This is a genomic window from Planctomycetota bacterium (assembly GCA_016207825.1).
GTDB lineage: Bacteria > Planctomycetota > MHYJ01 > JACQXL01 > JACQZI01 > JACQZI01.
This window is the reverse complement of sequence record JACQZI010000010.1, coordinates 1-57,671: the sequence shown is the minus strand read 5'-3', so window position 1 is coordinate 57,671 and position 57,671 is coordinate 1. Positions and strand designations below refer to the sequence as shown.

55 protein-coding genes, 7 tRNA genes and 1 pseudogene (1 of these 63 running past the window's edge) are annotated in these 57,671 nt (G+C 44.8%); 45 read left to right on the top strand and 18 right to left on the bottom strand.

The window, feature by feature from the left end; genetic code table 11:
* The 19 genes from rplV to HY811_04925 all read left to right on the top strand — a co-directional run.
* On the top strand, positions 1–452 hold the 3' portion of the coding sequence (gene rplV / locus HY811_05015) for a 50S ribosomal protein L22 (GenBank protein ID MBI4834160.1). 16 nt of this gene lie to the left of the window's left edge; only the last 452 of its 468 coding nucleotides appear in the window; its start codon lies beyond the left edge, outside the window; its stop codon occupies positions 450–452.
* Positions 452–1,120, top strand: coding sequence for a 30S ribosomal protein S3 (gene rpsC / locus HY811_05010; protein ID MBI4834159.1), 669 nt, complete (start codon positions 452–454; stop codon positions 1,118–1,120). Before rplV ends, rpsC begins: the two co-directional genes overlap by 1 nt.
* 3 nt (positions 1,121–1,123) lie before the next feature.
* Positions 1,124–1,543, top strand: coding sequence for a 50S ribosomal protein L16 (rplP, locus tag HY811_05005; protein ID MBI4834158.1), 420 nt, complete (start codon positions 1,124–1,126; stop codon positions 1,541–1,543).
* Positions 1,540–1,821, top strand: coding sequence for a 50S ribosomal protein L29 (gene rpmC, locus HY811_05000; GenBank protein ID MBI4834157.1), 282 nt, complete (start codon positions 1,540–1,542; stop codon positions 1,819–1,821). Before rplP ends, rpmC begins: the two co-directional genes overlap by 4 nt.
* A 3-nt stretch (positions 1,822–1,824) precedes the next feature.
* Positions 1,825–2,301 (top strand): TraR/DksA C4-type zinc finger protein, encoded by a 477-nt coding sequence (locus HY811_04995; protein MBI4834156.1) that lies wholly within the window; start codon positions 1,825–1,827, stop codon positions 2,299–2,301.
* Complete coding sequence (gene lspA / locus HY811_04990; protein ID MBI4834155.1) at positions 2,301–2,852, top strand: signal peptidase II; 552 nt, start codon at positions 2,301–2,303, stop codon at positions 2,850–2,852. Before HY811_04995 ends, lspA begins: the two co-directional genes overlap by 1 nt.
* A 4-nt stretch (positions 2,853–2,856) precedes the next feature.
* Positions 2,857–3,771, top strand: coding sequence for a dihydroorotate dehydrogenase (locus tag HY811_04985; GenBank protein ID MBI4834154.1), 915 nt, complete (start codon positions 2,857–2,859; stop codon positions 3,769–3,771).
* Positions 3,772–4,335: an RNA 2',3'-cyclic phosphodiesterase gene (gene thpR / locus HY811_04980; GenBank protein ID MBI4834153.1), complete on the top strand. Its 564-nt coding sequence runs from the start codon at positions 3,772–3,774 to the stop codon at positions 4,333–4,335.
* Positions 4,336–4,454: 119 nt separating this feature from the next.
* A complete protein-coding gene (locus tag HY811_04975; GenBank protein MBI4834152.1) occupies positions 4,455–5,711 on the top strand; it encodes a thiolase family protein in 1,257 nt (418 codons plus the stop codon).
* 44 nt (positions 5,712–5,755) lie between these two features.
* Positions 5,756–6,151, top strand: a complete 396-nt coding sequence (locus tag HY811_04970) for a four helix bundle protein (protein ID MBI4834151.1) — start codon at positions 5,756–5,758, stop codon at positions 6,149–6,151.
* A 57-nt stretch (positions 6,152–6,208) separates the two neighbouring features.
* Positions 6,209–8,251: an enoyl-CoA hydratase/isomerase family protein gene (locus HY811_04965; protein MBI4834150.1), complete on the top strand. Its 2,043-nt coding sequence runs from the start codon at positions 6,209–6,211 to the stop codon at positions 8,249–8,251.
* Positions 8,252–8,279: 28 nt separating this feature from the next.
* Positions 8,280–9,521: a 2-hydroxyacyl-CoA dehydratase gene (locus HY811_04960; protein MBI4834149.1), complete on the top strand. Its 1,242-nt coding sequence runs from the start codon at positions 8,280–8,282 to the stop codon at positions 9,519–9,521.
* Positions 9,522–9,550: 29 nt separating this feature from the next.
* Positions 9,551–9,799 (top strand): hypothetical protein, encoded by a 249-nt coding sequence (locus HY811_04955; GenBank protein ID MBI4834148.1) that lies wholly within the window; start codon positions 9,551–9,553, stop codon positions 9,797–9,799.
* Between the two features lie 21 nt (positions 9,800–9,820).
* Positions 9,821–10,801, top strand: a complete 981-nt coding sequence (locus HY811_04950; GenBank protein ID MBI4834147.1) for a 4Fe-4S binding protein — start codon at positions 9,821–9,823, stop codon at positions 10,799–10,801.
* A 70-nt stretch (positions 10,802–10,871) separates the two neighbouring features.
* On the top strand, positions 10,872–12,785 hold the full coding sequence (selB, locus tag HY811_04945; protein MBI4834146.1) for a selenocysteine-specific translation elongation factor: 1,914 nt from the start codon (positions 10,872–10,874) through the stop codon (positions 12,783–12,785).
* Between the two features lie 81 nt (positions 12,786–12,866).
* Positions 12,867–12,963: transfer RNA gene (locus HY811_04940), tRNA-Sec, on the top strand.
* 31 nt (positions 12,964–12,994) lie between these two features.
* Positions 12,995–14,332, top strand: a complete 1,338-nt coding sequence (locus HY811_04935) for a hypothetical protein (GenBank protein ID MBI4834145.1) — start codon at positions 12,995–12,997, stop codon at positions 14,330–14,332.
* Positions 14,333–14,489: 157 nt separating this feature from the next.
* Positions 14,490–15,953 (top strand): hypothetical protein, encoded by a 1,464-nt coding sequence (locus tag HY811_04930; protein ID MBI4834144.1) that lies wholly within the window; start codon positions 14,490–14,492, stop codon positions 15,951–15,953.
* Positions 15,954–16,019: 66 nt separating this feature from the next.
* Positions 16,020–17,126 carry a radical SAM protein gene (locus tag HY811_04925; GenBank protein MBI4834143.1) on the top strand — a complete coding sequence of 369 codons (1,107 nt, stop codon included), beginning with the start codon at positions 16,020–16,022 and terminating at the stop codon, positions 17,124–17,126.
* A 19-nt stretch (positions 17,127–17,145) separates the two neighbouring features.
* On the opposite strand, the gene HY811_04920 is transcribed toward HY811_04925, so the two are convergent.
* Positions 17,146–18,321 carry a hypothetical protein gene (locus HY811_04920; GenBank protein MBI4834142.1) on the bottom strand — a complete coding sequence of 392 codons (1,176 nt, stop codon included), beginning with the start codon at positions 18,319–18,321 and terminating at the stop codon, positions 17,146–17,148.
* A 252-nt stretch (positions 18,322–18,573) separates the two neighbouring features.
* Here HY811_04920 and HY811_04915 point away from each other — a divergent pair, with 252 nt between their 5' ends.
* The 4 genes and pseudogenes from HY811_04915 to HY811_04900 all read left to right on the top strand — a co-directional run bounded on the left by HY811_04915 (position 18,574) and on the right by HY811_04900 (position 23,403).
* Positions 18,574–20,310, top strand: coding sequence for a glutaconyl-CoA decarboxylase subunit alpha (locus HY811_04915; protein MBI4834141.1), 1,737 nt, complete (start codon positions 18,574–18,576; stop codon positions 20,308–20,310).
* 181 nt (positions 20,311–20,491) lie between these two features.
* A pseudogene (locus HY811_04910) lies at positions 20,492–20,888 on the top strand (GxxExxY protein).
* A 73-nt stretch (positions 20,889–20,961) separates the two neighbouring features.
* Positions 20,962–21,885: a hypothetical protein gene (locus HY811_04905; GenBank protein MBI4834140.1), complete on the top strand. Its 924-nt coding sequence runs from the start codon at positions 20,962–20,964 to the stop codon at positions 21,883–21,885.
* A 345-nt stretch (positions 21,886–22,230) separates the two neighbouring features.
* Positions 22,231–23,403, top strand: a complete 1,173-nt coding sequence (locus HY811_04900) for a hypothetical protein (GenBank protein ID MBI4834139.1) — start codon at positions 22,231–22,233, stop codon at positions 23,401–23,403.
* A gap of 156 nt (positions 23,404–23,559) precedes the next feature.
* Here HY811_04900 and HY811_04895 read toward each other — a convergent pair whose 3' ends face one another.
* On the bottom strand, positions 23,560–24,237 hold the full coding sequence (locus HY811_04895; GenBank protein ID MBI4834138.1) for a hypothetical protein: 678 nt from the start codon (positions 24,235–24,237) through the stop codon (positions 23,560–23,562).
* Positions 24,238–24,727: 490 nt separating this feature from the next.
* Between HY811_04895 and HY811_04890 the strand changes: the two genes are divergently transcribed.
* The 10 genes from HY811_04890 (at position 24,728) to HY811_04845 (ending at position 34,917) form a co-directional block, all read left to right on the top strand.
* Positions 24,728–26,074: a DUF1015 domain-containing protein gene (locus HY811_04890; protein MBI4834137.1), complete on the top strand. Its 1,347-nt coding sequence runs from the start codon at positions 24,728–24,730 to the stop codon at positions 26,072–26,074.
* Between the two features lie 275 nt (positions 26,075–26,349).
* Positions 26,350–27,471, top strand: a complete 1,122-nt coding sequence (locus HY811_04885) for a hypothetical protein (protein MBI4834136.1) — start codon at positions 26,350–26,352, stop codon at positions 27,469–27,471.
* Between the two features lie 19 nt (positions 27,472–27,490).
* Positions 27,491–29,608, top strand: a complete 2,118-nt coding sequence (locus tag HY811_04880) for a VWA domain-containing protein (GenBank protein MBI4834135.1) — start codon at positions 27,491–27,493, stop codon at positions 29,606–29,608.
* Between the two features lie 166 nt (positions 29,609–29,774).
* On the top strand, positions 29,775–29,978 hold the full coding sequence (locus HY811_04875) for a hypothetical protein (protein MBI4834134.1): 204 nt from the start codon (positions 29,775–29,777) through the stop codon (positions 29,976–29,978).
* Between the two features lie 8 nt (positions 29,979–29,986).
* Entirely contained in the window at positions 29,987–30,883 is an 897-nt protein-coding gene (locus HY811_04870; GenBank protein ID MBI4834133.1) for a hypothetical protein, read from the top strand.
* 112 nt (positions 30,884–30,995) lie between these two features.
* Positions 30,996–32,366, top strand: coding sequence for a TldD/PmbA family protein (locus tag HY811_04865; protein MBI4834132.1), 1,371 nt, complete (start codon positions 30,996–30,998; stop codon positions 32,364–32,366).
* A 14-nt stretch (positions 32,367–32,380) separates the two neighbouring features.
* Positions 32,381–32,611 carry a biotin/lipoyl-binding protein gene (locus HY811_04860; protein ID MBI4834131.1) on the top strand — a complete coding sequence of 77 codons (231 nt, stop codon included), beginning with the start codon at positions 32,381–32,383 and terminating at the stop codon, positions 32,609–32,611.
* Between the two features lie 57 nt (positions 32,612–32,668).
* The gene (locus tag HY811_04855) at positions 32,669–32,785 is read left to right on the top strand and encodes an OadG family protein (GenBank protein ID MBI4834130.1); all 117 of its coding nucleotides are present in this window, start codon (positions 32,669–32,671) and stop codon (positions 32,783–32,785) included.
* A gap of 3 nt (positions 32,786–32,788) precedes the next feature.
* Positions 32,789–33,931, top strand: coding sequence for a sodium ion-translocating decarboxylase subunit beta (locus HY811_04850; GenBank protein ID MBI4834129.1), 1,143 nt, complete (start codon positions 32,789–32,791; stop codon positions 33,929–33,931).
* A gap of 2 nt (positions 33,932–33,933) precedes the next feature.
* Complete coding sequence (locus HY811_04845; GenBank protein ID MBI4834128.1) at positions 33,934–34,917, top strand: polyprenyl synthetase family protein; 984 nt, start codon at positions 33,934–33,936, stop codon at positions 34,915–34,917.
* Between the two features lie 44 nt (positions 34,918–34,961).
* On the opposite strand, the gene HY811_04840 is transcribed toward HY811_04845, so the two are convergent.
* From HY811_04840 to mobB, 8 genes are all read right to left on the bottom strand, one after another.
* Positions 34,962–35,567: a hypothetical protein gene (locus HY811_04840; GenBank protein ID MBI4834127.1), complete on the bottom strand. Its 606-nt coding sequence runs from the start codon at positions 35,565–35,567 to the stop codon at positions 34,962–34,964.
* Between the two features lie 57 nt (positions 35,568–35,624).
* Complete coding sequence (locus HY811_04835; GenBank protein ID MBI4834126.1) at positions 35,625–36,536, bottom strand: phosphoribosylaminoimidazolesuccinocarboxamide synthase; 912 nt, start codon at positions 36,534–36,536, stop codon at positions 35,625–35,627.
* Between the two features lie 4 nt (positions 36,537–36,540).
* Positions 36,541–37,989: a glycogen synthase GlgA gene (glgA, locus tag HY811_04830; GenBank protein ID MBI4834125.1), complete on the bottom strand. Its 1,449-nt coding sequence runs from the start codon at positions 37,987–37,989 to the stop codon at positions 36,541–36,543.
* 13 nt (positions 37,990–38,002) lie between these two features.
* The gene (locus HY811_04825; protein ID MBI4834124.1) at positions 38,003–38,587 is read right to left on the bottom strand and encodes a nicotinate-nucleotide adenylyltransferase; all 585 of its coding nucleotides are present in this window, start codon (positions 38,585–38,587) and stop codon (positions 38,003–38,005) included.
* A gap of 12 nt (positions 38,588–38,599) precedes the next feature.
* Complete coding sequence (nadB, locus tag HY811_04820) at positions 38,600–40,204, bottom strand: L-aspartate oxidase (GenBank protein ID MBI4834123.1); 1,605 nt, start codon at positions 40,202–40,204, stop codon at positions 38,600–38,602.
* Positions 40,205–40,276: 72 nt separating this feature from the next.
* Complete coding sequence (locus tag HY811_04815; protein MBI4834122.1) at positions 40,277–40,870, bottom strand: molybdenum cofactor guanylyltransferase; 594 nt, start codon at positions 40,868–40,870, stop codon at positions 40,277–40,279.
* Entirely contained in the window at positions 40,867–41,040 is a 174-nt protein-coding gene (locus tag HY811_04810) for a hypothetical protein (GenBank protein ID MBI4834121.1), read from the bottom strand. Before HY811_04810 ends, HY811_04815 begins: the two co-directional genes overlap by 4 nt.
* On the bottom strand, positions 41,019–41,531 hold the full coding sequence (gene mobB, locus HY811_04805) for a molybdopterin-guanine dinucleotide biosynthesis protein B (protein MBI4834120.1): 513 nt from the start codon (positions 41,529–41,531) through the stop codon (positions 41,019–41,021). The genes HY811_04810 and mobB overlap by 22 nt, the downstream gene beginning before the upstream one ends.
* Before the next feature lie 91 nt (positions 41,532–41,622).
* On the opposite strand from mobB, the gene HY811_04800 reads away from it, so the two are divergent.
* From HY811_04800 to HY811_04775, 6 genes are all read left to right on the top strand, one after another.
* Positions 41,623–41,696 (top strand) — tRNA-Arg (locus tag HY811_04800).
* 59 nt (positions 41,697–41,755) lie between these two features.
* Positions 41,756–42,958 carry an HD domain-containing protein gene (locus HY811_04795; GenBank protein ID MBI4834119.1) on the top strand — a complete coding sequence of 401 codons (1,203 nt, stop codon included), beginning with the start codon at positions 41,756–41,758 and terminating at the stop codon, positions 42,956–42,958.
* A gap of 360 nt (positions 42,959–43,318) precedes the next feature.
* Positions 43,319–43,396 (top strand) — tRNA-His (locus HY811_04790).
* A 644-nt stretch (positions 43,397–44,040) separates the two neighbouring features.
* A complete protein-coding gene (locus HY811_04785) occupies positions 44,041–44,208 on the top strand; it encodes a hypothetical protein (GenBank protein ID MBI4834118.1) in 168 nt (55 codons plus the stop codon).
* Positions 44,209–44,511: 303 nt separating this feature from the next.
* Positions 44,512–45,651, top strand: a complete 1,140-nt coding sequence (locus HY811_04780; protein MBI4834117.1) for a type III PLP-dependent enzyme — start codon at positions 44,512–44,514, stop codon at positions 45,649–45,651.
* 78 nt (positions 45,652–45,729) lie between these two features.
* On the top strand, positions 45,730–46,872 hold the full coding sequence (locus tag HY811_04775; protein MBI4834116.1) for a deoxyhypusine synthase: 1,143 nt from the start codon (positions 45,730–45,732) through the stop codon (positions 46,870–46,872).
* 42 nt (positions 46,873–46,914) lie between these two features.
* Here HY811_04775 and HY811_04770 read toward each other — a convergent pair whose 3' ends face one another.
* The gene (locus tag HY811_04770) at positions 46,915–48,171 is read right to left on the bottom strand and encodes a PD40 domain-containing protein (protein MBI4834115.1); all 1,257 of its coding nucleotides are present in this window, start codon (positions 48,169–48,171) and stop codon (positions 46,915–46,917) included.
* A gap of 442 nt (positions 48,172–48,613) precedes the next feature.
* On the opposite strand from HY811_04770, the gene HY811_04765 reads away from it, so the two are divergent.
* From HY811_04765 to rpmH, 4 genes are all read left to right on the top strand, one after another.
* Positions 48,614–48,686 (top strand) — tRNA-Lys (locus HY811_04765).
* 72 nt (positions 48,687–48,758) lie between these two features.
* Positions 48,759–48,832 (top strand) — tRNA-Arg (locus HY811_04760).
* A gap of 120 nt (positions 48,833–48,952) precedes the next feature.
* Positions 48,953–49,034 (top strand) — tRNA-Leu (locus HY811_04755).
* A gap of 117 nt (positions 49,035–49,151) precedes the next feature.
* Positions 49,152–49,325, top strand: coding sequence for a 50S ribosomal protein L34 (gene rpmH / locus HY811_04750; protein MBI4834114.1), 174 nt, complete (start codon positions 49,152–49,154; stop codon positions 49,323–49,325).
* Here the strand turns inward: rpmH and HY811_04745 are convergent.
* Together HY811_04745 and HY811_04740 are read right to left on the bottom strand one after the other, a co-directional pair.
* Positions 49,315–49,935, bottom strand: a complete 621-nt coding sequence (locus tag HY811_04745) for an HNH endonuclease (GenBank protein ID MBI4834113.1) — start codon at positions 49,933–49,935, stop codon at positions 49,315–49,317. The genes rpmH and HY811_04745 overlap by 11 nt on opposite strands.
* Positions 49,936–49,950: 15 nt before the next feature.
* Complete coding sequence (locus tag HY811_04740; GenBank protein ID MBI4834112.1) at positions 49,951–51,057, bottom strand: histidinol-phosphate transaminase; 1,107 nt, start codon at positions 51,055–51,057, stop codon at positions 49,951–49,953.
* Between the two features lie 145 nt (positions 51,058–51,202).
* On the opposite strand from HY811_04740, the gene HY811_04735 reads away from it, so the two are divergent.
* Positions 51,203–51,293, top strand: a tRNA-Ser gene (locus HY811_04735).
* A 28-nt stretch (positions 51,294–51,321) separates the two neighbouring features.
* Here HY811_04735 and HY811_04730 read toward each other — a convergent pair.
* From HY811_04730 to HY811_04710, 5 genes are all read right to left on the bottom strand, one after another.
* Positions 51,322–52,107 (bottom strand): FliA/WhiG family RNA polymerase sigma factor, encoded by a 786-nt coding sequence (locus HY811_04730; GenBank protein ID MBI4834111.1) that lies wholly within the window; start codon positions 52,105–52,107, stop codon positions 51,322–51,324.
* 12 nt (positions 52,108–52,119) lie between these two features.
* Positions 52,120–53,091 (bottom strand): sigma-54-dependent Fis family transcriptional regulator, encoded by a 972-nt coding sequence (locus HY811_04725; protein MBI4834110.1) that lies wholly within the window; start codon positions 53,089–53,091, stop codon positions 52,120–52,122.
* 30 nt (positions 53,092–53,121) lie between these two features.
* Positions 53,122–53,379, bottom strand: coding sequence for a hypothetical protein (locus HY811_04720; protein ID MBI4834109.1), 258 nt, complete (start codon positions 53,377–53,379; stop codon positions 53,122–53,124).
* Positions 53,380–53,547: 168 nt separating this feature from the next.
* The gene (locus HY811_04715) at positions 53,548–56,109 is read right to left on the bottom strand and encodes a VWA domain-containing protein (protein ID MBI4834108.1); all 2,562 of its coding nucleotides are present in this window, start codon (positions 56,107–56,109) and stop codon (positions 53,548–53,550) included.
* The gene (locus HY811_04710; GenBank protein MBI4834107.1) at positions 56,106–56,717 is read right to left on the bottom strand and encodes a MotA/TolQ/ExbB proton channel family protein; all 612 of its coding nucleotides are present in this window, start codon (positions 56,715–56,717) and stop codon (positions 56,106–56,108) included. Before HY811_04710 ends, HY811_04715 begins: the two co-directional genes overlap by 4 nt.
* 66 nt (positions 56,718–56,783) lie before the next feature.
* On the opposite strand from HY811_04710, the gene bioD reads away from it, so the two are divergent.
* Positions 56,784–57,506 (top strand): dethiobiotin synthase, encoded by a 723-nt coding sequence (gene bioD, locus HY811_04705; protein ID MBI4834106.1) that lies wholly within the window; start codon positions 56,784–56,786, stop codon positions 57,504–57,506.
* Positions 57,507–57,671: the final 165 nt, after the last annotated feature.

Sequence of the window (57,671 nt, the reverse complement as noted above, 5' to 3'; positions counted from 1 at the left end):
CATATTTAAGGATTTCGCCCCGTAAACTAAGGCTGGTGGCCAATCTGGTTAAAGGAAAAGAGATTGATCAGGCGACCAGCATATTAAGGTTTTGCCCGAAAAGGGGGGCGCGTTATATATTGAAACTGGTCAATTCCGCTTTTGCGAATGCCAGCCTTAACAGGGAAATCGATACGGATAGTCTTTATGTCTCACGGGTTATCGTTAATCCGGGTGTGATACTTAAAAGATTTCGTACGTCTCCCAGAGGCAGGGGAGTTCCGATAAAGAAACGGACCAGCCATGTGACCGTTATGCTGGCTGAAAAAGCCCATAAGAAGGGAAAGAAAGAATCCAAGAAAACGAAGATAAAAGAAACTAAAAATAAAGAATCTCAGGTTGCTCCGGCAGTTGAAAAGCCGGTTGAAGGGGTTTCAGATGCTGCGAAGCCCGAAAAAGAGGAGAAACAGTAATGGGTCAAAAAGTTAATCCGACCAGTTTTAGGCTAGGGATTACGGAAACCTGGCGTTCCCGTTGGTATGCGCCTAAAAAGGAATATGGTAAGAACGTCGTTGAAGACGAGAAAATAAGGAAATTTATTAAGCGTGATTATAGATTCGTCGGGATATCACGTATTGATATTGAACGGAATAAAGATAAAACCATCGTGCAAATACATGCGGCCCGTCCCGGATTAATTATCGGGCGCAAGGGCGCAACGATTGAGAAGCTGACAACCGATTTGACGAAATTATCAGTAAGGCCGGTGGATATTAAAATTATCGAAGTAACGAATCCCGAATTGAATTCACAATTAATTGCCGAATCGATAGTGGAACAACTGGAAAAACGCGCTCCTTATAGGCGTACCATCCGCCGCGCGGCTGAAACCGTAATGGCGGCAAATGCTAAGGGTGTTAAGGTCCAGGTTGCCGGCAGGTTGGGTGGAGCGGAAATCGCCCGGACCGAAGATTTAAGTATGGGTAAAATTCCGCTTAATACGATAAGAGCGGATATTGATTATGCGATATCTACTGCCATTCTCACCAAAGGTACTATCGGCGTGAAAGTCTGGATATATAAAGGTGAAGTGTTCCCGGAAAAGAAACCGGTTATTGAGAAAACTGAAAAGAAGGTTTAATATATGCAATTGATGCCTAAAAGGGTAAAGTATCGCAAAACCCAGCGCGGAATTATGAAAGGCAACGCCACCCGCGGTAATAAATTAGCCTTTGGAGATTATGGTTTGATGTCTCTTGAGACGTGCTGGTTAGGTGGAAGGACCATTGAGGCGGGCAGGATTGCCGCTTCCCACCATATCGGGAAAGGCGGCCGCTTGTGGGTGAGGGTTTTTCCACATAAATCAGTCACGGCGAAACCGGCTGAAACCAGGATGGGAACCGGAAAAGGCGAGCCTGAATACTATGCCGCGGTTGTTAAGCCCGGAACCGTTCTTTACGAAGTAGGCGGTTTGACCGAAGAGGTCGCAAAAGAAGCGTTAAATTATATTGCCCATAAGATGCCTATAAAAGTAAAAATGATTAGAAGAAGCCACAGAATATGAAAATAGACGAAATCAGAAAAAAGACCATTGAAGAAATAAACAAGGATATAAAAAACCTGAAAGAAGAGCTTTTTAGGTTGAGATTCCGCAAGGTTACAGAAGAGATTAACAAGCCCAATGTCATCCATGATATCAGGAAAGATATTGCACGCCTTGAAACTATCTTGAGAGAAAATGAAATAAAAAACTTAGTCGCAGGCGGCTCTGTGAAGGTGGAGGAAAAGAAATCCGTTAAAGAAGAAACTGTTTCTAAAACGCAATCAAAAAAGGGAAAATAGAGAATGAATAAAAAACATTCCCGACCCGCCAAAACAAAGCATAAGACAGTTAAAGCTAAACCCGTATTATCCGCCTTGCCTAAGCCCAAGAAAATAAGAACTAGTTTATCAAAATCAAAGCTTGCTTCTTTTAAGACAATCCTGATCGGGTTAAAATCTCGATTAACCGGAAATCTTTCCCAGATGGAAAACGAATCCCTGTCACAATCACGCCGTGAAGCCAGCGGAGACCTTTCCGATCTGCCTCTACATATGGCTGATGCCGGAACCGATACCTTTGAACAGGATTTTACGCTCGGTTTAATGGAAAACGAGGGTGAAGAGATCCATGAAATAGACGCCGCTTTGGACCGTATTGAGGAGCAGACGTTCGGCGTTTGCGAACGTTGCAGCAAGCCGATTTCTGAAAAACGTTTAAAAGCTATTCCCTTTAGCCGTTTGTGTATCGACTGCAAGGAAAAAGAAGAAGTCAATGAGTAATGGTTAAGCGACTTGTCCCACTTCTCTTGATTGCGATTGTTTCCGCCGTAATTGACTTAATCACCAAAGGCCTTTTTAATTATACCCCTCCCGATCCTAAAACAAGTCTGATTCCCGGCGTGCTTGAAATGAATCCACAGATTAATACAGGAATTATCTGGGGGCTTTTTAGCGATACCAGTGTGGTTTTATTGGTTATTATTCCTTTACTGGCCATTCCAATGATTATAACCGTGTTTCTATTGACCCAAAGGAATGAGATAAAAAATAATCCTTCCGGTAAGCTTGACTGGCTGATTATCTCGGCGCTGGGCCTTATTTTAGGCGGAGCTATCGGAAATATTTATGACCGCATTTTTCACCACGGCGTAAGAGATTTTATCCATTATTATTATATTATTGATTGGCCTACTTTTAATATAGCGGATGTATATATTACAGCAGGCGCGGTTTTAATGATAATTAGCTTGTTCAGGAAAGAAAAGGAGAGTATAATTACCGATAAGCCGCCGGTTGAGTCCGCGGTTGACGTTGCCGAAAAGACGAGTTGATTATATGAAAGCTCCTGATTTAACCGTTAAATTGGGGCATTTAAAGCTTAAGAATCCGGTTATTGCCGCTTCCGGAACGTTCGGGTATGGGACCGAACTTAAAAATATCGTTGATATCAACCGTTTAGGCGGCGTTATTACCAAGACAATTACTTTAAACCCTAGATTAGGCAATCCCCCTCCCCGTATTTATGAGACTTCAGGTGGAATCCTCAATTCTATCGGATTGGAAAATCCCGGATTGGATGAATTTACCAGTTATTATCTTCCGTCATTCACACGGCTTAAAACAATCCGGATTGTCAGTATCGGTGGTGATGCGGAAGAGCTGCCTGTTATTGCTAAAAAGTTGTCTGCTAAAAATGGAATAGATGCTCTTGAAATAAATATCTCTTGTCCCAATATTGCCAAATGCGGTCCGATGATTGCTAAATCACCCGTTCTTGTCAGCGCGGCTGTTAAGAAAATCAGGAAAGCAACCCGTTTGCCTTTGATAGTGAAACTCAGCCCGAATGTGACCGATATCGCGGAGATTGCCGATGCCGCCTGTTCGGGAGGCGCTGATATTATTTCATTGATTAATACCATTACCGGAATGGCTGTTGACTGGCGTTCCGGGAAGCCTTTGCTCGGAAATATTACCGGCGGCCTTTCCGGCCCGTGTGTCAAGCCGATAGCCCTGCGCATGGTCTGGGAAGTCGCTAAGAAAGTGAAAGCTCCGATTATCGGGCTCGGCGGAGTTATGGAGGCAAGCGATGTCATGGAATTCATGGCGGTGGGCGCTTCTGCCGTCGCGGTCGGAACTGCAAATATTATTTCTCCTGACAATGCCATGAAGATCATAGAAGAGTTGCCTAAATTATTAAAGGAAGAGAATATTCCGTCAATCAGTCGGTTAATCGGCACATTTAAAGCATAGATGCGATTATTCATAGCCATCCCCGTAGAAGAAGCGCTTAAAGAAAAGCTCATTACTATACAAAATGAAATAAGCCAGACCCAAGCGCATGTCAAGCTGGTCGAACCGGAAAACATCCATCTTACCGTAAGATTTCTCGGAGAAGTGAGTTCCGAACAATCCGCGGTTGTTTCAAGCATTATTAAAAAGGTTGCTTCCGGTTACAAACGATTTGAGATGGATCTCAAAGGAATCGGTGCCTTCCCTTCTATTAATAATCCCCGCATTCTCTGGGTGGGTTGTCATGAAGCCGCTGGAGAAAATAAGCTTGTTAGGATTTATCAGGATATAGAAAAAAGTCTGCTTGAGAATAAATTCGCACCGAACGATAAGCCTTTTTCAGCGCATATAACGCTTGGCAGGGTGAAATCTCCTAATAATAATGAGATGTTAACTCGGTTGCTGAGCAAAAGAGCTGAGTTTTCCGCAGGTAAGCAGTTTGTCAAGGAAATAATTTTATTCCAAAGTCAGCTTAACACTGACGGTCCGGGTTACTCGGTTGTTGAATCAGCATCGTTATTATAAGATAAAACATAGGGTTTACCTTGACACAACTGGTGCTGATGATTTTAATATAATGCTCTAATTGAATAAGGAGACAAGATATGGATAAGAAATATGTGGTTGACCCAAAAGTCCTCGGAATGAAAGACAAAGTAAATGGTTACGGCGCGCGTTATGACGGTATCGTATTCCTCGGCGCCAAGCGGACGCCTTTCGGCAAGTTTATGGGGAGCCTTTCCAATGTCGGCGCGATTGAGCTGGCGGTAATTGCCTCTCGCGCGGCTATTGCTCAGTCTGGACTAAAACCAGAACAAATAGAATCGGTTGTATTCGGCAATGTCGCCGCCTCAAGCGGCGATGCATTCTTTTTCCCGCGCCATGTCGGTCTTTATAGCGGTTGCCCGATTGCCACTCCGTGCCATCTAGTCCAGCGTATATGCAGCACCAGCTTCGAAGCGATTGCCCAGGCGGCCGAGCATATATATATGAATAAAGCTGATTTCGCCCTGGCGGGCGGTTCAGAAAACCTTACCCAGGTGCCGGTCGCCGCATTCGGCGGGCGTTTGGGATTCCCCTTAGGACGGCCTAATTTTGTGGACTATCTCTGGGAGGCGTTTCTGGATACTTCCTGCGATTGCCCGATGGGTCTGACCGCGGAAAACCTTGCCAAGAAATATAAAATAACCAAGCAGGAATCGGATGAGTTTGCAATACTTTCCCAACAGCGCGCCGGGATTGCCATAAAGAATGGGTTTTTGAATGATGAAATCACTCCGGTGACAAATTGCTCTTTGGAAGCGCATAACCTTAAGCCGAGGAAAATCAAATTACCCAGGGGAATGGAATCTTTAAATACCGATGAGCACCCCAAGCCGGAGACTACACTGGATAAAATATGCAAGCTTCCGCCGGTTTACCATAAAGACGGCGTCCAGACCGCGGCTAATTCATGCGGTATTGTTGACGGCGCGGCCGCGGTAGTCTTAAGCAGTGCGAAAAAGGCGGAGGCGCTTAAACTGAAACCGCTCGGCAGGTTGGTGGCTTCATCCGCTTCAGGAGTTGAACCTAATATTATGGGAATAGGACCTGTTCCGTCATGCAGAATGGCACTCGATGTTGCCGGGCTTAAATTGAGCGATATTGACTTGGTTGAAATAAACGAAGCCTTTGCCGCGCAGTATATTGCCGTGGAAAAGGAATTGGGTTTGGACCGGAATAAAACCAATGTTGACGGCGGCGCGATTGCTTACGGGCATCCTTACGGAGCGACCGGAGCACGGCTTACCATGACGCTCCTTTATAAACTGCGCCGTTTGGGCAAGCGTTACGGAATGGCTTCTGCCTGTATCGGCGGAGGGCAGGGAATGTCCGTAATCGTGGAAGCGTTTAAAGATTAAAGTTACAGGTTACAAGTTAGAGGTTACAAGTTAGGGGAAGAAATATGGGAACAGTTAAGCAGTTTGAGGATTTAGAAGTCTGGAAAAAGGCAATGGATTTTGTGGATTTGATATATGATTTATCAGATAAAATTCCATTTGCTAAAGATTATGCTTTGAAAGAACAAATAAGGCGGGCTGTTATTTCTGTTCCATCAAATATATCAGAAGGATTTGAGAGAGGTTCTAATACCGAATTTATCCAATTCTTATTTATCGCCAAGGGTTCAGCCGGTGAAGTTAGGACCCAATTGCATATTGCTTATCGCCGCAAATATATTGGTAAGGAAGAGTTTGAATCAGTCCTGAAGAAGGGTGCAGAAATTTCAGGAATGATAAAAAGCCTGATAAATTATCTCAGCAAGACATCAATCAGGGGAGAAAAATACAGGTATAGGTAACGTTTCTAACTTGTAACTTTTAACCTGTAACTTGTAACTATAAAAGAGGAGGGAATCATGGCTCAATTCAAGAAAATCGGAGTGGTCGGCGCGGGCACCATGGGCTCCGGTATCGTCCAGAAAATCGCCCAGGAAAATATTCCCGTTGTCATGGTCGATGTCAAGCAGGAGTTCGTGGATAAAGGCTTGGGTAATATCAAAACACTTCTTGACGAAGGCATTCAGAGGAAATTGTTCAGCACCGAAAAGGTCCGGAAAATCTTATCCAATATCAAAGGCACGACCGATATCAACGAATTGAAAGACGCCGATATCATAATCGAAGCCGTATTCGAGGATGAAAAAGTAAAGAAAGATTTGTTTCAGACCCTCGATAAAATATGCGCCAAAGAAACAATACTTGCTTCCAATACATCTTCTTACAAAATAGCGGATTTGGCCACAGCGACCAAGCGCCCTGATAGGTTTGTGGGGCTTCATTATTTCTATCACCCGGCTAAGAACAGGCTTTTGGAAATCATTCCCGGTCCGGCTACCGCGCAGGGAACCGTGGAAATTGCCGAGGCATTTTCAAATATTACCGGTAAATCCGCCATCACCGTAAAGGATTCTCCCGGCTTTGCCGTAAACCGTTTCTTCGTCCCGTGGCTTAATGAAGCCGTCCGTGTTTATGAAGAAGGCGTTGCCAATATCCCAACCATCGAGGAAGCCGCTAAGCGCGCCTTTAAAATCGGCATGGGACCTTTCCTTTTGATGAATGTCACCGGCATCCCGATTGCGTATCATTCCACGGAAACGCTCGGCAAGGCGCTGGGGAAATTCTACGCCACAGCCGGAAAACTCAAGGAACAGTTTGAAAAAGGCGTTAAGTGGGATTTGACCGGCTCGGTGGATGAATCCAAGATAGAAGCGGTTAAAGACCAGTTGCTCGGCGCGGTATTCCTTGCCGCCGGCCAGATTGTCCAGGAACAGGTAGCCTCGGTTGAGGATACCGATCGCGGCGCCAAAATCGGACTGCGCTGGGCATTGGGACCGTTTGAACTGATGAATAAAATAGGCTTGAAGAAGGCTGATGAGATACTGACTAAAACAGTCCAGAAATACGGCGTGACCGTTCCAAAAGTGGTGGACGGGCAGTTTAAATCCGGAAAACCGTGGTTTTTCAGGCTCGTTGACCTTTCCGCCAAGGATAATGTCGCGACTATCACAATTAACCGCCCTGAAGCGATGAACGCTTTAAACGAGGAAGTGGTCAGGCAGCTTGACGAAGCCTTTACCAAAGCTGAGGCGAACGAAAGGATAAAGATTATTATTCTTGAAGGCAAAGGCAAGGCGTTTGTTGCCGGCGCGGATATCGGTTTCTTCGTTAAAAAGATTAAAGATAAGAAAATAGGCGATATCGTTGATTTCACCAAGAAAGGGCAGGATTTGCTTTTGAGAATAGATAAAAGCCCCAAGACCATCGTTGCCAAGATAGACGGATTAGCGCTGGGCGGTGGGGCAGAGCTCGCGCTGGCATGCGATATCATTATCATGACCGAACGGGCGAACATGGGCTTCCCGGAAACCGGCATCGGCATTTATCCCGGATTGGCAGGCACGCAGAGGTTGCCTCGCCTGGTCGGCAAGGCGCTGGCGAAATATCTTATCTTCACCGGAGAAATCATCAATGCCAAGCAGGCGCAGGAAATGGGAATGGGTGAATATGTCAGCGTTGCGGAACTGGATAAGCGGGTGAAGGAACTGATTTCACAGCCCAATCCAAAGTCTAAATATCTGCAACAAACAATTATTGCAACTCCTGAAGTGGATAAGCTCCGCTCTATTTTCTCCGATGCGCGCATCAAGGATGTATTATCCAATAAGCTCCTGACGAGCCCTGACCAGCTTGAAGCCAAGGTCGCCAAGAAGGTTTCGTTCAAGGCGCCGGTGGCGATTAAGCTGGCTAACCAGATTATTGATGACGGGTTCAAGGTGAATATCGAGGAAGGGATTAAGATTGAACTCAACCACCTGACCGAGATATTCTCCACCGCCGATGCCTATGAAGGCTTGAGCTCAATACTCGAACGCCGCAGGCCCAATTATAAAGGTGCGTAATAAGTTAATTTTTTGAAAGGATAGACGTATGGCTGAACAGACTAAAGAACAAAAGAAAGGCATCAAAGCCGTTGGGATGATGAAGAAACTAATGGCCGACCATTTCTACGAACTGGATAACGCCATGAAAACCAAATCGCATAAAATCGCCTGGTGCACGAGCGTCGGACCTGCCGAGCTCCTGCGCGCGATGGGATTCCTTGTCTATTTCCCGGAAAACCACGGCGCGATGCTGGGCGCGACGCGTATGTCCACAGATTTTATCCCGGTTGCCAATGCCATCGGGTATTCCCCTGAAATATGCTCATACTTAACCAGCGATGTCGGTGCGTATTTAAAGAAGCAGACACCGCTTACCAAGGCGTATCCGGGTATTGATTCGGTTCCGCGTCCGGATGTCCTTGTCTACAACACCAACCAGTGCCGCGATGTCCAGGACTGGATGAAGTTTTACGCACGTGAATTCAATGTCCCGGTTGTCGGGATAGAAACCTACCGCGGAGTGGGCGAAGTGACCGCCGAACATATCAAAGGCGTTGCCGGCCAGATGAAAGCACTTATCCCGCAGATGGAAAAGATTTCCGGCAGGAAATATGATGAAAATGAGATGAAGCGCGTGCTTGGCCTTTCCAAGGAATGCAGTGTTCTCTGGAAAAAGGTGCTGGAAACCGCTTCAGCTGTGCCTTCGCCTCTTAACTTCTTTGACGGCACGATTCATATGGGTCCGGCGGTTGTAATGCGCGGAACCCAACAGGCGGTAGATTATTATAAAGTATTGTTAGCGGAACTGGAGGAAAAGGCGAAGAATCGCGAAGCCGCGGTGGATGGGGAGAAATTCCGTTTATACTGGGATGGCATGCCTGTCTGGGGAAAATTAAGGCCGATGGCGGAACTCTTTACCAGCCTTAAGACCTGCGTGGTTGCTTCGACTTATTGTAATTCATGGATATTTGACTCGTTTGATGCCAACGACCCGTTTAACAGCATGGCACGCGCTTATATTGAACTCTTTATCGTCCGCTCGGATGACGCCAAAGAGAAATACATAGAAAACATGATAAAGAAGTTCAGGGTGAACGGTATTGTCTTCCACGATGCCAAGACCTGCCCGAATAACACCAACAGCCGTTACGGCATGCCACAGAGGTTGCAGAAGAAGCTGGGCATACCAAGCATAACTATTTCCGGCGATTTGAATGATTTGAGGTGTTATTCCGAGGAGCAGACCAAGACCCTGATTACCGCTTTTATCGAGCAGTTACAGCAGTAAAAAAGCCGATTATATATTAAGGAGCAAAAATGCGGATAGTTGTTAATATAATCACCATTATTATTCTTATTATTTCCCTGGCGTTTATGGTTTACGGGTTTGCTTACAGCAAGCACACGGTTTATGACAAGCCGGTTGAAGGAAAGGCAATCGACCCGGCGTCATCCGCCACGATGAGCGAGCCGCAGCTCCTGGAAGAGATGAATTACGATGCGATTATTACGGATGTCAAAGGCAACCTTATAAACAAGCGGAGGGAAGCCGCTTGCTCGACCTGAAGCACTCCATAAATAAAGGTTATGAGTTTCATGACCGAAAGCACTAAAAAGACTAAAACCCGGATTACACTCTGGCGCAGGCTGACGCAAATCTCATTTGTATTCCTTCTTAATCCCTACTTCTACTCGTTTCGGAATACTTGTTTCCCGATTCTTAATTGCTGGGGTTGTCCGATAGCCGCCTTTTCCTGCCCAATCGGCGCTATGGGGCAGTTCTTGGCCAACGGTGTTTTCCCCTTTATCGTTCTGGGAACTTTGATATTCTTCGGCGTCATTATCGGAAGGCTCCTTTGCGGTTGGGTTTGTCCGTTTGGCTTGTTGCAGGATTTGATGAATAAAATTCCGTCCCCCAAAATCAATATGCCGTCATTTCTTAGCTACGGCAAATATCTGACACTTCTTGTAATGGTTCTGTTAATCCCGATATTTTTCGGAGTGGTAATGACTCCCGGCGAAACCACTCCCCAGGATTTCTTCTTCTGTAATTTCTGCCCGGCAGGGACATTAGAGGCGAGCATCCCTAATTCACTAATCCCCAAAAAGCCGGTAGAACCAGTTGAAACCAAGACGGCCGAACCGGAAACTTATGACCCCAACCCGTTCAATCCGTCCAATGCCTTTTCCGAGCCGGCTCCGGAAAAACAGGCGGTTACGGTGCGGGATGAAAGGTTTAACGAGGTTTCCGATGGAAGTATTATTATTACATTTGTAAAGTCTCCCCGAATTTGGATACTGGTTATTTTCCTGATGTTATTTATCATGATAAGGCGCCCGTTCTGCAGGGGAGCGTGCCCGATAGGCGGGATATTCGCCCTTTTTAATAAGTTGAGTTTCCATAAGCTGAAATTCGTCAAGGATAAATGCATTGATTGCCAGATTTGTTACAAGACCTGTCCGACTTCGCATAAGGTATATAATAGTTCCAATTCGCCTGAATGTATCCGTTGCCTGGAATGCCAGAAGAAATGCCCGACCAAGGCGATTGAAAACCAGTATTTCTAACAACGGGATTTAACTGATTAATCTGATTTTCCGTTAAATCCGTTTAATCCTGTTGTTAGGAGTTTAATTCATGGAATATGTTTTAATCGGCACCGCTGGCCATGTCGACCACGGCAAAAGCACTCTGATAAAAGCGCTTAGCGGGATAGACCCGGACCGCCTGAAAGAGGAAAAAGAGCGCGAGATGACCATTGATATCGGCTTTGCCAACTTCAAACTGCCCGGAGGTCGGATTGCCCAGGTAATAGATGTCCCTGGGCACGAGCGCTTTGTCAAGAATATGCTGGTCGGGGTCAATACCATTGATGTCGTCCTTTTCGTGGTTGATGCGAATGAAGGTGTCAAACCGCAGACTGTGGAACACTTTGAGATATTACGCCTTTTGGATGTTCAATGCGGGATTATTGTTCTCACGAAGATGGATTTGGCAGGCGAAGAACGAATCAAAGCGACGGAGAATGAAATAGCCGAACTGGTAACGAGCAGTTTCCTGGGGAAAGCGCCGGTTATCAAGGTCTCTTCAACCACCGGCAGTGGGATTTCTGAGTTGATTCAAGAGATAGACCGCCTGGCGCCGTCCGTTCCAAAACGCAATATTAACCTTCCCGCCCGTTACCCAATAGACCGTGTTTTTACCATGAGCGGTTCCGGAACGGTTGTTACCGGCACACTGGTAAGCGGCAGACTGAAGATAAATGACGTCTTGGAAATACTTCCGCAGAAAGAGGATGTGCGGGTGCGCCAGATACAGTCTTACGGCGGCAAGGCGACCGAAGCCGCGGCCGGACAGCGCATCGGGCTTAACCTTGCCGGGATAAAGAAGGAATCGCTAATCCGGGGCAATACCCTTGCCGCGCCCGGCTATATTGAGCCGACATATATCTTTGATGCCTCTCTGGAAATCGTCTCCAATGCCTTTCATCCGCTAAAGAATAATACGAGGGTCAGATTGCATATCGGGACAGGCGAGTTTCTGGGTCGTGTGGTCCTTTTGGATAAGGAGAAAATGGAGTCGGGCGAGCGCGGATTAATCCAATTCCGTGCTGAAGAGCCTTTGGTCGTGGCTAAGGATGATAGGTTTATTATCCGTTTATACGCGCCGATGGTCACCATGGGCGGCGGCGTGATTCTTGACCCTCATCCGCCTAAGCACAAAAGGTTTAATAAGGAGGCAATCGGACACCTGGGCGCTTTGGAAGTCTCCGATGAAAGGGAAACGGTTGCCGAGGTTCTTATTAATGCGGGATTGAATATTATCACGCTTGGCGAACTTATAGATAAAACCAACCTGCCGGACGCGGAAATAAAAGAGGAGCTTGATAAATTGGAGAAGCAGGGGGCGATTATCCGCAGTAATTTAGATATCCGCATGATGATGCATATGAATAATTTCAATATGCTGAAAGATAAGATTATCGCTTCAATGGAGGATTCTTACCGCAAACAGCCGTTGAAACTGAATATCCCGGTTAAGGAAATAAAGAGCCTGTTGGTGAAAACCGAGGTGCAGGATGAGTTCTTTGAGAGGGCAGTAGTTAAACTTGCTGAGGAAAATCGGCTTGCTAGAGTTGGCGATGCGATAAAACTGGTTCAGGCGAATATCAAACTTACCGAGAAACAGGAATCCATGATGCAGAAGGTGGAAAAGTTCTTTATAGATAATTTATTATCTCCGCCCGCATTGGAGATAATGGTCGATAAATTGCAGATAAAGCCGAAGAATGCCCAAGAAACCATCAACGCCTTGAAAGACCGGGGGATTCTGGTCGGATTGGCGGATGGAATTGTTCTCCATAAAGAGGCGATTGTAAAGGCATCCGAAACTATGAAAGAATACCTGAAAACCCACGAGAATATCAAAGCGGGCGAATTTACCAAGCTCATAAATACTTCCCGGAAATATGCCATTCCGCTCTTGGAGCATTTGGACAATATAAAATTGACCAAACGGATTGGCGATGTTAGGATACTGAATAAAATATAGTTTCGAGTTACAAGTTGCAAGTTATAAGTTTAGCGTTAGAAAACCTGTAACATGAAACCTGTAACTTTTAACTTGCTTTATGGAGGTGAATGGGGTCTGGTGGCTCTCCTGGCCTTCAAAGCCAGCGTGTCTTGCCAAAAGCGGGACAGGTAGGTTCGATTCCTACACGCCTCCGCCAATATAAAAATATATTTTAAAGGAGAATGAATATGAATAGGAAAACAGCGGTTTTGATGATTATGTCACTTTTGATATGCGGGATTCTCGCATATGCACAGGATAAAGATTCAGGTAAAGAATTCAGGCTGAAAGAAGGTTTGGAAATTACCGTAAACAAAGGAGAAACTTTTGTCATCCGTTCTCCGATTACGAAATCAGGGCAGGTGGGAGAGTTTTCTGTTTCCGGTAGGGCGATTGAACATACAAAGACATGGGAAAATGAAGGTGTTACACGCTTTGATGAGTTTAAAGCCATTACCGTGGGCGAAGCAGTCATTGAGTTTACCGGCAGCGGGTTTAAACCGGATCTTTTTGACGCCAAAGTCAAAGTTATAGTGGTTGATAAAGGGGAAACGGTTAATAATGAAGAGGTTGAGAAGCAGGTTAAAGGGCTTATTGAGAAATTAAATGCCGATGATTTTGAGGAAAGGGAATCCGCTACCGCGGAATTGATTAGAATCGGAGAACCGGCTCTTGAGCCGGTGCGCAAGGCGATGGAGAATGCGAAAGAACCTGAGACCAAAATGCGCGCCAAGAAGATTATTACGGAGATAGAAGGGACGCTTGCCGTACGGGATGTGGTTAAGAATTGGTCCGGCAAAGACGGAAAGGAATTGTGGTATGGCTTTACCGGAGAGCGTGAGATGAAAGGCTTTATCAAAGCGATTACCAAAGAAGATAAATATAAGGGGGAAGACGCGATAAGGATGGAAGATGTTATCTCCATGGCGGAGGGGGGAAAGATGATGGTTATCACGAATATCACAATCTGCCGTAAAGATAAAAATTTATCCTTGCTTTATGCGAAGATGGAAATGAAATCTGAAAGAGAAAATATGTCAATCGAATATAAGTTTGAAAACGGAAAAGTGAAGATTATTTCCGAAGGCGAGGAATCCGAATCTGTTGATATCCCTGCTGATATGGTTTCCTTCAGCAGTTTGGTGCGCTACATAACCACAATGCCGATGGTTAAAGGTGCATCCATTACGCCGACACTGCTCGGATTCGAAGCGCATGATTGGACGATGAGATTTAAAGTTGTCTGTGAGGGAGAGGATGAAATTACAGTCGGCAAGGATAAAATCAAGGCGTATAAATTCAGCATGTCACCGACTGAACGCGATGATCCCGGATATGTATGGATTAACGCAAAACGTCAGTTTGTCGCGTTTTCGGTCCAAGAGGATGATATGAAGGTTAATATGATTTCCAAGGATGAAGCGGAAAAGGGGCTGGCGGAAATGGCCGAGTCAATGAAGAAACACCAGAATGATGAAGATGAAAATGAGATTGAGAATGAGAGCGAGCCGGTAGAGGAAGAATAATTATTTCTTTAAAATTACCAGATTTTTCAGCATATTTTGAGCCTGGACAAGCCTAACAATACAGGACGCAGCTAATAGGTTGATAAGGTGATAAGATAATAAAGGTTTTCCTTGCCAATAGATAAACTTATTGGCCTTGGGTGAAGAGGAGGTGATTATGGAACGAATTGGTGATGTTGTATTAATAATCGGAGCGTGTATTGCCGGATTGGCGTTGTTTGTGTTAGGTTATCGGGTAATCAGATATTCTAAATTACAAGGCAGATGGGCGAGGGATTTTTGGATAAGCGTGGCGATTGTCCTGGCGTTTCTTTCAGCATCCGTTTACGGACAATCCAAAGATGCTGCAAATGAACAAGGAGCAATTAGCAGTGAACAAGTTGGCAATAAGCAAGAAGATTCGTTTGTGAAACTCCAGAAAATATGGGATGGCATCGGTCGGACAAATAACAAAGATGAATTCGATAAACTCTGCAAAGACTCTAACCAGTTAGTGCAAAGAATATTAAAGGGTAAAAGGTTTACAGATGCTGTAAAAACAACCATCAGGCTTGTCTTTAATGCCAGGACAGAATATATCAGTCATGAAAAATTAATGACAACTTGTTATGAGGTTTCTCCTTCCAATAAGTACATAAAAACGATGGCGGATTTGGAAAACCAATATGTGCTTTTGGGGAAAATGTATAAGGAAGGTAAGATTAATCAGGATGTTATCGACAAGTCAAAAACCGCTGTCAGGAATTACTACGAAGGCATAAGTGAATGGATTACCGATAAGCCGCTTCTGGAAAAACTTTCACTTGAGGAAAAAAGAGAGGTGGTTGATTTTATCGTGGAACTCTGTGAAATTCAGGTTGTTGATGAATTGTCCGCACTGGTTGACAAGCGTGTTGCCGATGTGAAAAAGACCAGAGAGTGGCGCGATTTGAGGAAGCTATTTAAAGAAATGGTTAAATATATGCCGGCTGAATTGGAAGTAGCCGGTGAGGTCGAGCAGAAACTGGAAAAACAGTTGCAATCTATTACCGAAAAGATTAATGCTTTGAAAGAGGAACCCACCCGGCTTGCATTGGTTCACATGGCACAAATCGCGACTAGTGTTGCGTTGCACTTGTCGTACTCCGCAAATAGCGATGTAATGTTAATGTGTTATGATCGAAAGGGGTTGCCACCTCGCAAGAACAGCGATTATGAAACGCAAATGAACCTGTTAGAATGGATGCAGAAAGAAGGGAAAATCACTAAAGAGGTTTATGATAAGGTGAAACAAACTATTGACCGCCATGAGATAGATAAAGAAGACCCTGAAGCTGAAAGAGGTGATTATTTAGCCGATGATTTGGATCATGCTAATACCGTTCTTGTTTTCCGTCTCTTGCGGGAATTATATTTGCCTGTAGATGTCCGCTGGGAAGATGTAGAGCCGAAGCTGAAGGAGAAGATAAACCGGTTAATCAAGGATTTGGGTGCGGATGACTGGCAGGTGCGCGAATCCGCTCAAGCCGCGTTGACTGAAATAGGCGACCCGATTGTGCCGGCTCTTAAAGAAGCACTGGAGAAAACCGACCAGCCGGAAATAAAGATGCGTGCAAAGAAAATACTTGAAGAATTGGAATAATAGCCACAGATTACACAGATTAAAATATATTTTCTCTGTGTGCTCTGTGACTCGGCGGCTAATTTTATGGGATTGATAGATAAGCTAAAGGACAAATTCCTGATAAACCGGCAGGATTCAATCATCTTTGAAGTTACCCAACCCTGTAATAACGATTGCCTATTTTGCTATAACGCTTGGAAGGTGACTGATACTCATTATCCCAAAGGCGAGCTGGATACCGGAGAAACCAAGCGCCTTATTGCCAAGATCATTAAGGAAACCAAGTGCAAGCAATTCACCTTTACCGGCGGAGAGCCTTTCTTACGCAAAGATTTGGCTGATTTGGTTTCATTCACTAAAGAGCAGGGTGTTTCCGTAACGATTATTTCTAACGGAACGCTGATTACAGAAGATGTTGCCAAGGATTTTATCAAGCGGGGAGTGGGACTCTTTGAACTTCCCATATTGAGCGCCGACCGCGCTATACACGATGCTTTATCCCGTAACAAAGGCGCATTTGACAAGGTTACAGAATCCATTGCGAATATTAAACTCCATAACGGGTTGGTCGTGGCGGTGTTTGTCGGGACAAAGAAGAATATTGATGGTTTTAGCGAAATGATAGAGTTGGCGATTGCCCTGGGAGTTGACGGCATAATGTTTAACAGGTTTAATGTTGGCGGAGAAGGCGTCCGCCATATTGAGGAATTATTACCAACGCCGGAACAGGTTATCAGGGCATTAGAAGTTACCGAAGAGGCGATGGAGAAATATAAAATCAGTATTTCCTGTTCTATTCCGGTTCAGCCGTGCGTAATAGATACCAGCCGTTTCAAGAAAGTGCATTTCGGCTATTGCGCAGCGGGGACAAAACGCTCCTATTATACGGTTGACCCGATGGGCAATATCCGCCCGTGCAACCATACCCCGATGATTCTAGGGAATATATTGAAAGATTCTTTTACATCAATCAGCAAGCCTGATAAGATAAGTGAGTTTACCGAACCGATACCGGAATTCTGCCAAGACTGCGCTATGGTAAAGACATGCTTGGGCGGCTGTAAGGCTTCGGCACAGGTTTGTTACGGTTCGCTCTCAGCCGAGGAACCGTTCATCAAATACTATAAGAAAGAAGCACTGAAAAGGAGATTACGTGCTGACAAAGTTGCTACCGTAAGCCAAGCCGATTGACACAAACCTTCCGCGGCATCTAAAACAGAGTCGTAAATAACAGCGCAATCTGGTCGTTTTCCGCCTTGGTAGCGCCGGTTGGGATATCCTCGGTATTGGTCATAGACTCGATTTTAACATGCGTATTATCCGTTAATCTGTAGCCAACCCCGGCTGATATCCTGGTATAGTCATTGGCGTTAACGCTGTTTAAAGAAGCGAAGGTGGTGCTTTTATCAAAGCCTACCCAGCTGTAACGAGCAGCGATATAGAGTTTTGCCGTTGCATTATAGCAGCCTTCTAAAAAGTAATAAGTCCCTTCAAGTGGAGTTATTTTGACCACAGCCGGGAGCTTATCTTTTCCGCTGTCCTTGAATTGCCCGTAAGCCGCGCGGACATAAGCCTTGCTATCCGACCATGCAGGCGGACCCGGGTTCAAACGGTTTTCCTTGCCCGGCTGGAAGTCGTAACGCAGGTCTATTTCCGTTATGGTACGGGTCCATTCGGTGGCATTAGCGGTGGGGGTCAGCAATCCGGCATAAGAAATTTCCGCGCTTTGTTTCCCTACATTCCCTGAATTATAATAACTTCCGGAAACATAAAATTCCGGGATGGGATTAACGCCTACTTTAAAGGCGATTGCTTTGGCTTGTTCGTTATCCGCGCTGGCGCCGTTATTCCCGTTGGTGATGCTGAATGCCCATTTTGCCGGGATGCCGAGTGTTTCTTTCGGCAGGTTCTGGAAAAACTGGATTCCTTCATCATATCCGGCGACATTGGCCGCGGAATTTGAAACCAATACGCCGTCTATAGGGTCATTGGCTAATTGTTCTTCCCCGAAGTCAACTTTAAACCTACCGATTCTGAGGATAGGATTAAACGCACTGTCTTTCATTGATGGTATTGCCAGGGGGAGCAGGTTTTTATAGTCCAGGCAAAAGACGTCAAGTGGATTATTGAAAGTGGCGTTATTCAGGTTCATGCGTGTCGATATGGATACATCAGGTGTCATGCGCCAATTAAAGCGCAGTTTAACATCAGGCATCTGGAAAGAGCCGTCCGGATATGAGCCGTTGGCGCCGGAATCAAGATATCCCGCTGAAAATCGCGAGCCTTTAAAATCTATATCCGGTTTTACGGTGTCATCGGCAATAACAGAAAGCGCGGCAATTCCCAAAAGGCATCCAATAGCTATTAGTCCAAGTATTCTTTTCATAACACACCCCTTCTTTGATTAAGCAATAAAAATCAATTGTGCGTGAGTATAAACGATATCCTGCGGTTTGTCAAAGTTTTATTGATAAAGAATATCGTTATATAAGGTGTTTGTTTACGGCTTTGCGGGACGTGATTTTCTTGATTATTCTTTTGTAGTTTGTTATGGTTACGTAATTTAAGGTAACACGGAAACGCGAAAACTGGATACGAAAGCACGAAAATGATTTCATATTAGAATAGGAGAACAGCGATGAAGCAATACTTTGAAAAGATGCCATCTACCTTCGGGAAGAAACTTGAAGATTTCCAGATTAAACAGCTACAGGAAAATGCCGATTCGGTTAAAGCCGAAGAGGTGAAATTAGCCCAGGCAATAGAAAAAGTCAGGAATGCCGGCATTCCCGCCGAAACACTTCATAAACGCGGCGAAAAGACCGTTTACGAAAGAATAGAATTGCTGGTGGATAAAGGCACATTCCTCCCGCTTAATACCCTCTACAACCCGGTCACCAATGAAGAAGGCACTACCGGAGTGGTCAACGGCATCGGAAAAATCGAAGGCAGGTATGCCTCCATTATCGCATCCGATAATAAAGTCCTTGCCGGCGCCTGGATTCCCGGGCAGGCGGAAAATATCTTCCGCGCGCAGGATATCGCCGAGCGGCTTCATATACCGCTGGTTTGGGTGCTGAATTGCAGCGGAGTTAAGCTGACCGAGCAGGAAGAGGTTTATGCAGGCAGGCGCGGTCACGGCAGGCCGTTCTTCAGGCACGCTGAACTGGCACAAAAAGGGATTCCGGTTCTGGTCGCGGTTTTCGGGACCAATCCGGCAGGCGGCGGCTATCACGGGATTTCCCCGGCAATGATATTTGCCCATAAGAACGCCAATATCGCGGTGGGTGGTGCTGGGATAGTGAGCGGTATGGCGCCGAAAGGCGGATTTGACCTGGCAGGCGCCGAGCAGATTATCGAAGCAACCCGAAAGTTTAAGTCGACTCCACCGGGCGGAGCGGCTACGCATTATAGCCATACCGGATTCTTTAAGAATGTTTATGATACCGAAGAAGAAGTTATTAAGGCGCTCAGGGATTGCGTTAAGATGATGCCAACCTACGACACTAATTTCTTCAGAGTCGCCCAGCCAAAGCCGCCTCTTTACGCGCCGAAGGAAATTGATTATCTTGTTCCCTTTAACCAGAAACGCGCCTATGATGTCGAACAGGTGATGGCGCGGATATTTGATAACAGCGAACACACCGAATACAAGCCCGGTTACGGACCGGAAGTCTATTGCGGCATGGCAAAACTGGACGGATTCCTGGTTGGCGTGGTGGCAAACCGTCAGGGGATTCTTCCCAAGGGATATCCCAAATACGCGCCTTATCCCGGTATCGGCGGCAAATTATACCGCGAAGGTTTAATAAAGATGAATGAACTCGTGACCGCCTGCGGCAGGGACAGGATTCCGATGATTTGGATACAGGATACCTCCGGAATAGATGTCGGCGACATCGCGGAAAAGGCTGAGCTTTTAGGATTAGGGCAGGCGTTAATATATTCCATACAGCAATCTGATTTGCCCATGGCAACGGTAATACTTCGTAAAGGGACTGCAGCGGCGCATTATATCATGGGCGGTCCGCAGGCAACCGGCAATAACGCCTTTACGCTCGGAGTTCCGACCACGGAAATATATGTAATGCACGGTGAAACCGCGTCGGTGGCTTCGTTCTCGCGCCGTCTGGTCAAGGAAAAGGATGCCGGGAAACCATTGGAACCGGTAATCGCACAGATGAATGAGCTGGCAAAGGAATATTACGATAAATCCCGCCCTGTCTATTGCGCCCAGCGCGGTTATGTGGATGAGGTGGTTCCGTTCGCCGGGTTACGTGATTATTTTGTGGTTTTTGCCAATGCGTGTTACCAGAATCCGAAGAGTTTCTGTCCGCAACATCAAATGATTTTACCGAGAAGTATTCGCGGATAGAATAAGAGCATCCCGCCCAATAGGGCGAGGCTCGCCAAAGGCGGCAGATGCTCTTGCCGAGGACGATAAGAGGCTAAATATTGCCACGAAGACACTAAGGCACAAAGAAACCTGGTGTTTTATGGTTTAGGAATAAAGAATCCTTAGTGTCTTTGTGTCTTAGTGGCAGGAGCAATACGATATGAACTTTAGGCCTTTATCGGATAAAGAAGAAGAGATAGGTAAAAAAGTCGTTGATTCTGCCTATGTAATCCATAAGGCGTTTGGTCCTGGTTTATTGGAAAAGGTTTATGAGGTATGCTTTTGCCGAGAGCTTTCTAAAAGGGATTTATCGTATAAAAGACAGGTTGATATTCCAATTATTTATGATGGCATAACGTTTGATGAGGGCTTGCGATTAGATGGATGTATTAATTGAAGATTTAGTAATCTGTGAGCTCAAAGCTATAGATGAGCCGAATCCGGTATGGGAAGCCCAAATATTAAGCCATTTAAAATTAATGAATAAGCGGTTAGGCTTTTTGATAAATTTTAATGTCCCTGTTATCAAGGATGGTATTAAAAGAATAATACTTTAAATATTTACCATAAGGCACAAAAAATTTCTTAGTGTCTTCGTGTCTTTGTGGCAAAAGAAAAGGAGAAAAAGGTATGAAGGTCCTGATATGCGACTCCATAGACAAGGAAGCCGTGGAGCAGATGAGGAAAGCCGGACTTATAGTGGATGACAAGGGCGGGATAAAACCGGAGGAGCTCTTGAAAATAGTGGAAAATTACGAGGCGTTGGTCGTGCGCTCGGCCACCAAGGTCACCAAGGAAGTCTTTGAGAAAGGCAAGAAACTGAAGATAGTTGTGCGCGGCGGAGTCGGGATGGATAATATTGATAAAGAAGCCGCTAAAAAGGCTAATGTCGTTGCCGATAATACGCCGGAAGCCAGCTCCATTTCCGTGGCTGAGCTGACCATCGGCTTGATGTTTGCATTCAGCCGCAAGATTTGCGTAGCGGACGCGACCATGAAAGCAGGCAAATGGGAAAAGAAGCGTTTGGAAGGCACCGAGCTCTATAAGAAAACCCTCGGCCTGGTCGGCATCGGCAGGATTGGCTATGAAGTTGCCACAAGGGCGATTGCATTGGGGATGTCTGTCGTTGCCTACGACCCGTATGTCAAGGCCGATGACCCGCGCTTTACCAAGGTAGGCATCAAGATGGTTTCCCTGGATGAAGTCCTGAAGAATTCAGATTTTATCAGTATGCATATACCCAAGACGAACGAGACCAAGAACATGATTAACACGGCGGCGTTCGCTAAGATGAAAAAGAACGCGGTTATCGTTAACTGCGCCCGCGGGGGAGTGGTGAGCGAAAAAGACCTGGCCGATGCCATAAAAGCCGGGACGATTGCCGGCGCTTGTATTGATGTATATGAGAAGGAACCTATTCTGCCGGATAATCCGCTCCTGACTCTGGGAGAAAAGGTGATATTGACTCCGCATTTGGGTGCTTCTTCAGCGGAAGGCCAGAATCGGGTCGGCGGCGCGGTGGCAGACAAGCTAATAGCCTTTGCTCGGAAATAACTTAGTGGTCTTTCACATGTGATTTAAGGGGTTACTTTTCTTTTACTGTCATTCCCGTCCCGAAAGCATTCGGGAGGAATCCAGTATGATGCGAAGGCTCTGGACTCCTGCTTTCGCAGGAGTGACAAATAGGGTGAAGATATTACCCCGCAATTGATGTGTGAAGAACCACTAGTTTGTTGCATAAAACCCCTGGGATATTAACCGTATTCCGGGGGTTTTTATTGATAAAGTGTTAAGGAATCTACAGGAAACATATCAAAAAGGTTGAATGGATACATGGGAAAAGGTATACTTCAAATCGGTAAGGCGTTCCCTGAATTCAAATGTAGGCGGAAAATTTAAATGAAACCATTTATAATTACTTTTGCGAATATCCTTCCGCATAATGGACGAGATTTATCAAGATTTTATAGATTTAGAGTGAATCAAGGGAAATTAAGTTTTCCTGTTAATATTGCTATAACTTCAGAAGCCATTTGTAACTTAGAAATTAATGATGACGATAAAAATCAAGATGTTATAATAGAACAGGTGTTTTTGAGAATAGGTCTTCAGCGACTTAGAGAAAAACTAGGGCAAGGGAACTATCCTAAAGAAACCACAATTAATTGTGAGGAGATTCTAATTACAAGTGCTAATATGCCATTAGACATACAACAACTTTTGCAAAAAAAATGCGGACATCAACGAAAAGGATTAATGGGCCCAGTATGTAATATTAGTATGAATCAATCTCCATCAGAGAGCTTAACAACACCATTCTTTTGCGATAAATGTTCGCATCCTGATTCTCGTTTAATGTGTAGCCACTTGATTCATCCAATGTCTCAAGGCTATAAAGACACTAAAGATATTATAACCAGCAGAGAAATAATAAAAGCGTATTGTAATAAAGGGGAAATATTAGAAGATTTTAAGGCAATGTGTTGTGTTCCTGTTGCGCGAAAATGTTGGGAACAGATATACGAAACCTTTCAGCCTGCTATTAATATTCCTGTGGATTTATCAGACCGAGTGGCAGACGAGATTGATTTCCTGAATCTTTTGTTTGATAAGAAATATAATAAGCCATTCTTAATGATATCACAAGCAAGGTCTATTCGGGATTCTGGTAGCGATTGTAAGACAAAAGAAGAATTTATCCACAAGATTCAGGTAATCGGACATCTTATAAATGATATTAAGATTAGAGATATTCTGATAGAAAGCAAGTCGGTTAATGAGAAAGGTGGAGTTAGTTCTATAACTGCTCTTAAAAGATTCTTAGAGGATAATTATCCGAATTACCCATTGGATATTTTGAGCAATTTTGAACATATAAGAACTATAAGAGACGACTATCCTACCCATACAAAAACCAGAAAAGACATTACTGCTTCTTTTGATTTTTTAAGAATAGAGTTTCCTGTTCAAGATTGGCAAAAGGCATGGGAGAAAGTTCTCTATGCTTTTTGGAACAGCCTTTATAAATTACGATTGTTAGTAAATGTTAATACAAACGATATAAAATCGTGACAGGTACCATGTCTTGGTAATTCATCGAGATGCTTGGGACACTCTACCAACATAAGTTAAATCAAGCTAATAGAAATCAGTTTCCTGCAACAAATCTCCTGCCCGTAATCCCGGTGACGCCATAGCAAAATAAGTATCAATCCATAGGATTTTAGTCTATCCCGTCACGGCTACTTCCACCGGAGCACCAAACGGCCCTGTCCTTTGGCGCCTGTCAAACCATTGTGCTTTATATGCCAGGGTGATTGTGCCTTTGTTGCCGACGTTATGGATATAAGGCGAATGAGTGTCCGCCGTTAAAAAACGCCAGCTTGTCTCTGTCAATCCTTTTTCAGTCACTTGCGCCACCCAAATTCTTACTCCGCTGATGCCTTTGGGTAAAGATTCTTTTTCGCCTTTCGCCTGGGATGGATACCAATCAATCCGCACTGTTTGTGGAGCAGTGCATTTCGCCCTGATAACCGGAGACGGTTCGTTCAAAACTATTTCTTCAGAAAGCGGCGTCCTGATTTTGTCGGGCACGGTAATCCCCAATTTTTCACGCATGGCATTGGTTATTGAAGGGTTGGCTTGAATTTTTCTGGTAAGGATGCGGATAAAAGATTTAAGGCTCTTCATATCTTTGTCTTTTCGTTCTGTAGCGGCCTGAGCCTGGTTTTGCGCCGCAATATGCGCCTGATAAGATGCCTCCCATAATCCATGCAGAGATTGTAGGTTAGCTGCTTCATCAGGTGTTATGCCGAAAGATGCCGCCTCTGACGCGATAATTTGCGCGTACTGTTTCTCCCATCCGGCAAAATTGCTTTCTTTCCTGGGGAGGTAGTCTTTTTTCATTTTATAGTCCCTTTCTTAGATAGAAACGTATATAATCAATTCCGATGTATCCGCAAGTTATTCGGGGATATCCGCAAACTATTTGAGGGTATCCACAATATATTCGGGGATATCCACAGACTATTTGTATATATCCGCAAACAATTCGTGGATATCCGCAAGTTATTTGGGGGTATCCGCAAATCGTTCGGGGAGATATGCGAAGCTCCTGCTGACATTCCATATTAGCTAAATGATGCAGGCGAGTCAAGAATTATCTGTTGTTACCCGGCTGCCCCAGCCTCGCTCTCGCTCGTCGAGGCGGGCGGAGAGGCAGGAAACATTCGGGGACGAAGCTGTTTCATTGCTATATTAGGGAACGGTTATTCGGCACTCTTAATCTAATTTCAGGTGGTGCGAAAAAATATTGCTAAATTATTTTGCCCTAAACGGGAAATCGGTTTATAATCCGCTCTGTTTTATCTTTGTTTAGATTGAAAAGGAGCATGATATGACAAAAGTGTTTGCCTTCAAGGGGATTACCTACAATAAGAGCATTGTCGGGGATTACAGCAAGATACTCACCCAGCCCTACGACAAAATCGATGACAAGATGCAGGATATTTATTACAAGAAGCATAAATACAACCACGTCAGGATTACCAAGGGGAAGTCATTTAAGGGCGATTCAGAGACAAACAACAAATATACCCGCTCCGCAGGTTACCTCAATGAATGGCTTAAGAAGGGTATTCTAAAACAGGATACCAAGCCCACGATTTATGCTTACTATCAAGAGTATGTTGCGGAAGGCGAGAAAAAGGTCCGCAAGGGTTTTATCGCTCTGGGCAAGCTCGTGGAATTAGGCAAAGGCGGGGTGCATCCGCACGAGAGGACATTGCTCGGACCCAAGGTAGACCGCCTGAACATGATGCGGCAGGTGGGCGGCTCGACCGGGCAGGTCTTCATGCTTTATTCTGACCCGAAACTGATTGTCAATAAGATTACCGATAGCTTCGCCAAGCGGAAACCGGATATCGTTTCACGCGATGAATATAATGTTGTCCATAAAGTCTGGAAGATACAGAATCCGTCTGCAATAAAGAAAATCGCCAAGGTCCTGGCTAACAAGGATGTCTTTATCGCGGACGGGCATCACCGTTACGAGACCGCGCTTAATTACCGGAACGAAATGGCCGCCAAGGGCTTGAAGTCGTATGAACCGGAATCCTATAATAACCGGATGATGACATTCGTTAATATGGATGATGTCAAGGGGCTGACGGTATTGCCGACCCATCGCCTGATTTTCGGCCTCAAGAACTTCTCGTTTGTCAATTTCCAGAAGAAGCTGATTAAGTATTTTAAGATTAAAGAATATCCATATTTCACTCCGGTAGATGAAAAGATAGTAAGGGCTGATTTTATACACAGCTTAAAGCATATGGGTATGCGCAAGCATTGCATCGGCTTGGTCGCTAAAGGCTTAAATAAATATACGTTATTAGTCCTGCGCGATGAGAAGATAATGCAGAAGATAGTGAAAGAGAAACATTCGGATGACTGGAAGAAACTGGACGTGACGGTTTTGCATTCGCTTATTCTGGAAACGATTCTCGGGATAAGCCGGGAAAGCGTTGCCAAAGAGGAGAACGTCCATTATATCCGCGGAGAAGACGCGGCGATTGATGAGCTGAAAAAAGGCCCTTATCAGATGGTGTTCCTCTTAAATCCGACCAAGGTGGATGAAGTCAGGAAGATTGCCGGCCGAAGCGAGCGCATGCCGCAGAAATCAACCGATTTCTTCCCGAAACTCCTTAGCGGAGTGGTTATTAGTAAGATTAACTATGGCAAATAAATAGAACCCTAATAAATAAAAGAGTTAGGTGAAAAGCCCGCCTTTATGGCGGGCTTTTTTATTATGGAAAACCAGGGTGTAAATCTGATTGACAGGATGTAAAATTGGTTTACGTGTTTTTTAGTGGTTCCCTGATAGAAAACTCTCTAAACTTAATATAACGCATTTCTGGCTTAAAAACACTGATATCGAGTCAATATTTCCCTCCTTGGCACGTATTTTGCTTATTATAGAATATTGAAGTAGCTTATTATATAATAATTGAGGAGGGAGTTATGGATAAAAGAGTTTTAGAGGCGAGTTTGGTGTCAGTGGCATTGCTTTTCTTTTCTTTTATGCCGATTATTCCAAACGGTGCTGAATGTGTGAGAGCCGATATAGTCCAGCTGGATACCGGGGAGGAATACAACGGCAAGGTAACCGAGATAGATGATGATAACATCAGGCTGGAAACGATTGCCTGGTCGGTTGTTATCCCGAAATACCGTATCCTGCGTATCGTTCCCCAGAAGACCATACCGGAAATGTATGCGGAAAAGCTGAAGGATATAGCCGAAGATGATGCGGTAGGCCATTATAAATTAGCTTTATGGTGTAAGAAACAGGGATGGAAATCCAAGATGCAGGAAGAATTAGAGTTTGTTATTACCATAAATCCGGATCACGAAGGCGCCCGGCGCGCTTTAGGTTTTAAAAAGCTTGACGGCGAATGGGTGACCGAGGATGAATATATGATAGCGAAAGGCTTTATCAAGCAGGATGGGAAATGGGTTCCCAGAGAACTCTTGGTTGAACAGACTAAGTTAAAAGAAACCAAGGAAAAAATACAGGCAAAGGAAAAAGAGCAAAAGAAGAAAGAGGAATTATTTGAACGGACGGCCCGCATGGCCGTGGTTTCCGCGCTTACCGCCCAGCATAACCCGAATTTGTATGCTAGGAAAAGGCGGGGAGGTAGTTTTGAGTTTGAATACAACTATGAAGACGGAAGCGGTTTTTCCACTAAGGCATCGGCTTATTCAGAAGATATTGTGCCTGATAATGATTTCTATGCTTATAATCCGGTGTATGTAACTGATTATGACGCGAATAGGGGAAAAAAGGAGACACATCAAAAACAGCCGTATAGGAAAGAAAGAAATACTAAAAAAGGCTTCCTGGAAAACAGGAAAAACGAATCTTCCCCCGCGACGGATGGCGTTTCAGGTGAGGCTGCTGATACCACAAAATGGGAGGAATCCGTATCCGAACTAAGCCAGACAGAAAACACTGATAAACAAACCGGTCCTGATGTTTCTCAGCCGGATAGCGAGAATACGCATAATGATAAAGGCCATGGCAACGATTCCGGTCATTTTGACGAGGATAATCCGGGCCAGGGCAAAGGGAAGAATAAATAGCCTAATTTGTTCCAGGAATATGAGAGAATTATTGATAAGTTTGATAGTTGCCGGTGCTATGCTTGCTATCAATGGCATTGGTTTAGCGGAAGACAAGGCGAAGGATGAGGCGAAGGTTAGGGGGTTAATCACGCAATTAAGTGATGATGAATGGGAAACCAGAGAAAAAGCCCAGGAAGAACTTGTTAAAATGGGCGCTTCTGTTTACATTACGCTGGCGGAAGAGTTGAAAAAAGCTACAGACCCCGAGGTCAAAATGAGATTGGATAATATCATTAAACAGCTCGTCACTTTACCAGAATGCATTAGCATGACTTTTGCCAAGATGAAAGAATCCGGAAAATATCGTTTCGCGATCAAATATTCTTTGCATGATCCGGATTCCGGGGGAAAGAAGTTGGTTCCTCGTTTAAATGGTTTTTGGATGTTTCCCGGTGTAGTCTATATGGAAATGGGAAAGAACTGCTGTGAAGACTTTTTTTGTGACAGTGTTATTCCCGCATTAACGCTGGAAGAGCCGCAATATCTCATAAAAGACAAGATTTATAATATAAAAACTGGCAGGGTTTTTACTGCGACGGCTGATTCCGTTAAATGTCGTCAGTTGCTGGCGTCAGGTTTTTATGAATGGATTATATCTGAGCTGATGAAAGAATACAAGATGGAAACTCCGATTGAAGAATCAGTAGGCGATAAAAAATGCAGGTTGATAAGTCTCGTTTACGAGTCGAATGAAGAACAACTTTTTAACTATAAAATATGGGTGGATAAAAATAGTTTATTGCCTGTTAAAATATGTCTTATTGAAAAACTTTTTCCTGATGAAGAACCATGGATTGCTGCCCAATGGACATTTGATTATAGCCAGGCCGAAGAAACAGGGATCCCCAAAGAGATAAAAGAAGCATTTAAAGACGATAAGGAAATAACAGAAATCATTGATGAGTCGGAGAAAAAAGAAGAGGAGAAAGAAAGCTCATCCGGGCGGATTGACAGCTTAAAGCAGATTTATTTAGGGACTCAAAGCGATATTTGGGTTATTAAGGCCCTGGCCGCTTTAGCGTTGAAAGAGATTCCAGAACCGGAAAGCGCCGAAGTCGTTGCCAAAATATTGCCGAATCACGATTCAAACCGCAATTTGGTTTATTATGCCTTGTCGGCGCTAAGCAAATTTCCGTCTGAAGTGCTTAAAGAAAGTTTAAGTAAGGATGTTATAACCAGTTTAAACGATTTCTGGTATAAACAGGAAGACGGTTTTTATCGTAAATCCATAGAAGCTATTTTTAATAAAATATCCAGTATCAACGATTACCGTGATTGGTGTAAATGGTGGGAAAAACAGAAAGATAATTATAAAGACGGTTCAAAGAGTGACAAATCGCCGGGGAAGGCGACTTCGGTAACAGTTAATATTCCTGTAAATACGAATGAGAAAATACGGCAAAAAGAACCGGAAGGATCGAGCTTGGACTGCGTATTTGTTGTTGATACTACGCTAAGCATGAAAGACTTAATACCTAAGGATGCCATGAAGACTATTTGTTATGCTTTAAGAAATATTTCCCCGTCATTGCGTTTAGGGCTTGTCCAGTATTGGGATGACGCCCAGGTAACAGTTCCTTTGGCAGCCGATAGCGTTAAAATCATCAGGGCAATTGACGGCCTTCAAGCCGGCGGCGGAGGTAATTCTGAGGAAGAAAACTTGTATAAGGGATTAGAGCTGGCTTTGTTAAATGCTAAAATGGTTTGGCGCGAATCGGCTGATAAAATCATAATTATCATAGGCGATGCTTTTCCCTATCAGAATGATATAGATAAGACTTGTTGGCTGGCGTCAAATGCCCGTGATTTAACCATGGAAAAAAGCCCGAATTACCAAGCCGACAGCAAAGACGACAGGAAAGATAGCAAGCCATATTCGATTTCCACTTGCTTTGTCGGACAGGATGAAAATGTCGAAAAAGTATTCAGCCGGATTGCGGGTTCTGGGGGTGGCACTATGGTAAAAGGAGACCTTGCAGATAAATTATTGTTTTATATGCTGATCCATTTATACGGAAAGCAATGGGAACTGCAGATTAAAGAGTTTATATGGCCTTTCATGTCGATTGTCTCACGTCAAATGGATAAAAAATAATCCGGAGGGCCAGGTTTTGCTTATATAAATCAAGCATTCTGGTTTGCCGTTTGCACCGCATCAAAGGCAACACGTCCAAAAAACCGTTATTAAATTATTGACTTGTTAAAGGATAAGGTTAAAATAAGGGCGTTTTAAGGCAAGGCATTTTAAAGGAGGAGGAAATATGACAACATTAACATGTGTTAAGCAGATGTGTCCTATTTTCGCTTTTGCGTCTGAAGCGCCGATTATTGTGAGGGGTGCTGAACAAAGTTTATCAGGGACTCCGAATGTTTCGATTGCCATTATTATTGCCGGAGTCGGATTAATTGGGGTAGCCTTTTGCCTTTGGCTTGGTGGTAAGAAATCCGGGAAAACGTCTTGTTGATTTGTAATATGAAAAAACGGTTAAGTTTAATCATTAGCGCGATTGCCACTCTCCTGTTAAGCATAAGTATTTATAATATTTATTTGATAGGGGAAGGCGACGATAAAGGATACGAGTTGAAAGGAACAATCGCCAAAGGGCAAACACAGACCGTTATGTATAAAAGGCAGTTGAAGCTTTCCGAGAAAATTCCAAATATGCCGCGCCACCCGCCGGTCGAAGTGTACGAAGAAGTTGAACAGACAATATCCCAGAAAATCATCGAGGTAAAAGAAACTAATATTATAAAGGCAGAGCGGAAATATCTTAAATCAACCGTGAACGTGCTGGAGAAAAAGCCAAACAGCAAGCCTGATGAGTTAAACGGTAAAACAATAGCTATCGAAATAAAAGACGGGATGGTAAAACGTGAAACCAAGGATAAAATAAGTGATGAAATAAAAAATAATGCACTCCCGGATGACAATAATTTCCTTTTATTCCTGCCGGCAAACAAGGTTAAACGTGGTGATAAATGGGATGTGGTGTCTTCAACCGCGCTCTCAGTTTTTAATTTTACATCGACCAGGGCAAGGGGGATTCACCATGGCGCTCTTGACCCCGGTATAAAGCCGAGATTTGATGACGCCGTGGTTATCTGCACCTTGAAAGAAGTCAAGAAGATTAAAGGGGATGAAACGGCTATTATCGAAATTACCGGTGTGTTAAAAGCCGAAGAAGAGGGTTTGAAAGAAACGATTGCCCTTTCCGGAACGGCTCATTTCCTGGTTTCCAAGGGGAAATTCATCAAGCTTGATTTTTATTCTGATATTTCCATCGGCGGAGTCCAGCCGTGTTCCATGGGCAGGCCGAGCGCCGTGGAAGGCAGTGGAAGCCTCAAATTGGCCGTTGAATTTAAGCAATAGCGGATCTCACGCCACAACACCCTTTTCGCTTTTTATAGAAGCGAATTTACTTGAAAGCCTTTTATAAAGTAAGTAAAATAAAAAATTCAAATATTTATATTACAGGAGAATAATGATGCTGGCTCGCGAAGATGTAAAACAACTCACCGATAAGATATTTTCGTATGGACGAAAGAAAATAAACGGGAAAAATGCTGCCGATGAAATCGAAGTGATTTTACTTAATTATAATCAATCGCTCACCCGCTATGCCAATAATGTAATTACCCAGAATGTCCACGAAAGCGATATAACCGAGCTTACGGTGCGCCTGATAAAGGGCGGCAAGGTTGCACGCGCCATGACTAACCGGATAGATGAGGAATCTCTTAAGAAATTGATTTCAGACGCTTCCGAGCTGGTATCTTACCAGAAAGCCGACCGGAAAATACTTCCCCTCCCTAAAAAGCAGTCTTACCGTGAGGTTAATGCCTATGTCGAAAAGACCGGACAGGTGAGCCCTCATGACCGGACCGAGGCAATCCGGATGGCTGTGGGGGAGTGTGAAAAGCACGGCTTGAACGGCTCCGGCATATTTTCCAATACTGTTTCCTGTCTGGCGCTGGCAAATTCACACGGATTATTCGCCTATCACAAAGGTAGCGAAGCTGAGTTTTCGTTAACCGCTTTGACTAATGACAGCAGCGGTTGGGCAAAAGCCCATAATAAAGATGCCAGCCAGATTAATACGCTTGCCGTTGCGCGTCAGGCGATTGAAAAGGCGTTAAAAAGCCAGAATCCGGTTTCCTTGCCGGCCGGCCATTATACGGTTATCTTGGAGCCTGCGGCCGTGAGTAATTTTATGCTTTTTATGGCATGGCGCGGGTTAGGCGCTTTGACATTTCAGGAAGGAAGAAGTTTTTTGTCAGGTAAAATGGGGAAACAGGTAATAGGTAAAAATATAACCATTTCTGATAACGTATATCATCCACAGGCAATGGGCGCGCCTTTTGATTTCGAAGGCATGCCTAAAAAAGAAGTGGTGTTGATTGATAAAGGGATTGCGAAAAATGTCGTATATGACCGGGAGACAGCTCTTAAGGCGAAAACCGTCACTACAGGGCATGGATTGCCTCAGCCGAATCCTTCAGGCCCCATGCCGACTAATCTTATTTTGGCTGCCGGAGATTCTTCAATAGATGAAATGATCGGTTCTACCAAGAATGGGGTCTTGGTAACGGAATTCCATTATACGAATTTAGTCGAACCTATGCAATTGGTCCTTACCGGAATGACCAGAAACGGGACATTTTTAATTGAGAATGGCCAGATTACAAAAGGAATCAGGAATATGCGCTTTACCGAAGGCGTGGTCAAGGCGTTATCCAATGTTGAAATGATTTCGCGCGACAGTAAATACCAGAATGCTTTCTTTGGAGGCGGATTTGTCGTGCCGGCGCTGAAAATAAACGATTTCAACTTTTCAAGCGAGACTAAATTCTAAGAAGGGGGATAAAAATGAGCGAAGGGAAAATAACGAAAGTAACCGCCCCGATGGTTGGGAAAGTTATTAAGGTTAATGTTAAACAGGGAGATAAGGTTAATCAGGACCAGCCCATGGTTATATTTGAGTCCATGAAAATCGAGATGGAAATTATGGCCCCGGTTGCCGGAACCGTAAAAGAAATTTCAGTGGCTGTCGGTCAGGCTATTGAAGCCGAGCAGACCTTAGTGACAATAGAATCGTAGATTAAATGTCAATTGATTCCGTTTTGATGGATTACTTCCCGGAAACATTTAGATAATATGTCAGATTTAGAATTCGGCCTCAGCCTTGCGATAATCGGGATGGGCGTAACGCTCGTTACGTTATGGTGTTTAGGGTTTTTATCAAGCCTGCTGAATAAAATATTTACCAAATAAACTATGATAGAAACATTATTAATGGGATTAAATGGTTTAATGGAAGGGTTTAAAAACCTCGGCATTTCAAATGTTATAATGCTTGTTATCGGCGGGGGTTTAATCTTCCTGGCGATAAAACACGGATTTGAGCCGCTTCTTTTGATTCCAATCGGTTTCGGCGCCATTCTTGTTAACCTTCCGATGACCGGTTTGATGGAGCATGACGGGCTTTTAAGGATTATTTACGATTTCGGAATCATGACGGAGCTTTTCCCCTGCCTTATTTTTATCGGAATCGGCGCAATGGCGGATTTCAGCCCTATTTTAACCAATCCGAAGATTCTTTTCATGAGCGCGGCCGGACAATTCGGTATTTTCCTGACCGTTATACTCGCTTTAGAGTTAGGGGATTTCAGCAGGCCGGAGGCTTGCGCCATAGGGATTATCGGCGCCTGTGACGGTCCGACCTCGATAATTTTCGCCAAACGGTACGCCCCGGCGCTCGCCGGCGCCATTATGGTTGCCGCTTATTCATATATGTCTCTTGTCCCGATTATCCAGCCTCCGATTATGCGCCTTTTGACCACGAAGAAGGAACGGATGACCAAAATGGGAACGCTTAAAACATCCGTATCCAAAACCGTAAGAATCATCTTTCCGGTTATGGTAACTGTATTCACCTGTTTGGTCGCTCCCAAGGGAGCTCCGCTTATAGGGCTTTTGATGCTCGGTAATTTCCTGAAAGAGTGCGGGGTCGTCGGGCGTTTAAGCCAGGCCGCGCAGAATGAGTTGATTAATGTTATTACCCTGCTTCTGGGAATCAGCATCGGCGCGACAATGGAGGCGGATAAATTTCTGCAGCAGACAACCCTGATGGTTTTTGGATTAGGATTGATTGCCATTATATTGGATACGGTTTGCGGCGTGTTATTGGGCAAATTAATGTATCGGTTAAGCGGAGGAAAAATCAATCCTTTAATCGGTGCGGCCGGGATTTCTGCTTTCCCGATGTCTGCCCGGGTGGTTCAGCGGGAAGGTCAAAAAGCCGATCCTCAGAATTTTCTGCTGATGCATGCCATAAGCGTTAATGCCGGCGGACAAATCGGTTCGATAATGGCGGCCGGCGTAATGCTTTCAGTCTTAAACGGAATGGGATTCGCCTAACGATGATTAATTTACAAACTGTGCATCAGTCGCTTAAAGCGGAGTTGAAGCAATTCGAGAATTCATTTAATTGCCTTTTTGCTAAACAGAATGGGGTTAGCCGGAAACTATATCTTTATCAGGAAAAAGTCCGCGGTAAAAGATTACGCCCGGTTTTACTTTTCCTCTCCGCCCGGGTGAGCGGCCGTATTAAACCTATCCATTTTGACCTGGCTTTGATCGTGGAATTAATCCATAATGCCACTCTTATGCATGATGACGTTCTTGATGATGCAAGGTTAAGGAGATATCTGCCGACGATAAATCAAAAATGGGGAAATGAAATGGCAATTCTTTATGGCGATTTGATATTTTCCAATGCATTTAAAACTTGCGCGGATATACAATCCACGGAAGTTGTGAAAGTTATTGCCGAAACGGTGGGGCAGATATGCCATGGGGAGCTGGTCCATACTGAACGCAGATTTGATTCTTCGCTCACCGAAAAGGATTATTTAAGGATAATCAGGGAAAAGACCGCGACTCTGTTCGCGACGTCTTGTTATTTAGGTTCGGCGTTTGCATCCGGTAATAAAAAACACCATTTGGCGCTAAAAAACTACGGGCTTAATTTTGGAATGGCATATCAGATATTGGATGATTACCTCGATTTTACGGCTACAGAGAAATCCATCGGGAAGACAGTAGGGACGGATTTGGCTAAAGGAAAAATAACCTTGCCATTGATGCGTTTAATGAAACGCTTCCCAAAAAACGGCAGTAAAAAGATGGAAAAAATGATTGTTTCTCTTATCCGCAATAGCAAATCAGGCGGGGCAGGGGGATATAAGCCTGATTGCAACCTCGAGTCTGTTAGAGACGATATTTTGAAGACAGCCCAATGGTATTCGGTAAAAGCAGTTGAGTCGCTTAAAGCGTTACCTCAATCCGCTGAATCTGGATTATTGGAAGGCATTGCCAAATCAATTATTCCGCGGCATAATTAATTCTGTCTAAGGCAACTATCAATAGTTTTTATTTTCACATCCTGTTATTGTGGCTTTTTGGGCATGTTTTCGTCCATCCATTTTTTGACTTCTTCCGGGGGCTCTTCCGGAGGCAGTCCTTGCTGTGAACGTTCTTTCTGTTTCATCATCCATTGCTTGACCGATTCAGGCATATTCCCCATGCCCGGCTTAACCGGCGGCTTTGCTTCTTTGTTATCTGGTGCGGTTTCCGGTGGTTTTGTCTCAGATGGTGTTGATGATGGGTTTGAAGATAGTTTTTCTTTTAACGCCGCATTTTCTGCTTCCAGCTGTTTTTTGATGGCAACAAGCTGCTGAGCCATTTGCATTATCCCATTGCTTTCATCGCGTAGAGCATTGAATTCCATTTCCAGTTTGGCCGAATTTTCTTTTAAAGTGGTGTTTTCAGATTTTAAATCGCCATTTTCCTTTTCCAGTTGAGCGATTTTATCATTGAGTGATGTGATTTTACCGACCTCCTTGTCCAGTTTTTCTTTTTCGCCTTTTAAGGTTTTTACCTGCTTTTCGAGGTTGCCGTTTTTCTTGGTTAATGCTTCTATTTCGCTTTTATTACAGGCGGCCAATCCCATTATAAGTCCGAGGACAATTACCCACAAGGTTATCTTTTTCATGTTTTGCTCCTTATAAATTATTGATATTTATTATATAGTATCGGGTTGTTTTGTCAATCAATTTATTATTAATGGATTCCCGGTTAATCTTTCGTATGCTTCCAGGTATTTTTCCGTGGTTTTCTTTATGATTGCCTCGGGTAACTTAGGTGGCGGTGGATTTTTATCCCATTTAATAACCTCCAGATAGTCCCTGACAAATTGTTTATCAAAAGATGGTTGGCCTTTGCCTGCCTGGTATTTATCTTTCGGCCAGAATCGTGAAGAATCGGGCGTTAGGACTTCATCAGCCAGTATTATATCATTGCCTGATTTTCCCCATTCAAATTTCGTATCGCTTATGATAATTCCCTTTTCAAGGGCGTATTTATGGGCGGTTTGGTAGACTTGTAGGCTTCGTTCCATTAAGATTTTAGAGTGTTTCTCGCCGATAATCTGGCTCATTCTTTCGTAGTTGATGTTTTCATCATGTCCGGAAGTGGCTTTGGTGGAAGGGGTAAATATCGGTTCGTCCAGCTTATCGCTTTCCTTAATCCCGTCTTTCAGCTTTATCCCGCAGACTGTTCCGCTTTTCTGGTATTCTTTCCAGCCGGAACCGGCCATGTATCCCCTGACTACGCATTCGACCGGGAAGATTTCGCACTTTTTTACCAGCATGCTCCTTCCTTTTAAGACGGTTTCATGCGCGGCGAGTTCGGGTTTTAGTTTCTTTATTTCATTAAAATTATCAGTGATGAAATGCGAGGGAGTGATGTCTCTCAGCAAATTAAACCAAAAGGCGGAGATAGCCGTTAATACGTTGCCTTTAAGGGGTATTCCATCGGACAGTATGACATCAAAGGCGGATATCCGGTCCGTGGTCACAACCAGAAGGTGGGGCGGTAGTTCGTAAATATCGCGCACTTTGCCCCGCCCGAACAGTTTTAATTCCGGTATTTTAGTTTCCAAGACCACGGTTGGTTCGTTCATTAAATTATCCTTTCAGTTTGAGATAGAGTTTGTTGTATTCCCCTGCGCTTCTTTTCCATGACCAGTCTTGTTTCATTCCGTTCTTGACTATTTGCTTCCATACTTTTTTGTTCTGGAATGTAGATAGGGCGTTCTTTATGGTTTTGAACAAGGCTTGTCCTGTGTGTTCGCGGAATGAAAATCCGGTGGCTGTTTTTAAATTGCTGCCGTCGTAATTGGTGATGGTATCTGCCAGGCCGCCTGTTTCACGGACGATAGGCGGTGTTCCGTATTTAAGCGAATAAAGCTGGTTCAATCCGCATGGTTCGTAACGCGATGGCATCAGGAACATGTCAGCTCCGGCTGTAATTAAATGCGCTAACGAATTATCGAATTTGAGGTTAATTCCTGTTTTCTTCTTGTATTTTTTTTGGATATCGGTCATCGCCTTGTGGTATTTTTCCTCGCCCGTGCCTAGGAGCACGAATTGGACGTCTTCTTTCATCAGTTCATCAAATATTTCCACGAGGATATCAAGCCCTTTTTGCCCGGCAAGCCTGGTGACCATTCCGATAATCGGTGCGTTCGATGCCGGCAGGTTTTGGGATTCCTGCAGCGATTTGCGGCAAGTATATTTTCCTTCCATACCGGTGGCATTATAGTTTGCCGGAATAAGCTTATCACTTTCCGGGTTCCAGTCGGTGTATTCAACTCCGTTAATAATTCCGTAAAGGTTAGCCTGGCGTTCTCTTAAGACTCCGTCCAACCCCGCACCGAATTCCGTGGTTTGGATTTCGTGGGAATATTTTGGGCTGACCGTGGTTAAGATATCAGAAAAAACGAGACCTCCTTTAAGGAAATTCAATTTTCCCCAGAATTCAAGCTGTTTCCAGTTGAAAAGGGACCAGTCAAACCCGGTTAGTTTCATATCCCAGTGCCAGAATAATCCCTGGTAAGCCAGGTTGTGGATGGTGAATACTGTTTTTATGTTTTTGAAAAGCGGGTCGGAATTGTAAATAGTTTTAAGATAAACCGGTATCAATGCAGTTTGCCAATCATGGCAATGAATTATATCAGCGTTTATATTCAATGCTTTGATGGTTTCTAATACTGCGCGGGAAAAGAAAATGAACCGTTCTGAATTATCCGGGTAATCTCCCTTTGATGTGCTGTAGAGGTTGTCCCTGTTATAATACTCGTCATTCTGGATAAAATAAGCCGTTGCCTTGCTTTCCGGGATAAGGGCCGTCCAGATTTTGGCTTTGGATGTTTTGTCTCCTATTTTTACTTCAATTCCGATGTTGGTTGGCGTCAATTTCAGTTTGGATTCTTTGATTTGCCTGTAAAAGGGAACGAAAAGTGATATTTTATGTTTTAGTTGCTCCAGGTGAATAGGTAATGCCCCGGCGACATCCGCCAGTCCCCCGGTTTTGGCGAAAGGAACGGCTTCCGAAGCTACTTGTATGATATTCATGATAATCCCTCCTTTATTTATATAAATTGTTGTTTATAATATACTTCTCCACTGGTTTTGATACAAGATATTTTATAGATTGTTTTTCTCTTATGCGTTTCCTTATTTCGCTGGAGGAAATATCCGATAATGGTTTTTTTATATGAAAAATACGTGGCGTTAAATAAGAAGGCAGTTTTCTTTTCATGATAACGCCGGGCCGTTCAACTGCGATAAAATTACAAAGTTTGGCCAGCTCTTTTATTCCTTTCCACAATGGCAATTCTATTAATGAATCGCTTCCGATGATAAAATAGAATTTTGTCCCCGGTTTATAGAGTTTGGTTAAATGCTTTAAAGTGTCAATGGAATATGTTAAGCCGCCCCGTTTAATTTCGATATCTGATGTTTTGAAATAAAGTGTTCCTCTGGCAGCTTTTTTAACCATGGTCAACCGGTGTTTGGGTGATGCCAGCGCATTGTTTTTTTTGTGATAGGGGGTATGACATGGCATAAAAATAATTTTATCCAGTTTAAAACGTTTCCGCGCCTCTCTGGCGATTATCAGATGTCCGTTATGAATCGGGTTAAATGTCCCGCCTAAAATGCCTATTTTCATGTTTACTGCTTTTTAGCCTTGAACGATAATATGTTTTTTCCACTGCTTGTTATTTTGTGAGGGAAAATCGGTCCGGTAATGCGTTCCGCGCGATTCTGTCCGTTTCAATGCCGATTGTGCGATTAACCGCGCTAGGATGAGCATATTTTGCAGTTCCCATGCGGGGACTTCCCTGAATTCCTTGTTGAGGACGTAACTTTCCCAGAAATCTATTTTGGATAAAGAGTCGGTTAATAGTTTTTCTTCCCTTTCCACCCCGACCGCTCTTGTCATAAGGCTTTTTAGGGCGTTTCTGATATCTTCCATATCGAGAGAATCAGTTTCAGAATAGGCGGTTTTATGTTTTATCTTAAGCAGTCCGAATGGCTTGTTCGATATTTTTTTACCTGCCGTTTTACCGCAAACCGTCCCCATGACAAGGCTTTCAAGCAAAGAATTGCTTCCTAATCGGTTAGCCCCGTGGAAATTACAGGAGGCGCATTCGCCTGCCGCGAAAAAATTATTAATGTTTGTTGAACCGTCCGGTTTTGTTCTTATTCCTCCGAGCATATAGTGCGCACTGGGGCGGACCGGAATCAAATCGTGTGTGATATCAATTCGGAATTTTTTGCATAATTGATAAAGTCCCGGGAATTGTTTCTTTATTTTCTTTTCTCCAAGATGGGTTACGTCAAGATAAACACTCGTGTCGTTACTCAAGCGCATTTGATTGATAATGCTGCGCGACACCACATCCCTGGGTGCAAGTTCCGCTTGGGGATGGTAATTAGTCATAAACCTTTTTTTGTGTTTATCTACAAGGATGCCGCCGGCTCCACGAACCGCTTCGGAAATTAATGCTCGGGCTGCCCCCGCAATATATAAGGCGGTAGGATGGAATTGGACAAATTCCATATCCTGTAATACCGCCCCGGCGCGGTAAGCCATGGCTATCCCATCGCCGGTTGCAACTTCGGGATTGGTAGTTTCCCTGTATAGTTGTCCGAGACCTCCGGTTGCCATGATGGTTTTACGCGCCTGGATGATAATAAAGTTATTGTTGCCGGATTGGTATGCCAATACCCCGCAGCATGTGTTATGTGCATCCGTTAAAATGTCGATTGTGAAAACCTGTTCTTTATAAGCTATGTTATCTATTTTGTTGATTTTATTTATCAGAGATTTTACAACTTCCTCTCCGGTGTGGTCGCCCCCCGCGTGCAGGATGCGCGGGTATTGATGGCCTCCTTCGTGTGCAAGGTGGTATTTTCCCCCATGCCTGTCAAACTTGATGCCCCATTCAATCATTTCCTTGATATTTATAATGCCGTTAGTGATGATTTTACGCACCATTTTCGGGTCGTTTAACCCTTGCCCGTTTTTTATGGTATCATTAATATGGGAGTATACTAAATGCTGGTTGTTAATATGAGAAGCAATGCCGCCCTGGGCGTAAAACGTATTGCTTTCAGAAAGAATGCCTTTTGTGATAATCAGAGCCTGTCCGTATTTGCTTGCTTCAATCGCCGCGCGCAATCCGGCAATGCCGCTGCCTACAACCAAAACGTCCGTATAAACAGACGGTAATTTAGATGCGTTGAAACTTATCAGGTATCTGGGGGCTTTCATGGTTTTAATTTAACAAAACCGAACCGCAAACTCAATAAAAAAGCAGCAATGGATAAAGTCGCATGCAATGAGAGATTCGCATTAGTTGGTTTTGAGTTTGTTTTGGATTTGTTGATAATCACTTCCAGAGCTGAGGGTTAAGAAATTGTCGTTCCCGATTTTTTTTATTTCAGGTTGCTTGATGGTTTTTACTTTTACCAGCGGCAAAAAATCGATAATCTTGCAATTATCTTTACGGATTATTTCTTCCATTGCTTTAACGCACTTTTTGGAATAGACTGCGCAAAAGGGTTCAAATCCGTTTTCACTTTCTGGAATAACCACGTCGAATCCTTTGCGGTATTTTAATAAATACTTGATTAATCCGGGTTCTACAAGCGGGGTGTCGCATGAGATTACAAATGCATATGGGTTCAAGGTGTATCGAAGGGCGGAATAAATTCCGGACAGGTCGTTTCCTGCTGGCATCATATCCGCGACTACCCGGACGCCTTTTATATCCAGGTATCTTGCCGGATTCTTAGCGGAAATGATAATTTCCGGGAATAAAGGATTAAGTTTGCCAAGAAGTATATCCAAAACGGTTTTATTGCCTATTGGGAGAAACGTATTATCTTTTCCGGTTGTTTGGTTTTTCCCTCCGGTTAAGATAATCGCGGCAATGGGGCCTTTCATAGGTTCACTTTTATTTCTATCTGGATTTCTTTTGGATTGTCTACTCCTTTAAGGCTGGCGAGCATCCCTAAAATGCCCGACCCTAAAAAATCCTGGACGAATCCTTTTATCGGCAGCGGTTTGCCGTCGATTTTTACCCTGACCAGCTCTATTTTCCTTTCTTCTGCCATAAGAATCTCCTTTCGATAAAATCTGCCGTTTTTGAGATTTGGTTTGGCTTGAATTGCGGTTGTGGGTACCCGTCGATTTTGAGGTCGGTTACGAGTGCAATAAGGTTGTGGCCCCGTGGTTTGCAAAGCGGTTTCTTGGCGACAGCCGCGCGGACGAGTTCTATCTTTGGTTTGTTTTCCCTTTTGAATCCTTCCGTAATAATCAGGTCAAAGCCCTTAAAGAAGTTTTCGGTAATAGCGTCAAGTTTAGCCGGTTTATCTAACCTCTTTATAAAGGCCAGTTTTCGCGGTGAAATAATAAGTGTCGCACAGCTGCCTGCATGAAAATGGCGGTAGGAATCTTTTCCCGGATAATCAATTTCAAACCCGCGCGTATTATGCTTGATTGTCCCGATGCGGTATCCCTTCCCGGATAAATTTTTGATAAGCTTTTCCAGTAAGGTTGTTTTGCCCGAATTGCTTTTTCCTACAATCGAAATAATTTTTACCATAACGCGTATTATACAACTCTGGTTTATAGCAACAAGATAATTTAATATTTGACACTTTACAAATGCTCTGGTATTCTGGAATCTTAGAGATGCCCCCGTAGCTCAATTGGATAGAGTGACTGGCTTCGAACCAGAAGGTTCCCCGTTCGAGTCGGGGCGGGGGTATTTAACTTGAAAATTCCCTGTAGCTTGCCGCAGGGTACTTCATTTGAAAATATAAGAATATGGATGAGACGCAAAAAATTTATTTCAAGGAACTGGTTTACGGGATTTCAAAGGCCTTGGACCTTTTGACCTTGCGCATCAGCCGCCATTCCCAGCGTGTTACTATGATTAGCCTTAAAATGGCAGGTGTAATGGGCATTAGCGATTCTGATAAGCTGAACCTTTTTTATGCAGGCTTGTTGCATGATTTCGGGGTCGTTTCAAGCAAGGATAAAATGGATATAATGAACTTTGATTATGCCAATTCCCGCACGCATATCGAATCAGGCATTAAAATATTGGGGGCATTTAAATTATTCGATAACTTCATTAATATCATCAATTATCATCATGACCATTGGCTTGGTCCCAATCAATCCGGTTTAATCAAAGACAAAATCCCGGTTTTAAGCCAGATATTGCACCTGGCGGATAGGGTGGAGGTTTTAATCGCCGAGGATAAATATATTTTGGAACAGACGGATAGAATAACGAGTCAGGTTAATAAATTCAGCGGAATGTGGTTCAATTCTGATTTGGTTGATGTCTTCCATAAAATTGCCCGTCACGAAGTATTCTGGCTGGACCTTTCAACGGAGTTTACCAGCAATATCCTCCAAAAAATTTCTCCGCTTGATGACCGGTTGCTTACTCTTGATGAGGTAATTGAAATTGCCGCGCTTTTTGCTTACCTAATTGACCAAAAGAGCCGGTATACAAAAACCCACTGCTGTGGGGGCACGGAATTGGCGGTGAAGTTAGGCGCTAAAATGGGCTGGTCGGAGATTGATTTGAAACAGCTCAAAGCCGCCGCCTTATTGCATGATTTGGGTAAATTAGCCGTACCGGATGAAATCCTGGAAAAGCCGTCAAAATTGAGCTCCTACGAATATGCGATTATTAAAAAGCACGCTTATTATACTTATCATATTTTGAATAATATAAACGGGTTGAATACGATTGCCCAATGGGCTTCGTATCATCATGAGGGGTTGGATGGCAGGGGATATCCTTTTGGGCTTAAGGCGGATGAAATACCGCAAGGCGCGCGTATTATCGCTGTTGCCGATAGATTTACCGCCTTAAATGAGGACAGGCCTTATCGTCGTAAATTACCTCCGGACCAGGTGTTGCGCATACTGGAATCCGAGGTAAAGCATAACATAATTGATTCGCAGATATTCGAGTCTCTTAAAAGCATTTTAGCGGATAACAAGCATTAAATTTGACAAACCCGCCTAAATTTTGTTGAATTCTACTAACGACCATATTATTTCTTGATCGATTGGTCATTGCGTAATCAGCCCCGCTCCTCCCGCTTTGCGGGATTCGGGGACACCCCCTACGGGGACGACCAGATATATCGTAGTGTAGGGTCAGCCGAATAAATAGGGAGTCCCATTAAGTTGAATGGGGCAGATATCCCGGTGCGGAACAGAGTGGAGCCTCCCGGAGTAGCGCGTAGTGGATGATGGATAGCGTAGCGCGAAACGAAGTGGAGTCCCGACCCAATCGGGAGAGTCCCGAGTGCTATGGCCTCCCTTTAGGGGCGAATGTCGGGAGTCATTGGTTATTGTAACACGGTGGGTGTAGCTCAACTTGGTTAGAGCATCAGACTGTGGCTCTGAGGGCTGCGGGTTCGAATCCCGTCACTCACCCCATTTTCCTTTTAGGTATAGTTTTTATATTTAGATGCCCAGCATATCGGTTAAGTTGCCTTTCTGTTAATAATCATCTTAACATCTGTCAAAAGATAACATAACATGTTAATATGATAGGATACAGGCCAGCGGAGGCGAGGCGTCCACGGAATTCCCCCGGAATTCCACGAACTAATGAACTTACATCCATGAAATTGGGGATTGAAATCCAAACCCTCTATAAGCGGATAGAACGGCTGGATAAGCAATACTAGGTCAAGCGCAAGCTCCTGATCGGCTAAGAAAACAGGGAAGAGAATCCCCTCCTATATATATCCGCCTGCCACCCCTGCCCCCCGTGGGGTACCCCCTCCTACCCCCTGGATATACCCCCTCACCCCCGTGGATCCTATACTGCCTACCCCAGGATATCACGCTACTTACCCATATATTACATACCACTCACCCACGGATGCCATACCACTCACCCGTGTATCCCATACCTATTACCCCTGCATCCCATAATCCACCCCTACGGTCCTCACTCCACCTTGTTATACACTAAACCTTCTCTGTTGACAATACGATAACTGTATTTTTATGCTTCCATTCGCCGGTTTGGGCTGTTTGTTGTTAAGGATGGGACAGATGGCTTGGTCTTCCTTATGCCGGCAGATTATTTCCAGCTTTTCTTCGGTGCCGAGCATGCGGCGCAGATTCTCGATGAATTCGAATTTTTGGGCAAAGACAATTTCCTCATTGCCGATTTTTTTGAAAAGCCTGCCCGCGCCTGTCGTTTCGCACCGGGATGGTCTGCCCCATTCTACGAATAGGACTCCCTATTTATTCGGCTGACCCTACACTACGATATATCTGGTCGTCCCCGTAGGGGGTGTCCCCGAAACAGAGTGGAGCGGGGCTGGCATACGAAAGGGACGGTTGATTATATAATTGTTGTGGAGCCGGAATTCTCCAGACGCTTCGGTCGGGACGCTTGATTTATTATAATGTTGAATGGCGTTAATTTACTTGATAATATAACTTCTTTTGTTATAATTTCCCTTTATAAATTCAAAGAGGTTTTCCGGCAGGGCCGCTGCCGGTGACCCCTTAAATTATTAGAGGATTAGATGCAAATGAAAAACAGAAAGATAAGCCTTGCCAACGGGCAGGCTAAGAAAGCTTTAAACCGCTTGGCCAGGCAATACGGCACGCCGTATTTTATTATCGACCGGTCCAAATTGCGGCAGAATGTCCGCAAGTTCAGGAAATTATTGCCGCGCGTCCAGCCTTTTTACGCCGTTAAAGCAAATCCCGATACCGAGATTCTCAAGGTTTTTAAGGAAGAAGGCTGCAATTTTGATGTCGCCTCCAAAGGAGAGATGGAAAAACTTTTAAAACTCGGTGTCAATTCACAGAGGATGCTTTTTGCGAATACGGTCAAGCGTTTGCCGACCCTTAAATTTGCCAGGGAAAAAGGAATAAACCTGATGACGTTCGATTCGGAATATGAGCTGGATAAAATCGCGAAATACGCCCCGAAGTCGCGCGTTATGGTCCGCATAAAAGTTTCCAATGTCGGCTCAATCGTCGAGCTTTCCGTCAAATTCGGCGCCGAGCCCGCGGATGCCATTCCTTTATTGATAAAGGCACATCGTTTGGGATTGGTTCCCGTGGGGGTCAGCTTCCACGTCGGTTCGCAATGCTTGAAAGACGAAAATTACATAGAGGCGCTTGAGGTGGCTTCCATCATCATGCGCGACGCGAAGCTAAAGCAATTGCCGTTGGACATGCTTGATATCGGCGGCGGATTCCCCATAACCCATTTTAACGGGGAGGAAGACCATTTTACTAAAATGGCGCCGACGATTAACAAGGAAATTAACCGGCTTTTCGAGCCGGGTGTTAAAATCATCGCCGAGCCCGGCCGCGCCCTGGTCGGCCCGGCTTGCACACTGGTTATGAGCGTCATTGGGAAATCCATCCGCGCCAATAAGCATTGGTATTACTTGGATGACGGCTTGTATGGCACGCTTTCCGGAATTGTTTACGACCATTGCAAATACCAGTATAAGGTTTTCCGTAACGGCAATACGCAGATTTCCACCCTGGCCGGACCTACCTGCGACGGCTTTGACGTCATATCCTTCACGGAAGAACTGCCCGAGCTGGAAGTGGGGGATTTGCTTTACGTGGAAAATATCGGCGCGTATAGCATTGCCACCGGAACTAATTTTAATAATTTACCTTTACCGCGTGTGGTCGCGATAAATTAGGCTTGAATATATTATAAGGAGATTTTGATGAAACGAACTCAGATGTTAAAAGAAAATTTATCCGAAATACCGGATTGGATGAAAAAGAAAACCTGCCCTAATAAACACAGGTATCTTTCAGGGCATAAAATAATGCCCAAAGGCATCACCGGCAAGGAGACGCTCGAATCCTTGATTTCCGAAACATTCCTGGCTTATAATTCAGCGCGTTTGCAGGAAGGCTGCCGTCTTTTTACCGAGCGGATGCTTGAACCTGATGTCACTGTGGGTATGACCCTGGCAGGAGCTTTAACACCGGCAGGATTGGGTTGTAGTGCAGTTGTCCCTTTGATTAAAGCCGGATTTGTCGATTGGATAGTCGCGACAGGCGCTAACATGTACCATGATATGCATTTTGCGCTTAATTATCCGTTATTTGTCGGTTCACCCGATGTGGATGATACGGATTTAAGGAAAAATGATGTCGTCAGGATTTACGATATATTCCTGGGCTACACAGATTGCCTAATGGCAACCGATGAAGCGCTCCGTTCTATTATCCGCCAGCCGGAATTCCAGAAAGAAATGGGCACCGCTGAATTTTATTATATCTTCGGGAAATATATGGCTGAATGGGAAAGGAAAAACAAGTTAAAGGATGTTTCCGTATTGGCGGCGGCTTACCGTTACGGAGTTCCTGTGTTTACGAGCTCTCCTGGTGATTCGACCATCGGTATGAATATCGCCGGGGTGGAACTGGAAGGCAATAAACTCAGGATTAACCCGTCAATAGACGTAAACGAAACGACCTCAATCGTCCTGGCGGCCAAGCGTTCCGGTGGGAAATCAGCCGTATTTTTAGTCGGTGGCGGAAGCCCGAAAAACTTCATGCTCCAGACCGAACCGCAGATACAGGAGGTTTTGCGCATCAAGGAAGTGGGGCAGGATTATTTCTTCCAGATAACCGATGCCCGCCCTGATACAGGAGGCCTTTCCGGCGCAACCCCGCATGAAGCGGTAAGCTGGGGGAAAGTGGACCCCAATCGCCTGCCGGATGCCGTGGTTTGTTATATGGATTCGACCGTTGCCTTGCCGATAATCACGCATTACGCATTGGCTAAACGCAAGAAACGCCCTTTGAAGAAGCTTTATTTTAAAAGGGAACAGTACCTGGAAAAACTGGTGCGAGAATATTTCGCTCATAATAAGGGCAATAATAAAAAGGTTCCGAAAAACACCTGAGTATTCCTTGCTTGATAAGAGGGCTTCTTATTATGAAGGAACCTATTTATTCTTTTTGCTTTCCAGTTGGGTGAATAATTTGGAAAGTTCGGGGAAAGCCGCCGGGCACCATTCCGGCGATTCGCCGGCGCCCGCGGAAACCTTTTTCTGGTTGGCGCCGTCCGCGTCCATGATGTATATTTCGTTTATCATGCCGTTCCGGTTGGATACGAAAGCAATCTGTTTGCCGTCCGGGCTCCAGGAAGCCCAGCCGTTTAACACCTGGTTTTCGGTCAGGCGTTGCTGGTTTTTCCCATCTTCGGCGTCCATGATGTGAATTTCCCAATTATTCTGCCCGTCCATATTCAGGTTAAAGGCTATTTTTTTTCCGTCCGGGCTCCAGGCAGGGTCGCCGTCGTATCGGGAATTTTCGGTTAGTTGCTTAAGGTTCTTACCGTCCGCGCTTATGGCGTAAATATCACGGTTGTTTGCCGTGCCGGATTCAAAGGCGATTTGCTTGCCGTCCGGGCTCCAGGAAGCCCAGCCGTCTTCCACCTGGTTTTCGGTCAGGCGTTTCTGGTTTTTGCCATCCGTATCCATGATGTATATTTCAGTATTACCGTCGCGCGTCGAGTCGAAGGCAATCTGCTTTCCGTCCGGGCTCCAGGCAGGGAAACGGTCGTCGGCATTGTTATCGGTCAGTTGTTTCAGGTTATTGCCGTCTATATCCACGGTGTAGATATCCCAATTTCCTTTGCGGTTGGATTCGAAGGCGATTCGGGAGCCGTCCGGGCTCCAGCAAGGGCGGCCGTTATTAAAACCATCCTTGAGGAGGCTTTCTTCGTTGCCGCCATCCGGGAATAAAAGGCGCAATTCGCCACCGGCTTGGTACATGATTTTTGGGCGGGTATAGCGGTAAAAATAACCGCGCAGGTAATTGGCGCGCATCCTGATTTCAACATCCTTGTCCGCCAGCGCCTCGGATAAAGCATGGGCAAAATCTTCCGCGGCTTTTTTGGACTGGGCCGTTGATTTGCCGTCCGCATCCTTAAGCTTATCCAGGCGGTATTGTTCAATCAACGCTTTGCCAAAAGTCCTCAGTTTATTCTGTGCTTCCTCGCGTATTTCCCAATCAGCGTCACCCAGCTGTGGGATAAGCCGGTATATTTGTTCTATTCCCGGTGTGTTAGGCGTTGTGGTTTGCTCCTTCGTTCCGGTAGTTTTCTCCGAAGAGTTGACCGAATCTTCAGTCATCGCGGTCCCTGAATAGAAAATCACTGTAAAGATGCTTATCAGGGCTAAAAAGCACGCCTTTTTCATGGTATTTAAGTATAGCAATATTTCCGGGCATGTCAAGTGTAGCAATAGTAATTGATGATTGCCGTAATTTTTTAACTGTATAATAAGGCCTGTAGAATCTGGAAAGCCATGGCGTTTATTAAGCTCTTATCCGTATCTTTATTCCTTATTCCCTTTGGTCATGTGAGGCTTCTTTTCAGGAGGATTCAAATTCGCACCGCGGATTCGCAATAGGTGAATTTTTCTTGATTGTTTGCGTTTGGTATGATAGTTTTGTATCGTTAAATAGGGATATGCGCCCGCCCCCATACGAGGGCTCCCGACCACCTACGGGGACTTCCCGATAATCGGGTGTCCCGAGACGAAGGAGCGGGGTTATTCGGGGTGCCCCCGAAATGAAGTGGAGCGGGGTAGCTCAGCCCCACGACGTGACGTCAAGAGACGAGGATTTGATATAATATATACGCCCGTAGCTCAGCTGGTAGAGCAGTTGATTCTTAATCAACGGGTCGCCCGTTCGAATCGGGCCGGGCGTATTTTTTTACCCGCCCCCGTAGCTCAACCCCGAAAGGTCGGGATTTCGCTGGGGGTGATGACTCGTTATTGATGCCCCCGTAGCTCAAATGGATAGAGCAACGGATTTCTAATCCGTAGGCTGTGTGTTCGAGTCACACCGGGGGTAGACTGGGAGTTTAAAAGTTACAGGTTGCAAAGTTTAAGAGTTAAAGGGAGAGAGAAAGAATAATATTGCGTCCCGCACCTGCGTGGGTGGTGGAACTGGCAGACCGTCCCGATGAAAAATGGGCGGATGGCGGAACTGGCAGACGCGCAAGATTTAGGATCTTGTCCCGAAAGGGATGGAGGTTCAAGTCCTCTTCCGCCCATTTTTATCGGGATGCCTTTAGGCTTGCGGGTTCAACTCCCGCCCCACGCAGGCGCGGGATGGGTGACACTATCTTGTTTTATACGGTTTTTACCGATAATGAATAGGAGGAGTAAATATGAGTTTAACTTACAGGCCACACAATTTAAAACGGATAAGGAAATGCGGGTTTCGCGCACGCATGAAAACACGGGGCGGGCGTAAAGTCCTTTCACGCAAGCGTGCAAGGGGTGCTTGGAAACTGAGCGCGAGCGATGAGCAGGTTTTTAAACGCAATCAGTTTAAAAACTAATCCGGGTCTTTTCCGTGACGAATTCTTTCCAGAAGGTGTATTTTTTATCTTTCAGGTGAGCTGAAAACAGCGGTGTCATCGTAGGCGCCGCTGGTTTGTGGATAAGCTTCATACGGGCTTCCTTGGGCGTTTTCCCACCTTTTTTTGTATTGCATTTACTGCAACAGGCGACCAGGTTATCCCAGTTGGAACTGCCTCCGCGCGAGCGGGGGATGATATGGTCAATGCTCAATTTGGTGGCGGCAAGCTTTTTCCCGCAGTATTGGCAGCGGTATTCATCTCTTGCCATAATGCTTTTACGGCTGAATCTTACTTCCTGCTTGGGAAGTTTGTCATAGCTCAAGAGGCGGATTACTCTTGGAACTTTCAGTTTCCTGGATGGAGTATGTATGATGTCCTCACGCGAACCGTTGGTCGGCTGGTCTATCCACCTGATAAAATCGTATGTTGCAAACGACCCGTTATTCTGGGCCACCACCTCTGCGGTGTTTTTATAGAGCATTTTAAAGGCACGCCGGACAGTGATAATCTTTATCGCCGTAAACAGCCTGTTTAAGACCAAAACGCGCGTATCAAGGACCGAACCGTTACCGTTGTTTTTTATTACCATACCTAGTAAATCGGTTTATTTTATGCCGTGCTTTTTAAAAATGTCTTTAATGCGTTTGATTAATTTCTTGTTTTGCGATTTTGTTCCGATAGTTATGCGCACGCCGTTGTTTATATCCTGCAAGGGCAGGTGGCGCACGATAATGCCGCTTTTCATCAGTTCCTGGGAAAAAACTGCGCTGTCTATAGGCGGCAGGACATATATAAAATTAGCTTCGGTAGGGATGTATTTTAATCCGATTTCCTTGAACTTATCATAAAGGAATTCTTTTCCCTGGATGTTTATCTCGATGCTGCGCCTTACGTGGCTTTCGTCGTTCAGCGCGGCCAACCCGGCAATCTGGGCTGGGCTATTGACGTTAAACGGCAGCCTTACTTTGCGTAGCGCCTCTATTATTCCCTGGTTGGCAATGCCGTAGCCCAGCCTTAAGCCGGCCAGGCCGTAAATCTTAGAGAATGTCCGCAGTATTATGACGTTTTTGCCTTGGCGGAAATACTGGAGCGAATCAGGGAAATCATCCCGCAAGATGTATTCGCGGTAGGCTTCGTCAAAGACCACGATGATATTTTCCGGTATCTTAGCCATAAACCGCTTGACCTCCTCCGCCGTATTCATGGTTCCGGTGGGGTTGTTTGGGTTGGCGATAAAGATTGCCTTAGTTTTTTCCGTGACCGCATCCGCCATTGCGTCAAGGTTATGCCGGTAATCTTTTAAAGGAATTGCTTTCCGGACGCCTTCAGCAATTGCCGTGACTATTTTGTACATTATAAAACTGTCTTCCGCCATGACGATTTCATCGCCTTTATTTACAAATGCTTGGGTGACCAGCTCAAGTATTTCCACCGAGCCGTTTCCCAGGATAAGTTCGTTCTCAGTAATCTTGAATTTCTCTGCAAGGGCTTTTGAAAGGTAATAGCAATTATCATCCGGGTAGAGGTTTAAATTTCCAAGTTGTTTTTTAAGGGATTTAATGGCGTGCTTGGAAGGGCCGAGCGGGTTTTCATTGGAAGCCAGTTTTATAATGGGGCTTGTTAATCCTAATTCCCTGGCAACTTCTTCGATAGGTTTTCCTGGAACGTAAGGCTTGATGCTCATGATGCTTTGCCTGGCTAATTGGTTCATGTTATCTCCTTTAAAACAACTGCCTATAATTTAACACTTAGAATAATTTAATCAAGTTTTATGTGCAACTTTCAGAATTAAAGAGTTTGGTTTATATTGACTTTTACCGGGCTGGAAATATGATAGTAGGGTATTGCATGTGCGTGGAGAGGTGGCAGAGCGGTTGATCGCGGCGGCTTGCTAAGCCGTTGTCCTGGTTTTTGCCGGGACCCTGGGTTCAAATCCCAGCCTCTCCGTTTTGTCCCGCCTTGAACAGAAACCCTTTTATGTCAGCCATTCAGGCTGGCGTCTTTTGAAACGTCGGCGCAGGTGGTGTATCACGCTGTTAAAAATCTGGCTTACGCGCGATTCAGAAATTTCCAGCACTTTCCCGATTTCCTTCATAGTCAGGTCGTCGTAGAAATAAAGCTGGAGAACCAGTCTTTCATTTTCGGAAAGGTCGTTCTTTATGTGGTCGGCCAGATCCTGGAGAAGCATTTGCTGGAAGGCGTCGTCGGCCTTATCATCGCAAATCAGGTCAAAGAGTTCGGTTGTCCGGTCATTTTCGCTGGAGATGTCTTTCTTATAATTAAAGAGAAGGATGCTGGTTACGGAAGCCTCGCGTTTTAAGTCTTGGTAAGCTTTCATCGAGACTTTCATTTCTTTGGCCACTTCATAGGGGTTTGCTTGCCGTCCGAGCCGCCTTTCAATGCTTGACTGGGCTTTATCCAGTTGATGTTCTTTTGTCCGGACAAGCCGGGGCACCCAGTCCAGATCGCGCAGCTCATCCAGCATGGAGCCGCGAATACGGTTAACGCAGTAAGTCTCGAATTTAATATTGCGTTTCAGGTCAAAGAGATTGATTGCGTCTGCTAGGCCGAAAACACCGGCGCTGACTAGGTCATCCAAGTCAACACAATTGGGCAGCCGCATGCGGAGTTTTTCCGCAACGCTTTTGACTATCGGCAAATAGTTTTTAATCAGGATATCGCGGTATTTCTGCTGCTTTGTCTTGCCGTATTTTACCCATACCTTCCTTATTTCCGGCGGTATTTTTTCCGTTTGTTGCATAGATTCTCCTTTCTATGCCCTCTCATTATTTATCAATTCGTATTGCCTGATTTTATCACGCAGTGTCCGTTCAGAGATGCCTAAAATCTCAGCAATCTTTCGTTTGTTTCCGCCAAACCTGTTTAGGGTTGACGTGATTACTTTACGTTCAACGTCAACTAATCGGCTTCCTGCCAGTGTTTCTGTATCCAAATCCGTTTTTACGCTTGTTTTTAATGCGGGCATGATATATTCCGTGTCAATTGCCTTTTCCGGGCAAGCAACAATCGTCCGTTCGATAATGTTGGATAATTCACGGATATTGCCCGGCCAGTGGTATTCCATCAGGAGTTGCATGGCTTTTTCACTCAATGATTTCATCGGCAAATTATTTTCATGACAGTGTTTAGTCAGAAAATAATTTACCAGCGGCTGGATATCATCCGGCCGTTCCCTTAAGGGGGGGATTTCAATATGGAGGACATGCAGCCTGAAGTAAAGGTCCTGGCGGAACGATTTGTTCCTGCTTGATTCCCATAAATCCAGGTTGGTTGTTGCAATAATCCGGACATCGATATCTTTTGAAGCGCTGCTTCCGACCCGTTCCAGCTTTTTCCTTTCGAGCACCCCCAAGAGTTTTGCCTGCAGTTTCATGTCGATTTCGCTTATTTCATCGAGAAGCAGTGTCCCTTTATGGGCGGTTTCAAAGCGGCCGATCCGGGTGGATTCGGCTCCGGTGAAGGCGCCTCTTTCATGTCCGAACAATTCCGTTTCCAGAAGGCTGGAAGAAAGGGCAGGGCAGTCCGCTACGACAAATCTTTCGTTCCTTCTGGGGCTTTCGTTATGGATGAAACGCGCAGTGACTTCCTTGCCGACGCCGGTTTCCCCGGTGATAAGCAGGTTGGAATTGCAGGCGGCTGCTCTCTTTGCGTCCGCAATGAGCTTTTGCATGGCCGGGCTTTCGCCTGTCACGAAGCAATAACCGTTATTAATCTGATATATCATATACCCCTCATACCTCTCTTTAAAAACAAATTACTTGGGAGGTTTTTTCTTTCCAAGAAGTTTTTTTACTTCCCATAAAGGATGATGCCGCTTGAGCGTTTCTATTTTCATGAGCCTTTCAAATACGCCTTCATTATAAAGCCGGTGCCCGGAAGATGTCCGCTTGGCGACCGTCACCAGATTCATCAAAGTATAGTTATGGAGCGTCTGCCTGGAAATATTTACTTTTTGGCCTTTCATGAATTCCAGGATTTCGCTTATCTTGTATAATTTTTCCGGTTTTAACATTATTCGTTACCGTTACAATTTTACGCTTCGTAATTTACATATTAGAGTTTACAGCATGTAAATAGATTTGTCAAGTAAAAAATTATTTTTTTAGTAAAATTTATTTCGGAAAGCGGACGCAAAGCGGGCGACCTGAAGGGGGCTTATTTGCTTAGTTTCAGGGCGAAATCAGGCTCGGGAAGTGAGCCACGGCAAATTAATTATTAAATCGACCAGGATTAAAATGAAGATTATCGTTAAAATCAGCGTATTTTGACTGTGCTCGGAAAAGGTTTCCCCGGACGGTTTTTTGGGCATTTCAATGTTCGAAATATCTTTTACAAGCGTGCCGGCGGTTTTTTCCGCGAGCTCCGCAAGTAACGGATGGTTCTGTCCGAATTCTTTCCATTCGGAAGAGTACGGAATGACAAACGGGATCGTTTTGACTAATTCTGTGTTGCGGGCAGCCGTTTGGTAAACGTTGCAGGTGTAACTGCCCTCGGCCAGGTTGGGGATGGCGGCTTCATATTGGCCCGGTGCAGTTTGTTCAGCCTGTTTTCGTGATATGTTTAACCCTTGTTTTCCTATTTCAATATCGAATTGGAGGTTGTGTTCGTTTTGGGCATTGCGGATATTTATTTTCAATGTGTTATCTTCGGAAACCAGGTGGGCGATGGATAAATCGGTTTTTCCGTTTGCCCCTGATGGAATCATTTTGGAAAGAATAATATTCCAGAATTCTCCCAGGCTCTGCCAATCAATCCATTCTTTTGCCCATTCTTTATTAAGGGCTGATGCAAAGGCGAATACCTTGCCTTTGCCGTAATGCCGTCCGGAAAGTATCGGCTCGCGGTTTCCCTTAGTTTCTATGATTGATTCGGCGTCTTCCTTGAGGCTCGTCCGGTTATAGCCATCCACTTGCGGCAGGTCATTAATTCCCGTGAACCATTCCTTCTCGGCAATGATTTCGATATTTGTTTCGCCTTCATAATATAATCCCTGGTAGTAGGAGAGGTCGTTTTTAAGGAAATCGGATAATGTCAGGAAATCGGACAACCGGTAAAAACGCCCGTTAGTTTCTTTATTGGTGACGTTTTTAAGGAAATCCTCATCAACGCTTTCTCCTGTGGCAATGGTTGAGATGGTTATTCCCGCCCCGGCAAGTTCTCCGCCCAGCTTCAACGCATCTTCTTTGGTTTCCCCTCCTGTGCTGGCGCCGTCAGAAATGAGTATGATATGCTTGCGTGCAGTTCCGGTGCCTGCCAGGTCGCTAAATGCCTTTTGCCTGATTGGCGCAAGTATTACCGTTGAGCCGTTCGGCTGGATTTGCTTGAGGAGGTTGTTTACATCGGATAAATCCGACATCTTCTGTAAGGCACGTATGGTCTCGTAGCGGTCGTTGAAAATAATGATTTCCAGTTCGTCCTTGCCGGAAAGGAGTTTCAATGCTTCGTTTAAGGCCTGCCGGGCGATCGACCACTTATTGCTGTCCGCGGTGATGGGTTCTTCCATGCTTCCAGAACGGTCCAGAATTATTGCTAAGGCGATATTGTGGGGAGGCGCGAACCAGACCGGTGAGATTTCTTCCAGCATCGAACCCTGATAGCCGCCTAGGGCATAACTTTTTTTGCCTCCCATCATTAATACCCCGCCGCCGCCGTGCACGAAATCCTTAACCGCATCCAGTTCTTCTTTTTTCAGTTCATTAAGCGGTAGGTTATCAATAATGATTCCATCGTATAAATTCAGGTTGTCAAATGTTTTCTTTTCGTCAAGCCTGAAATAACCGTTTGTTTTGATGATTTGCGCAAGCTCCGCCGTGGGTTGGCCGCCGGCGCAATAAAATATGGATGGCTTGTCTTTCCTTGCGGTTATGGCCCTGGCTGTATTATTCACGGTGCATAGTTCATTAAAATTATCCGTCTTCAAAACTGCCTCAAATTCCTGCACGGCCGTATCCGAAGGGGGAAGTTCGAAAGAGAGCGTTAACGGATTAGCCTTGTTTAATTTAAGATTGTTCCACTGTTTGACGCTTTTTCCCGTCTCGTAAATATGGAGTGATGCTTCTGCCTGGACAGTGCTCGAAAGGATTATTTTTCCGCTTACCGGCTGGTTAATCGTTGTCACAGCGGGCAGGGAAAATTCATTGATTGCCAGGTCGCTTATATTCATGGCTCCGATAGGCATGGCATTTACTTTGATACTGCTGTTTACCAGCATCGGAATAATTTCTTTTGCATACCCGGTGGTTTCCAGGCCGTCTGAAAAGAGCATTATTTCTTTCTGGTAACCTTCAGGGAATGTTTCCGTGGCCGTGCGCAGGGCTTTTTCTATATCGGTTTGGTTTTTGTTAATAGATGAATTAAGCTGTATGCTGGGCTTGAATTCGGATGCCTTTACCGGAGCAATTTCTACCGAGGCATTTCCTCCGAAAACTATTAATCCTGCCAGGTCATCGGGCTTTAGCTTTTTGGCATCGTTCTGGATGGCATCGAGCGCTTCCATCTGGTTAAGGAAAATGCTTCCCGAATTATCCACCAAATAAATCCTGCACAGATTTCCGCTTTTCACCGTGAAGTTTGCCCCGCCCAAAATTATAACGAGGAGCATCACGATAATACTGCGGATAGTATAAGAAATCCACCATCTTGCCCGTTTCGCCGTACCTTTACCCGAAAAGTAAAAGAGAATTGCCAGGATAGGCAGGCAAGCGAGTAATATCCAGGGCTGTTCGAATCTGACTGGACTCATAATTTTTCCAGCATTTCGCGGCTGTGCCGCTCCATATCATTGGTCATTTTATCGACCACATTGGAAAAATAGGCAAAAGCGATATAGGTGGGTATGGCAACGATTAATCCGACCGCTGTGGTTATCAGGGCTTCCCAGATGCCGCCCGCAAGCATACCCGGCCCGGCCGGTTCTCCGGAAGCGGTTGCCGATTGTATCGTTTGGAAGGCGTTTATCATTCCTGTGACCGTCCCCAGAAATCCCAAAAGCGGGGAAATATGGGCAATTACGGAAAGTATTTTCAGGCCCCGTTCCAGTGACGGCAGTTCCAGCCCGGCGATTTCCTGCATTATCTGTTTGGTCCGTTCTTTATCCATCCTGGATTGGTAATCTTCCAGCCCTTTTTCGTAGATTCTTGCCAGCGGAACCCGTGATTTCCTGCAGAATTCGATAGATTCCTTTATCCCTTTTTTTTCTAATGTAGGAATAAATTCTTTTACGAACGCGGCAAACTCGCGCCGGCCTCGGCGCAGGGCGAAAAAGCGGTCGATTATCACGGCAAGTGAAATAACCGAGCAAACTAAGAGCGGCCAGATGAAAAATCCGCCTTTGGAGATTATTTCAAACATAAATTATATTCGTTACAAGGTGATGATTTTCTTGTCAGAATTCATTCATAACTTTATAATAACAACATGCCGAAGTCAAATAAATCATTATCAGTGTTTATTACGGGCACGGATACCGGAGTGGGCAAAACCGTCGTCACGACATCCCTGGCGCTGGCCCTGAAGCAAAAAGGATATGATGTCGGCATAATGAAACCAATTGCCTCAGGAGCAAAGCAAAGGGCAAAGGGCAAAGAGCAAAGAGTAAGGCTGATATCTGAGGATGCGGAATTATTGGTTAAAGCAACAGGCGTAAAAGACTCGCTTAGCTTGGTTAATCCAATATGTTTAAAGCTGCCTCTGGCACCGTCGCTGGCTGCCGGGCTGACCAAGCGAAAAGTAAACCTTGCTAATATATTTTCCGCTTATAAGGTTCTAAAGGCGCGGCACAGAGTAATGCTGGTTGAAGGAGTGGGGGGCTTAATGGTCCCGCTTAAAGGAAAATATCTAGTGGCGGATTTGGTTCGTGATATGAAACTGCCCCTGCTCGTTGTCACGCGGCCGTCTTTGGGCACGATTAATCATACATTACTGACTATAAAATCAGCCCGTGATTACGGCTTAAAGGTGATTGGGTTTATCATAAACTATCACGCGCCGTTTAAAAAGGGACTGGCGGAAAAATACGCCGCTAAAACCATCAGCGAATTTTCAGGGGTTTCCTGCTTGGGTGAGATTGGGTATCTCGAGAAGACCCGCGGTATTAAACCCTGCGGTAAGATTGCGGAAAAATTTGTAAGAAGTTATTAGAAGCGGTTTCATAAGGTATAAAATCCCCTGCTCTGTTGAATAATTTTTATAAGTTTCTTCTTTCGGTTTATTAGCTGTTTTACCTCTACGCTATGGCTTTTTCTTTCCGATAACCTCTGCTAACAAACTTAAACAGATTCATTATGTTACCCTTAAACCTTAACT

Coding starts and splice junctions, on each gene's coding strand:
- rpsC (MBI4834159.1), top strand. CDS start 452: ATGGGTCAAAAAGTTAATCCGACCAGTTTTAGGCTAGGGATTACGGAA.
- rplP (MBI4834158.1), top strand. CDS start 1,124: ATGCAATTGATGCCTAAAAGGGTAAAGTATCGCAAAACCCAGCGCGGA.
- rpmC (MBI4834157.1), top strand. CDS start 1,540: ATGAAAATAGACGAAATCAGAAAAAAGACCATTGAAGAAATAAACAAG.
- HY811_04995 (MBI4834156.1), top strand. CDS start 1,825: ATGAATAAAAAACATTCCCGACCCGCCAAAACAAAGCATAAGACAGTT.
- lspA (MBI4834155.1), top strand. CDS start 2,301: ATGGTTAAGCGACTTGTCCCACTTCTCTTGATTGCGATTGTTTCCGCC.
- HY811_04985 (MBI4834154.1), top strand. CDS start 2,857: ATGAAAGCTCCTGATTTAACCGTTAAATTGGGGCATTTAAAGCTTAAG.
- thpR (MBI4834153.1), top strand. CDS start 3,772: ATGCGATTATTCATAGCCATCCCCGTAGAAGAAGCGCTTAAAGAAAAG.
- HY811_04975 (MBI4834152.1), top strand. CDS start 4,455: ATGAAAGACAAAGTAAATGGTTACGGCGCGCGTTATGACGGTATCGTA.
- HY811_04970 (MBI4834151.1), top strand. CDS start 5,756: ATGGGAACAGTTAAGCAGTTTGAGGATTTAGAAGTCTGGAAAAAGGCA.
- HY811_04965 (MBI4834150.1), top strand. CDS start 6,209: ATGGCTCAATTCAAGAAAATCGGAGTGGTCGGCGCGGGCACCATGGGC.
- HY811_04960 (MBI4834149.1), top strand. CDS start 8,280: ATGGCTGAACAGACTAAAGAACAAAAGAAAGGCATCAAAGCCGTTGGG.
- HY811_04955 (MBI4834148.1), top strand. CDS start 9,551: ATGCGGATAGTTGTTAATATAATCACCATTATTATTCTTATTATTTCC.
- HY811_04950 (MBI4834147.1), top strand. CDS start 9,821: ATGAGTTTCATGACCGAAAGCACTAAAAAGACTAAAACCCGGATTACA.
- selB (MBI4834146.1), top strand. CDS start 10,872: ATGGAATATGTTTTAATCGGCACCGCTGGCCATGTCGACCACGGCAAA.
- HY811_04935 (MBI4834145.1), top strand. CDS start 12,995: ATGAATAGGAAAACAGCGGTTTTGATGATTATGTCACTTTTGATATGC.
- HY811_04930 (MBI4834144.1), top strand. CDS start 14,490: ATGGAACGAATTGGTGATGTTGTATTAATAATCGGAGCGTGTATTGCC.
- HY811_04925 (MBI4834143.1), top strand. CDS start 16,020: ATGGGATTGATAGATAAGCTAAAGGACAAATTCCTGATAAACCGGCAG.
- HY811_04920 (MBI4834142.1), bottom strand. CDS start 18,321: ATGAAAAGAATACTTGGACTAATAGCTATTGGATGCCTTTTGGGAATT.
- HY811_04915 (MBI4834141.1), top strand. CDS start 18,574: ATGAAGCAATACTTTGAAAAGATGCCATCTACCTTCGGGAAGAAACTT.
- HY811_04905 (MBI4834140.1), top strand. CDS start 20,962: ATGAAGGTCCTGATATGCGACTCCATAGACAAGGAAGCCGTGGAGCAG.
- HY811_04900 (MBI4834139.1), top strand. CDS start 22,231: ATGAAACCATTTATAATTACTTTTGCGAATATCCTTCCGCATAATGGA.
- HY811_04895 (MBI4834138.1), bottom strand. CDS start 24,237: ATGAAAAAAGACTACCTCCCCAGGAAAGAAAGCAATTTTGCCGGATGG.
- HY811_04890 (MBI4834137.1), top strand. CDS start 24,728: ATGACAAAAGTGTTTGCCTTCAAGGGGATTACCTACAATAAGAGCATT.
- HY811_04885 (MBI4834136.1), top strand. CDS start 26,350: ATGGATAAAAGAGTTTTAGAGGCGAGTTTGGTGTCAGTGGCATTGCTT.
- HY811_04880 (MBI4834135.1), top strand. CDS start 27,491: ATGAGAGAATTATTGATAAGTTTGATAGTTGCCGGTGCTATGCTTGCT.
- HY811_04875 (MBI4834134.1), top strand. CDS start 29,775: ATGACAACATTAACATGTGTTAAGCAGATGTGTCCTATTTTCGCTTTT.
- HY811_04870 (MBI4834133.1), top strand. CDS start 29,987: ATGAAAAAACGGTTAAGTTTAATCATTAGCGCGATTGCCACTCTCCTG.
- HY811_04865 (MBI4834132.1), top strand. CDS start 30,996: ATGATGCTGGCTCGCGAAGATGTAAAACAACTCACCGATAAGATATTT.
- HY811_04860 (MBI4834131.1), top strand. CDS start 32,381: ATGAGCGAAGGGAAAATAACGAAAGTAACCGCCCCGATGGTTGGGAAA.
- HY811_04855 (MBI4834130.1), top strand. CDS start 32,669: ATGTCAGATTTAGAATTCGGCCTCAGCCTTGCGATAATCGGGATGGGC.
- HY811_04850 (MBI4834129.1), top strand. CDS start 32,789: ATGATAGAAACATTATTAATGGGATTAAATGGTTTAATGGAAGGGTTT.
- HY811_04845 (MBI4834128.1), top strand. CDS start 33,934: ATGATTAATTTACAAACTGTGCATCAGTCGCTTAAAGCGGAGTTGAAG.
- HY811_04840 (MBI4834127.1), bottom strand. CDS start 35,567: ATGAAAAAGATAACCTTGTGGGTAATTGTCCTCGGACTTATAATGGGA.
- HY811_04835 (MBI4834126.1), bottom strand. CDS start 36,536: ATGAACGAACCAACCGTGGTCTTGGAAACTAAAATACCGGAATTAAAA.
- glgA (MBI4834125.1), bottom strand. CDS start 37,989: ATGAATATCATACAAGTAGCTTCGGAAGCCGTTCCTTTCGCCAAAACC.
- HY811_04825 (MBI4834124.1), bottom strand. CDS start 38,587: ATGAAAATAGGCATTTTAGGCGGGACATTTAACCCGATTCATAACGGA.
- HY811_04815 (MBI4834122.1), bottom strand. CDS start 40,870: ATGAAAGGCCCCATTGCCGCGATTATCTTAACCGGAGGGAAAAACCAA.
- HY811_04810 (MBI4834121.1), bottom strand. CDS start 41,040: ATGGCAGAAGAAAGGAAAATAGAGCTGGTCAGGGTAAAAATCGACGGC.
- mobB (MBI4834120.1), bottom strand. CDS start 41,531: ATGGTAAAAATTATTTCGATTGTAGGAAAAAGCAATTCGGGCAAAACA.
- HY811_04795 (MBI4834119.1), top strand. CDS start 41,756: ATGGATGAGACGCAAAAAATTTATTTCAAGGAACTGGTTTACGGGATT.
- HY811_04785 (MBI4834118.1), top strand. CDS start 44,041: ATGCCGGCAGATTATTTCCAGCTTTTCTTCGGTGCCGAGCATGCGGCG.
- HY811_04780 (MBI4834117.1), top strand. CDS start 44,512: ATGAAAAACAGAAAGATAAGCCTTGCCAACGGGCAGGCTAAGAAAGCT.
- HY811_04775 (MBI4834116.1), top strand. CDS start 45,730: ATGAAAAAGAAAACCTGCCCTAATAAACACAGGTATCTTTCAGGGCAT.
- HY811_04770 (MBI4834115.1), bottom strand. CDS start 48,171: ATGAAAAAGGCGTGCTTTTTAGCCCTGATAAGCATCTTTACAGTGATT.
- rpmH (MBI4834114.1), top strand. CDS start 49,152: ATGAGTTTAACTTACAGGCCACACAATTTAAAACGGATAAGGAAATGC.
- HY811_04745 (MBI4834113.1), bottom strand. CDS start 49,935: ATGGTAATAAAAAACAACGGTAACGGTTCGGTCCTTGATACGCGCGTT.
- HY811_04740 (MBI4834112.1), bottom strand. CDS start 51,057: ATGAACCAATTAGCCAGGCAAAGCATCATGAGCATCAAGCCTTACGTT.
- HY811_04730 (MBI4834111.1), bottom strand. CDS start 52,107: ATGCAACAAACGGAAAAAATACCGCCGGAAATAAGGAAGGTATGGGTA.
- HY811_04725 (MBI4834110.1), bottom strand. CDS start 53,091: ATGATATATCAGATTAATAACGGTTATTGCTTCGTGACAGGCGAAAGC.
- HY811_04720 (MBI4834109.1), bottom strand. CDS start 53,379: ATGTTAAAACCGGAAAAATTATACAAGATAAGCGAAATCCTGGAATTC.
- HY811_04715 (MBI4834108.1), bottom strand. CDS start 56,109: ATGAGTCCAGTCAGATTCGAACAGCCCTGGATATTACTCGCTTGCCTG.
- HY811_04710 (MBI4834107.1), bottom strand. CDS start 56,717: ATGTTTGAAATAATCTCCAAAGGCGGATTTTTCATCTGGCCGCTCTTA.
- bioD (MBI4834106.1), top strand. CDS start 56,784: ATGCCGAAGTCAAATAAATCATTATCAGTGTTTATTACGGGCACGGAT.